Source organism: Corallococcus carmarthensis (assembly GCF_003611695.1).
GTDB lineage: Bacteria > Myxococcota > Myxococcia > Myxococcales > Myxococcaceae > Corallococcus > Corallococcus carmarthensis.
This window is the reverse complement of sequence record NZ_RAWE01000052.1, coordinates 1-52124: the sequence shown is the minus strand read 5'-3', so window position 1 is coordinate 52124 and position 52124 is coordinate 1. Positions and strand designations below refer to the sequence as shown.

General features: G+C 70.4%; 40 protein-coding genes and 1 pseudogene. 25 read left to right on the top strand and 16 right to left on the bottom strand.

What is annotated here, in order from left to right:
- Positions 1-28: 28 nt before the first annotated feature.
- Positions 29-1387 (bottom strand): RtcB family protein, encoded by a 1359-nt coding sequence (locus D7X32_RS16625; protein WP_120603527.1) that lies wholly within the window; start codon positions 1385-1387, stop codon positions 29-31.
- 236 nt (positions 1388-1623) lie between these two features.
- Between D7X32_RS16625 and D7X32_RS16620 the strand changes: the two genes are divergently transcribed.
- Positions 1624-1905 (top strand): hypothetical protein, encoded by a 282-nt coding sequence (locus D7X32_RS16620; RefSeq protein ID WP_120603526.1) that lies wholly within the window; start codon positions 1624-1626, stop codon positions 1903-1905.
- 82 nt (positions 1906-1987) lie between these two features.
- On the opposite strand, the gene D7X32_RS16615 is transcribed toward D7X32_RS16620, so the two are convergent.
- From D7X32_RS16615 to D7X32_RS16605, 3 genes and pseudogenes are all read right to left on the bottom strand, one after another.
- Positions 1988-2338 (bottom strand): DUF2019 domain-containing protein, encoded by a 351-nt coding sequence (locus tag D7X32_RS16615; RefSeq protein ID WP_120603525.1) that lies wholly within the window; start codon positions 2336-2338, stop codon positions 1988-1990.
- A pseudogene (locus D7X32_RS47950) lies at positions 2338-3037 on the bottom strand (hypothetical protein). The gene D7X32_RS16615 and the pseudogene D7X32_RS47950 overlap by 1 nt, the downstream one beginning before the upstream one ends.
- Before the next feature lie 157 nt (positions 3038-3194).
- The gene (locus tag D7X32_RS16605) at positions 3195-4397 is read right to left on the bottom strand and encodes a BTAD domain-containing putative transcriptional regulator (protein ID WP_341868136.1); all 1203 of its coding nucleotides are present in this window, start codon (positions 4395-4397) and stop codon (positions 3195-3197) included.
- Positions 4398-4643: 246 nt separating this feature from the next.
- On the opposite strand from D7X32_RS16605, the gene D7X32_RS16600 reads away from it, so the two are divergent.
- Positions 4644-4970 carry a pilus assembly protein N-terminal domain-containing protein gene (locus D7X32_RS16600; RefSeq protein ID WP_158625699.1) on the top strand — a complete coding sequence of 109 codons (327 nt, stop codon included), beginning with the start codon at positions 4644-4646 and terminating at the stop codon, positions 4968-4970.
- Between the two features lie 40 nt (positions 4971-5010).
- On the opposite strand, the gene D7X32_RS16595 is transcribed toward D7X32_RS16600, so the two are convergent.
- Both D7X32_RS16595 and D7X32_RS16590 read right to left on the bottom strand, forming a co-directional pair.
- A complete protein-coding gene (locus tag D7X32_RS16595; protein ID WP_120603522.1) occupies positions 5011-5463 on the bottom strand; it encodes a PaaI family thioesterase in 453 nt (150 codons plus the stop codon).
- Positions 5463-5912: a PaaI family thioesterase gene (locus D7X32_RS16590; protein WP_120603521.1), complete on the bottom strand. Its 450-nt coding sequence runs from the start codon at positions 5910-5912 to the stop codon at positions 5463-5465. Before D7X32_RS16590 ends, D7X32_RS16595 begins: the two co-directional genes overlap by 1 nt.
- Before the next feature lie 160 nt (positions 5913-6072).
- On the opposite strand from D7X32_RS16590, the gene D7X32_RS16585 reads away from it, so the two are divergent.
- Both D7X32_RS16585 and D7X32_RS44995 read left to right on the top strand, forming a co-directional pair.
- A complete protein-coding gene (locus D7X32_RS16585; RefSeq protein ID WP_120603520.1) occupies positions 6073-9516 on the top strand; it encodes an amidohydrolase family protein in 3444 nt (1147 codons plus the stop codon).
- 604 nt (positions 9517-10120) lie between these two features.
- Positions 10121-10390 carry a hypothetical protein gene (locus D7X32_RS44995; protein ID WP_147450175.1) on the top strand — a complete coding sequence of 90 codons (270 nt, stop codon included), beginning with the start codon at positions 10121-10123 and terminating at the stop codon, positions 10388-10390.
- A 4-nt stretch (positions 10391-10394) separates the two neighbouring features.
- Here D7X32_RS44995 and D7X32_RS16580 read toward each other — a convergent pair whose 3' ends face one another.
- Both D7X32_RS16580 and D7X32_RS16575 read right to left on the bottom strand, forming a co-directional pair.
- Positions 10395-13790 (bottom strand): hybrid sensor histidine kinase/response regulator, encoded by a 3396-nt coding sequence (locus D7X32_RS16580; RefSeq protein ID WP_120603519.1) that lies wholly within the window; start codon positions 13788-13790, stop codon positions 10395-10397.
- 90 nt (positions 13791-13880) lie between these two features.
- Positions 13881-14870 carry a hypothetical protein gene (locus D7X32_RS16575; RefSeq protein WP_147450174.1) on the bottom strand — a complete coding sequence of 330 codons (990 nt, stop codon included), beginning with the start codon at positions 14868-14870 and terminating at the stop codon, positions 13881-13883.
- 283 nt (positions 14871-15153) lie between these two features.
- Between D7X32_RS16575 and D7X32_RS16570 the strand changes: the two genes are divergently transcribed.
- A complete protein-coding gene (locus D7X32_RS16570) occupies positions 15154-16665 on the top strand; it encodes a M20/M25/M40 family metallo-hydrolase (protein ID WP_120603517.1) in 1512 nt (503 codons plus the stop codon).
- Between the two features lie 66 nt (positions 16666-16731).
- Here the strand turns inward: D7X32_RS16570 and D7X32_RS16565 are convergent, their stop codons facing one another.
- Positions 16732-18489, bottom strand: coding sequence for an MDR family MFS transporter (locus tag D7X32_RS16565; RefSeq protein ID WP_120603516.1), 1758 nt, complete (start codon positions 18487-18489; stop codon positions 16732-16734).
- Positions 18490-18735: 246 nt separating this feature from the next.
- Here D7X32_RS16565 and D7X32_RS16560 point away from each other — a divergent pair, with 246 nt between their 5' ends.
- The 4 genes from D7X32_RS16560 to D7X32_RS16545 all read left to right on the top strand — a co-directional run bounded on the left by D7X32_RS16560 (position 18736) and on the right by D7X32_RS16545 (position 25471).
- A complete protein-coding gene (locus D7X32_RS16560) occupies positions 18736-20721 on the top strand; it encodes a lysyl oxidase family protein (protein ID WP_120603515.1) in 1986 nt (661 codons plus the stop codon).
- Positions 20722-20821: 100 nt separating this feature from the next.
- Positions 20822-22846 (top strand): lysyl oxidase family protein, encoded by a 2025-nt coding sequence (locus D7X32_RS16555; protein ID WP_120603514.1) that lies wholly within the window; start codon positions 20822-20824, stop codon positions 22844-22846.
- A gap of 150 nt (positions 22847-22996) precedes the next feature.
- The gene (locus tag D7X32_RS16550) at positions 22997-24223 is read left to right on the top strand and encodes an ABC transporter permease (protein WP_120603513.1); all 1227 of its coding nucleotides are present in this window, start codon (positions 22997-22999) and stop codon (positions 24221-24223) included.
- Between the two features lie 21 nt (positions 24224-24244).
- Entirely contained in the window at positions 24245-25471 is a 1227-nt protein-coding gene (locus tag D7X32_RS16545) for an ABC transporter permease (RefSeq protein ID WP_120603512.1), read from the top strand.
- 89 nt (positions 25472-25560) lie between these two features.
- Here the strand turns inward: D7X32_RS16545 and D7X32_RS45965 are convergent, their stop codons facing one another.
- Positions 25561-25734 carry a hypothetical protein gene (locus tag D7X32_RS45965; RefSeq protein WP_167506478.1) on the bottom strand — a complete coding sequence of 58 codons (174 nt, stop codon included), beginning with the start codon at positions 25732-25734 and terminating at the stop codon, positions 25561-25563.
- A gap of 166 nt (positions 25735-25900) precedes the next feature.
- Complete coding sequence (locus D7X32_RS16540; protein ID WP_120603511.1) at positions 25901-26401, bottom strand: hypothetical protein; 501 nt, start codon at positions 26399-26401, stop codon at positions 25901-25903.
- Between the two features lie 550 nt (positions 26402-26951).
- Here D7X32_RS16540 and D7X32_RS16535 point away from each other — a divergent pair.
- The 4 genes from D7X32_RS16535 to D7X32_RS16520 all read left to right on the top strand — a co-directional run bounded on the left by D7X32_RS16535 (position 26952) and on the right by D7X32_RS16520 (position 32407).
- Positions 26952-28196 carry a phospholipase D-like domain-containing protein gene (locus tag D7X32_RS16535; protein ID WP_120603510.1) on the top strand — a complete coding sequence of 415 codons (1245 nt, stop codon included), beginning with the start codon at positions 26952-26954 and terminating at the stop codon, positions 28194-28196.
- 119 nt (positions 28197-28315) lie between these two features.
- Positions 28316-30268: a DUF4091 domain-containing protein gene (locus D7X32_RS16530; RefSeq protein WP_120603509.1), complete on the top strand. Its 1953-nt coding sequence runs from the start codon at positions 28316-28318 to the stop codon at positions 30266-30268.
- Between the two features lie 208 nt (positions 30269-30476).
- Positions 30477-30998 carry a GNAT family N-acetyltransferase gene (locus D7X32_RS16525; protein WP_120603508.1) on the top strand — a complete coding sequence of 174 codons (522 nt, stop codon included), beginning with the start codon at positions 30477-30479 and terminating at the stop codon, positions 30996-30998.
- Between the two features lie 179 nt (positions 30999-31177).
- The gene (locus D7X32_RS16520) at positions 31178-32407 is read left to right on the top strand and encodes an AAA family ATPase (protein ID WP_120603507.1); all 1230 of its coding nucleotides are present in this window, start codon (positions 31178-31180) and stop codon (positions 32405-32407) included.
- A 6-nt stretch (positions 32408-32413) separates the two neighbouring features.
- Here the strand turns inward: D7X32_RS16520 and D7X32_RS16515 are convergent, their stop codons facing one another.
- From D7X32_RS16515 to D7X32_RS16505, 3 genes are all read right to left on the bottom strand, one after another.
- On the bottom strand, positions 32414-33160 hold the full coding sequence (locus D7X32_RS16515; RefSeq protein WP_120603506.1) for a hypothetical protein: 747 nt from the start codon (positions 33158-33160) through the stop codon (positions 32414-32416).
- Complete coding sequence (locus D7X32_RS16510) at positions 33157-34896, bottom strand: PilZ domain-containing protein (protein ID WP_147450173.1); 1740 nt, start codon at positions 34894-34896, stop codon at positions 33157-33159. The genes D7X32_RS16515 and D7X32_RS16510 overlap by 4 nt, the downstream gene beginning before the upstream one ends.
- A gap of 141 nt (positions 34897-35037) precedes the next feature.
- Positions 35038-35733: a hypothetical protein gene (locus D7X32_RS16505; protein ID WP_120603504.1), complete on the bottom strand. Its 696-nt coding sequence runs from the start codon at positions 35731-35733 to the stop codon at positions 35038-35040.
- Between the two features lie 503 nt (positions 35734-36236).
- On the opposite strand from D7X32_RS16505, the gene D7X32_RS16500 reads away from it, so the two are divergent.
- The 11 genes from D7X32_RS16500 (at position 36237) to D7X32_RS16450 (ending at position 47989) form a co-directional block, all read left to right on the top strand.
- Entirely contained in the window at positions 36237-36677 is a 441-nt protein-coding gene (locus D7X32_RS16500; protein ID WP_120603503.1) for a hypothetical protein, read from the top strand.
- 202 nt (positions 36678-36879) lie between these two features.
- Complete coding sequence (gene mmsA / locus D7X32_RS16495; protein WP_120603530.1) at positions 36880-38364, top strand: CoA-acylating methylmalonate-semialdehyde dehydrogenase; 1485 nt, start codon at positions 36880-36882, stop codon at positions 38362-38364.
- 77 nt (positions 38365-38441) lie between these two features.
- Entirely contained in the window at positions 38442-39695 is a 1254-nt protein-coding gene (locus D7X32_RS16490) for a GTP cyclohydrolase II (RefSeq protein ID WP_120603502.1), read from the top strand.
- Positions 39688-40896: a URC4/urg3 family protein gene (locus tag D7X32_RS16485; protein ID WP_120603501.1), complete on the top strand. Its 1209-nt coding sequence runs from the start codon at positions 39688-39690 to the stop codon at positions 40894-40896. Before D7X32_RS16490 ends, D7X32_RS16485 begins: the two co-directional genes overlap by 8 nt.
- Positions 40897-40917: 21 nt before the next feature.
- Positions 40918-41553 (top strand): uracil phosphoribosyltransferase, encoded by a 636-nt coding sequence (gene upp / locus D7X32_RS16480; protein WP_120603500.1) that lies wholly within the window; start codon positions 40918-40920, stop codon positions 41551-41553.
- Between the two features lie 70 nt (positions 41554-41623).
- Positions 41624-42598 (top strand): hypothetical protein, encoded by a 975-nt coding sequence (locus D7X32_RS16475; RefSeq protein ID WP_147450172.1) that lies wholly within the window; start codon positions 41624-41626, stop codon positions 42596-42598.
- Positions 42599-42622: 24 nt separating this feature from the next.
- The gene (locus D7X32_RS16470) at positions 42623-43387 is read left to right on the top strand and encodes a serine protease (RefSeq protein WP_120603498.1); all 765 of its coding nucleotides are present in this window, start codon (positions 42623-42625) and stop codon (positions 43385-43387) included.
- A gap of 107 nt (positions 43388-43494) precedes the next feature.
- Positions 43495-44928 carry a DUF8814 domain-containing protein gene (locus D7X32_RS46260; RefSeq protein ID WP_208752450.1) on the top strand — a complete coding sequence of 478 codons (1434 nt, stop codon included), beginning with the start codon at positions 43495-43497 and terminating at the stop codon, positions 44926-44928.
- Between the two features lie 63 nt (positions 44929-44991).
- A complete protein-coding gene (locus D7X32_RS16460; protein WP_120603497.1) occupies positions 44992-45750 on the top strand; it encodes a class I SAM-dependent methyltransferase in 759 nt (252 codons plus the stop codon).
- Entirely contained in the window at positions 45750-47060 is a 1311-nt protein-coding gene (locus D7X32_RS16455) for a CapA family protein (RefSeq protein ID WP_120603529.1), read from the top strand. Before D7X32_RS16460 ends, D7X32_RS16455 begins: the two co-directional genes overlap by 1 nt.
- 164 nt (positions 47061-47224) lie before the next feature.
- On the top strand, positions 47225-47989 hold the full coding sequence (locus D7X32_RS16450; protein WP_158625698.1) for a carbonic anhydrase: 765 nt from the start codon (positions 47225-47227) through the stop codon (positions 47987-47989).
- A gap of 10 nt (positions 47990-47999) precedes the next feature.
- Here D7X32_RS16450 and D7X32_RS16445 read toward each other — a convergent pair whose 3' ends face one another.
- Positions 48000-49286: a chloride channel protein gene (locus tag D7X32_RS16445; RefSeq protein WP_120603495.1), complete on the bottom strand. Its 1287-nt coding sequence runs from the start codon at positions 49284-49286 to the stop codon at positions 48000-48002.
- A gap of 230 nt (positions 49287-49516) precedes the next feature.
- Between D7X32_RS16445 and D7X32_RS16440 the strand changes: the two genes are divergently transcribed.
- Entirely contained in the window at positions 49517-50602 is a 1086-nt protein-coding gene (locus D7X32_RS16440) for an SGNH/GDSL hydrolase family protein (protein ID WP_120603494.1), read from the top strand.
- Between the two features lie 80 nt (positions 50603-50682).
- On the opposite strand, the gene D7X32_RS16435 is transcribed toward D7X32_RS16440, so the two are convergent.
- Complete coding sequence (locus D7X32_RS16435) at positions 50683-51279, bottom strand: macro domain-containing protein (RefSeq protein WP_120603528.1); 597 nt, start codon at positions 51277-51279, stop codon at positions 50683-50685.
- Positions 51280-52124 lie beyond the last annotated feature (845 nt).

Genomic DNA, 52124 nt, shown 5'->3' with positions numbered 1-52124 from the left:
CCACGAGCCCCCTTCCAGGGATACCCCGTCAGTCCGCACCCTTGATGCAGGCCACCGGCTTGAGGCGGTGGGCCACCCGGGCGAGTCCGGCCTGCTCCACCGTCTCCAGCACGTCGTCCAGGTTCTTGTAGCAGGGCCCGGACTCGTCCAGCGGCGTGGTGCGGGTGTTGAGCAGGATGCCGGCCTCCGCCATGCGCCGGTCCGTCTCCTCCTGCTGGAGCTGCCGGCGCGCGGCGGCCCGTGACAGCCGGCGTCCAGAGCCGTGGTTCACCGAGTAGATGGACTTCTCCGCCCCCGGTTCCGCGAAGAGGATGGCGCTGCCCGTCTCCATGGACCCGGGGATGAGGATGGGATGCCCGGTGGCCTCCCACGTCGTCCCCTTGAGGGCCGGGTGGCCGGCGGGGAAGGCCCGCGTGGCGCCCTTGCGCGCGACGAACTTGCCGCCCTCGCGCTGGATGAGGTTGTGGCTGATCTCGTAGTAGATGCTCGCGGTGCCGCCGAACACGTCCTCGAGCGCCCCGCACACGGCCTCGCCGATGAGCAGCCGGTTGGCCACGGCGAAGTTGGCCGCCATGTTGTGCAGGTTCCAGTAGCTGCGGCCCAGGGGGCTGTCCGCGTCCAGCCAGACGAAGTCCTCGCTGCGGCTCTTGAGGCCCAGCTGCGCGGCCCCCGCGACGAAGAAGTGCTTGGCGATGTTCCAGCCGAAGCCCCGGCTGCCGGTGTGGAGCATCACCCAGACGCGGCCCAGCTCGTCCACCTGCATCTCGGTGAAGTGGTTGCCGCCGCCCAGGCTGCCCAGCTGCCCGCGCTTGTCGTAGGCGCGCTCGGGGATGGACACGCCGGTGTCCTCCACGGGGATGAAGTCGCGCTCGGTGACGGAGCGGGCGCGGCCCAGGGCCTTGGCGCCGTGGCGTAGGACCTCCTTGAGGGTGGGTTCACTGAGCCGGCGCTGCTTGCGCGCGCGGGTGGCGCCCACGCCCACGGCGATGCGTTCGGTCACCTCGTTGATCCACTGGCGGCGCTTCGCGGGGTCGGCCACGTCCTCCACGGTGAGGGAGGTCTGGAGCTGCACCATGCCGCAGCCGATGTCGTAGCCGGCGGCGGTGGGCAGCAGGGTGCCGTCCGTCTCCACGATGGTGCCAATGGGGACGCCATAGCCCACGTGACAGTCGGGCGTGACGGCGACGCGGGTGACGCCGGGGAAGGTGGCGGCGTTGACGACCTGATCGAAGACGGCGTCTTCCAGGGCAGGGGCTTCCGGGTTGCCCTCTTCCCCCCAGAGGAGCTTGTCGGAGAGGAACAGGTCCGCGTGCACGCGCATGGTCTTGGTGCGCGGCAGGACGTAGTGGCCCTCGGAGACCTTTTCCAGGTGTTGCTTCCAGCTCATGGTGAATCCCCCAGGTGGGTGAACCCGCGGCAGGGACGAAGCCCTCCATCATCCCTGACGGTGCCGGGTTCCGGACAGACGAATGGCTGGCTGCCTGGCCTGCGCCGGGCTGGAAACCTCCTGCGGTGGACGGAGGGAACGGCCGGGAGTGCACGGATCGGCATTCAGACAAGCCTGGGGCTTGCGTCATCCGATCGGCATTCCCATTTCTCCAGCGTGCATCAAGGGGGTGGGCGATGGGGTTTTTGACGGGGATGGTGCTGGCGATGTCGTTGCAGGCCGGGCCGGTGGAGGTGACCGCGGCTCCGGTGTTCAATCCGTCGCTGTGCGCCAAGAAGCGCGTGGATCCATGCGGCTGCCATCACGTGTACGGCATCCGGCACTGCCACCAGAATCGCAAGAGCAACCACTGCGAGGCGCAGGTCCGCGCCTACGAGCCGGACGTGGAGCAGGAGACCGCGGAGGCCACGAATCCGCTCCAGAGCCTCATCGACCCGGCGAAGTCCGTGTCCATGTAGGCCAGGGCCGTTCCTGAGCAGGGTGGAATCCGGGCGTCCTTCCCATGGCAGGGGAGGGCGCCACGGTTCGTGGTGGGGATGGCTATCCCGGGTCCAGGGACCAGGTGCCTTCCTCCCACCGCTTCAAGGCCTCAGAGGCTTCGAAGGGCACGAGTCCCTGGCCCCTGGCGGCTTCCTCCAGGACCGCCCTGGCCTCAGCCGTCCGGTAGCGGAGCAGGTGGGCGGCGGCCATCACGCGGACGTCCATGCGCTCATGCTTGAGCAGCACGAGGAGCGCATCCCGTCCGGCATCGCCGTGGGCCAGGAGTTGATCGATCGCGGCCCCGTACTTCCTGGCGTGCTTGTTGCCGGTCTTGGAGTCGCCTTGCCAGATGGCATCGGTCTGGGCGGCGACGTGCAGGGCGACCTGTTCGACCAGCTTCTCCAGGTTCATCACCAAAGCCCCTTCGACACGTTCTCGATCGCTCGCAGTCCGAAGTCGCGCTGTGCCTCGTACGACTGCGTGATCAACCATTTCCGTACGGTCAGGCTGCCCGTGCCCGTGAGGTTACGCCGGATCGCGGAATAGAGCTCGCTGACTCGGGTGTGCAGAGCCTTGTCCAGCGGGATGACGTTCTCGGTGTTGTGAAGGGCCTGGGGCCCGAACCGCTGCACGTTGCCCGGAGTCTGCTCGACGATGTGGTGCCACTCCTTGCCCGGACCCGCTGACCGTGGGGCTCTCCATCAGCAGGTGCAGGCAGTCGCCAGACCTGCCCGTGCGCTCGCACCAGCGCAGATAGGCTCGCGTCAGCTCCACGTCCGCGCTGCAGGCGACGCCTTCCAGGTGCTCATCCGGACCAAGCGGGGTGATGCGATGGCTGCGCGGGTCAAAAAGGTACGAACCACTGCGCGGCTCCACCTGCCACAGGCGCCGAGCCGCGTCCTGGGGGCGCGTGGACGGACGCACGGCCCGGGCCAGCACCGAGACGGCTTCCTCGAAGTTGTCCGCGTCCACTTCCACCGGCGTGGCACCGGGACGCGGTGTCACCACGATAGGGGGACCCCTGCCTGTTTCCAGACGCACCGATCGCGTGACGCCGCTACATCCGGTCAGCAGCACGAGCAGGAGCGGAATCAACCACCAGGGCCGCATGCGGAGTCCTCCCGGAGCCGGGACGCTCCGTGAGAGGCATTTGAGCATGCAATGCCAGACGAACAGAGAGGGGCGACGCCGGAAGGCGCCAATCCATGCTCGTGGGGTTCACGCGGAACGGAGAGTGAACCGCCCCGCCCCGGTGCGCGGCTGCTGGCTAGCCGGGCAGTTCCTCCGAACGGCTCACCTGGAGCTCGCTCTCCGAACGGATGATGACCCAGCGCGCCTGCGGTGACACACGCAGGGCCACCACGTTGGGCGCCAGGCGGCGCATCTCCGGCTTGTAGGGCAGCACGGCCGGCGGCGGTGCCATTGGCGCGGGAGGAGGCGGCGTCGGCAGGGCTTCGGACGTGCGGTTCAGCAGCGCGAGGACCTTCACGGTGGGACGCTCCGGCGTCAAAGCGGGCTTCGACATGGCCGCATCCACCGGCGGGTTCCGGGGCAGCGCGGGCAGGCTCAGCGGCACTCCGGGCAGGACCTTCTGTGGCACGGACCTGCCCACCGTGATGGGCGTGATGCCCGGAGGCGTGTTCCCTCCGGGGCCCTGCGAGGCGCTGGCGGCCGGCGGATCCGCGAAGGCGGCCATCGACACGATGACCTTCGGAAGCGCCGCGGCTTCCGGCGGACGCGGCGCACCCGCCGCCTTCATCGACCGCGACATCGTCTCCGTCGCCGAATCCCTCACGGGCGTCACCGCCGGCGCGACAGGACGCGCGTGGGACAGCACCGCCTGCCGTCCCTGCCCCGCGCTCCGCGCCCCCGGAGCGTTCAGCGGCGCGATGGGCGGCGCCACGGGCAGACCGCCTGGCGCGGCCGGCTCCTGCGCGGCGTTGAGCACGAAGCTCGGCGGCGGAGGCGGCGGCACGCTCCGCATCCGCCCGGGCGGCGGCGTCGGCGGCGGCAGCCGGTCGAAGCGGTAGAGCTGCTCGTCCTCCAGCTCCGTCGGCGTCACCGCGCCCTGGCCCAGCTGCACCAGCTCCATCTGCAGCTTCGGGTCCCTCGGATCCAACTCCAGCGCGGCCTTCAGCGCGCCCCTCGCGCGGGATTCGCAACCCAGTGACAACAGCACCTGCGCGGCTTCACGGTACGCGGCGACGGCCTGCTCCCGCTGACCCGCGCGGCGGCAGGCCTCCGCCAGCCGGACGCGCACATTCGCGTCTCGCGGCAGCCGCTTCGCGAGCTGCGCGTACGTTTCCACGCACTGCGCATACCTCCCCCGCTGGTACAGCGCATGGGCGGCTTCCTTCAACTCCCGCAGCTTCATCGACTCGCGCTCGCTCATGGGGGTCTCCGCGTCGGTGTCGCTCCCGTGAGCTAGCAGGCGACGTGCCGCGCTCCCGTGACGCGCGCTCGCGTTCACTGCCTCGCCCCCACCGCGACCCTGGACCGGAATCCCTGTCCTCCATCCGGCGGACCCAAAGGCAGCTCACCGTGCGGCCGTTCACGCTGTCTGCTTCATGACCCGGCAGGAACCCTGTAGAAATGGGAACCACGCTGTAACAACGCCAGTCCCTGTATTCCGGGGACTCTCCGGAGACGTCGGATGCGCACGCATGGGACATTGGGACAGCTTCGGGCTCCCCCGGAGACACTGGAGGTCGCACGCATGGCTTCACGCTTCGTGGCACTGACTTTGGGAACCCTGCTGCTGGGCGCCATGCCCGCGGGGGCGAAGGAGCCCGCTGCTCGGACCGCGGACCAGGAGGAGGCGCCAGCCGCGGACGAAACGCTCACCCTGAAGAAGGGCGCGAAGCGGGTGCTGACGGTGCCGGGCCTGAGCCGCGTGGCGCTGGGGGACCCGTCCATCGCGGACGTGAAGACGACCGGGACGGACGGGGTGGAGATCTCCGCGCTGGCGGCGGGGAAGACCACCCTCATCGTCTGGGGCAACGGCGGCAAGCGCCGCACGTACCGCATCGTGGTGGACGGCTAGCGTCCCCCGAGCTCCCCCAGCTTCCCCGAGCTCCGGAGCCTCACGGCTCGGACAGCAGGAACAGCGCGTGCGAGCTGGCGATGGGCCGCGTGCGGTCGTCCTGCCAGGCCTCCACGCGTACGTTGGCCACGCGCCGTCCCTGCCGCGTGATGAACGCGCGCGCGAAGGTGTCCTGCGCCTTGCCCGAGCGCAGGAAGTCCACCGTGGTGGAGATGACCTTGGGCACGCGCTCCGTGTCCGTCTGGAGCAGCAGCTCGAAGATGGCGCTCGACTCCAGCAGCGCCCCCAGCGTGCCGCCGTGCAGCGCGGGCAGGAGGCTGTTGCCAATGAGGTGCGGCGCATAGCGCATGCGGCAGAGCATCTCGCCGGCCAGGTTCTCCACGCCAATGCCCATGAAGCGCGTGTAGGGGATGGCGTCGGTGAGGCGGTGGTACTCGCGCGACTGGCGCACCAGGCGCACCAGGTCCGCGAGGGGAAGGGAAGGCGTGCTCATCAGTCCTCCACCCGCATGAAGGTGCCCTGCGACGAGGCCACCGGCATCGCCGGGTCGCCCTGGTGCACCAGCGCGCGCACGAAGGCGACGAGGCGGGTGACCTTGTAGCACTCGGCCTGCGCGGTCAGCGGCAGGCCCGGACGCGCGGGGCGCAGGTAGTCGATTCGCAGGTCCAGCGTGACGATGGCCGCGAACGCGTCCAGCGCCGCCATCACCGCCGTGCCGCTCGCCGCGTCGATGAGCGTCGTCACCGCGCCGCCCGCCACCACCCCCGTCTCCGGGTTGCCGACGAGCACGTCCGCGTAGGGCATCACCACCGTCGCATCCGCGGCGCCCACCGCTTCCAGCCTCAGCCCGAGCGCATGGTTGTGGGGCACCGCCTCGGTGAACAGCACGGCGAGCTTCTCGCGCCGCGCCTCCGTGTCCACGGGAAGACTGAAGTCCGACATAGGGCGGATGCAGTAGCAGATTCGGACCGCGCCGGGGGAACGCACCGCGGCACGCCGCGCCCAGGAACAGGCCTGCCTGCCCGCGAGTTCACGGGCGCCCTGACAGCCCACGCATCCTGGCAGGATGCCGCGCCCCGCGTCTTCCCCGAGGACACTTCCGGTGAACCGACCCCTCTCGTCCCTCTGCTTCGCGCTGCTCGTCCCCGGCCTGCTCCTGGCGGCGCAGCCCCTGCCCCGGCCCGCGGGTGCGCCCGCTCCCGCACCGCCCGGACAGGGCGAGGCACCTCCGCAGGAACCGCCTCCGCCGCCCGCGCCCAAGGACACCGCGCGCGAAGCCGCCCGGGCGAGCGAGGGCGACGGCGGCACCCTGGCCCCCGTCGCCACGCCGGAGCAGCCGGACGCGAAGAAGGAGGAATGGCGAGTGGACGCGCCGCCGGGCGTGGCCACCACGCAGGTGCCCATCGACGTGCGCGAGGGCACGTGGATGAACGTGGACGTGAGCCCGCGCGGCGACGAAATCCTCTTCGACCTCTTGGGGGACATCTACGCGCTGCCCATCGCGGGGGGCGAGGCGCGCGCGCTGACGTCCGGCGCGGCGTGGGACATGCAGCCGCGCTACAGCCCGGATGGGAAGTCCATCGCGTTCACGAGCGACCGGGGCGGCGGGGACAACGTCTGGGTGATGGACCGCGACGGAGGCAATCCCCGCGCGGTGACGCAGGAGAAGTTCCGGCTGCTCAACAGCCCGGCGTGGAGCCCGGACGGCCAGTTCCTGGTGGCGCGCAAGCACTTCACCGGCCGGCGTTCGCTGGGCGCGGGCGAGGTGTGGATGTTCCACCGCGCGGGCGGAGAAGGGGTGAAGCTCACGGAGCGCGCCAACGACCAGAAGGACCTGGGCGAGCCCGCGTTCTCCCCGGACGGCCATTACGTCTACTTCAGCCAGGACATCACGCCGGGGAAGAGCTTCGAGTACGACAAGGACCCGAACAAGGAGCTCTACGCCATCCAGCGGCTGGACCTGGAGACGAAGGAGGTGGAGCCCTTCGTCACCGGTCCGGGTGGCTCCATCCGGCCCACGCCGTCGCCGGACGGCAAGCAGCTGGCGTTCGTGCGGCGGGTGCGCGCGAAGAGCGTGCTGTACGTGGCGGACGTGAAGTCCGGGGCGGAGCGGCCGCTGTATGACGGGCTCGACCGCGACATGCAGGAGACGTGGGCCATCCACGGCGTGTCTCCGGTGATGGCGTGGACGCCGGACAACAAGTCATTGGTGTTCTGGGCGGGCGGGACGTTGCACCGCATCGCCGTGGCGACGAAGCAGGTGACGCCCATTCCCTTCCACGTGAAGGGTACGCGCACGGTGTTCGCGGCGGTGAAGAGCACGCGCTCCGTGGCGCCGGACCGCTTCGACGTGAAGATGCTGCGTTGGGTGCAGGTGTCACCGGATGGCAAGAGGCTGGTGTACCAGGCGCTGGGCAAGCTCTACGTGAAGGAGCTGCCGTCAGGGACGCCGCGCCGGCTGACGCGGCAGAACGAGCACCTGGAGTTCTACCCGTCGTTCTCCCGGGACGGGCGCTCCATCGTCTACACGACGTGGGACGACGACGCGCTGGGCGCGGTGCGCGTGGTGGCGGCGACGGGCGGCGAGGGCCGCGTGGTGACGGCGCAGCCGGGCTACTACGTGGAGCCCGCGCTCAGCCCCGACGGCAAGTGGGTGGTGTACCGGACGACGGGCGACGGCTACCTGATGCCCGGCACGTGGAGCCGGGAGACGGGGCTGTTCGTGGTGCCGTCCACCGGCGGGGCCGTGGCGCGCAAGCTGACGCGGGAAGGGGAGCAGCCGCACTTCGGCGCGAAGTCGGACCGCGTGTACTTCCTGCACGTGGAGTCCAAGGACACGGAGGACGTGCGCACGCTGCGAAGCATCGGGATGGACGGGGGCGAGCCGCGCACGCACCTGACGAGCGGTGGCGCGCTGGAGATGCGCGTGTCGCCGGATGACCGGTGGGTGGCCTTCCGCGAGGACTTCAACGCGTACGTGACGCCCTTCGTGCGCGGCGCGAAGGAGGCTCGGGTGGGGCCGGGCACCAAGGCGATGCCGGTGACGCAGGTGAGCCGTGACGCGGGCGAATACCTGCACTGGTCCGGCACGGACGCGCGGCTGTCATTGCACTGGGCGCTGGGGCCGAAGCTCTACACGCGGGCGCTGAAGGACGCGTTCACGTTCGTGGAGGGGGCTCCGAAGACGCTGCCGCCGCCGGAGGCGGATGGGGTGGACGTGGCGTTCTCCTCGAAGTCGGACGTGCCGGAGGGGACGCTGGCGCTGGTGGGTGGGCGGCTGGTGACGATGAAGGGCGAGCAGGTGGTGGAGGAGGGCGTGGTGGTGGTGAAGGGCAACCGCATCGTGGCGCTGGGCCCGGTGGGGAAGGTGAACGTGCCCGCGTCCGCGAAGATCGTGGACGTGAAGGGCAAGACGCTGATGCCGGGCCTGGTGGACGTGCACTGGCACGGGGCCATGGGCGTGGACGGGCTGATGCCGGAGCAGAGCTGGGTGCAGGCGGCGTCGCTGGCGTTCGGGGTGACGACGTTGCACGACCCGTCGAACAACTCGGAGACCATCTTCGCCGCGAGCGAGCTGGGCAAGGCGGGGATGCTGACGTCGCCGCGCATCTTCTCCACGGGCACCATCCTGTACGGCGCGGCGAGCGCGGACGCGCACGTGGAGATTGACACGCTGGACGACGCGCGCCGGCACCTGCGGCGGATGAAGGCGTTGGGGGCGTTCAGCGTGAAGAGCTACAACCAGCCCCGGCGCGACCAGCGGCAGAAGATTCTCCAGGCGGCGCGCGAGCTGGACATGCTGGTGGTGCCCGAGGGCGGCTCGCTGCTCCAGCACAACCTGACCATGGTGGTGGATGGCCACACGGGGCTGGAGCACTCGCTGCCGGTGGCGCGCATCTACGACGACGTGCGCCAGCTCTGGAAGGGCACGAAGGTGGACTACACGCCGACGCTGGGCGTGGCCTACGGCGGGTTGATGGGGGAGAACTACTGGTACCAGAAGACGAACGTCTGGGAGGACACGCGCCTCTTGTCGTTCGTGCCCCGGCGCGTGGTGGATGGGCGTTCACGGCGCCGCGTGATGATCCCCGACGAGGAGTTCAATCACCAGAACGTGGCGCGGGCGGCGAAGGAGCTGAACGACCTGGGCGTGAGCGTGCAGCTGGGCGCGCACGGGCAGCGTGAAGGCCTGGCGGCGCACTGGGAGCTGGCGATGTTCGTGCAGGGCGGCATGTCACCGATGCAGGCGTTGCGCGTGGGGACGCTGAATGGCGCGCGGCACCTGGGCATGGACAAGGACCTGGGCTCGCTGGAGGTGGGGAAGCTGGCGGACCTGGTGGTGCTGGACAAGAACCCGCTGGAGGACATCTCCAACAGCCGCACGGTGCGCTACACGATGGTGAACGGGCGGCTGTTCGACGCGAACACGTTGAACGAAGTGGGCACGCGGCAGCGCACGCGCGCGAAGTTCTACTTCGAGAAGGATGGCAACGAGGGCTGGAGCCCCCGGGCCTCCACGCATGCGAACGAACAGGTATGCGATTAGGACTCGTGGTGTTGATGTGCGGAGGGCTCGCGGGCTGCGCAGCAGGTGGCCCGCGACAGTTCAATCAATCCCTGGGCCCTGGGCCCGGGCCGGGCTGTGTCAGCACGGTGGATTGCCAATGCAAGAACGGCTCGGCGGCGGCATGCGAGACAGTGGAGGCGATGAAGCCGCCCCGGAAGCCGAACCCGTTGCCTCCTCCTGGGGCGGGGGAGGAGACGCGGAAGGAGGAAGCCGAACGTGTCAGGAGGTCCTGCACCGACGATTACGTTCGCTGTACAGATATGGGCGGAGACAGCAATCCCGGACGCGTGAAGGGGGAGAGCCTTTGTGACTCTTGCCGCTCCTACTGCATGGCCAACGGGTTCTGGCCCGATGCCATCTATAATTGGAAGGCAGAGGAACTGAAATGCCTACGAAAGTAAGAAAAGCGTTCTCGGACCCGTCCTTCCGTGAGCCGAACTGGCGTGCCTACATGGAGGATGCATCAGAGACGAGCGGGCTTGCCCCAAGAGATTGGCCACGCTTCCGCGCCGGCCTCAAGCAGGTGGAGCGGCGCCATGCGGGACGGGTGCCGTCGGCCGCGCTTCGCCGGGATCTCGCCAGGATGGTGTTCTTCTGCGCCGCGCATTGGGGGCAGACCCCGAGGGTCGTGCGTGGCGCGCTGCGCGCCTATCTCCGGCATCCGCTTGATACGACGATGTACTCGTACACCGCCGCGGAGTACTGGCAGTGGGCGTTCAAGGTCTCCCCCGCGGACCTGCCCGCGGCGGAGGCCATGCTCGCGGAGGTCCGCGAGTACCTGCCGTCCCTGGAGGACCACGAGCGCCGCAACACGGAAGGCCTGCTGGCATTCCTGGAGCGCAAGCGCGGCTGAGCCCTCAGCGGGCCGTCGCGGCCACCTGGGCCAGGGCCTGTTGGATCTGCGGCAGCGCGTAGGGCTTGGGCAGCACCACCACGCCCAGCCACTGCTGAGGATCCCCGTCCAGCGCCGCGCGGCCGTGGCCGGACGCGATGATGATGCGCATGGCGGGCTTGCGCAGCGCCACCTCGCGCGCCAGGTCCACGCCCGACATGCCCGGCAACGTCACATCCGTGAAGAGCACGTCGAACCGCTCCGCCGCCAGCGCCACCCGTGCCTCCTCCGCGCTCGCCACCGGCATCACCGCGTGCCCCAGCAATCCCAAGAGCTCGCTGGCGGACGCGCGGATGTCCTCGTCGTCCTCCACCAGCAGCACGTGCATCCGCCGCGCGGACTCCTGCGTCGCCGTCGGCTGCTCCGCGGCGCGCTCCGGCCACTGAAGCTTCGGCGTCATCAGCCGCTGCTGCCGCTGGTCCAGCAGCGCCCGCACCTTGCGCGCCAGGTCCTCGCGCCGGTACGGCTTGGACAACAGGCTCACGCCCGGGTCCAACCGGCCGCCGTGCACGATGGCGTTCTCCGTGTAGCCGGACGTGAAGAGCACCTCGATGTCCGGCTGCATCGCCTTCGCCTGCCGCGCCAGCTCCGGGCTCCTCACCGGCCCCGGCATCACCACGTCCGTGAAGAGCAGGTCCACCGCGACGCCGCTCTTCAGGATGGACAGCGCGCTCTGCCCGTCCACCGCGCGCAACACGCGGTAGCCCAGCTCCGTCAGCAGCTCCACCACCGTCGCGCGCACGTCCGCGTCGTCCTCCACCGCGAGGATGGTCTCCCGCCCGCCCTCCACCGGCCCCGTCACCACCTCCGTCACCGGCGCCTCCGGCTGGAAGGCGCGCGGCAGGTACACCTTCACCGTCGTGCCGTGCCCCAGCTCGCTGTAGAGCTTCACGTGCCCGCCGGACTGCTTCACGAAGCCGTACACCATGCTCAGCCCCAGGCCCGTGCCCCGGCCCTCCGGCTTCGTCGTGAAGAAGGGCTCGAAGGCGCGCTCCATCACCTGGGGCGTCATGCCCCCGCCCGTGTCCGACACCGCCAGCAGCACGTACGCCCCCGCCATCACCTCCGGGTGCGCCTGCGCGTAGTGGTCGTCCAGCGACGCGTTGCTCAACTCCAGCGTCAGCTTCCCGCTGCCCTTCATCGCGTCGCGCGCGTTGATGGCCAGGTTGAGGATGACGTTCTCCAACTGGTGCGGATCCGCCAGCGTGTTCCACAGCCCGCCGCCGATGACCGTCTCCACCTCCACGTCCTCGCCCAGCGCGCGGCGCAACAGGTCGTCCATGCCCCGCACCAGCCGGCCCAGGCTCAGCGAGCGCGGCTCCAGCGGCTGCCGCCGTGAGAACGCCAGCAACTGCGCCGACAGCCGTGCCCCGCGCTCCACCGCGCCCAGCGCCGAGCGCACCCGCTGCAAGCCGCGCTCGTTGCCCGCCACGTCGCGCTGGAGCAGTTGCAGGTTTCCGCCCACCACCTGGAGCAGGTTGTTGAAGTCGTGCGCCACGCCGCCCGTGAGCTTCCCCACCGCCTCCATCTTCTGCGCCTGGCGGAGCTGCTCCTCCGTCTGCCGCTGCTCGGTGACGTCGCGCCCGCTGGCGTACAGCACGCCGTCCTCCGGCACCGGCACCGCCGTCCAGGAGATGCGCCGGTAGCCGCCGTGCTTGCACCGGTAGGCGCTCTCGAAGTTCAGCGTGGGCTGCCCTCCCGCCAGACGCGTCACCTCGTCGCGCGTCCGCGAGTAGTCGTCCGCGCGCTCCAGCCACTCCGACGTGCGGCCCAGCAGCTCCTCCTCCGTCCACCCCAGCATCTGCGTCCAGGCCGGGTTGACGCTGAGGAACTTCCCCTCCGACAGGCTCCCCACCACCAGCAGGTCCTGGGACACGTTCCACACGCGGTCCCGCTCCCGCGTGCGCTGCTCCACGCGCTGCTCCAGCGTCTCGTTGGCCTGCTTCAGGTCCGTGAGCGCCTTGAGCCTCGCCAACGTCGCCCACACGCGGTCGGCCACGCTGCGCGACAGCTCCATCTCCTCCTCCGTCCAGCGGTGCGGCTGCACGTCGTGCAGGAACAGCACCGCCACGAACCGGCCGTGCTCCAGGAGCGGGATGTTGAACAGCGCCCGGATGCCCACCTGCTCCAGCGTGGCCGCCTGGGACGCCGTGCGTGGGTCTTCCCGCACGTCCGGGATGGCCACCACCTCGCCCTGGAGGAGGTCGTCCAGGAACACGCCGTAGTCGTGGAAGCGGTGCACGCCCTCCACGCGCGCCACGTCCGGCGAGGCCACCCAGTTCGGGTGCATCAGCACCAGCGCGTGCGCCGCGTCCACCGTGCCGTAGCCCGCGCGCGGCACGCCCAGCATCCGGCCCACCACCTCCATGGCGAGCTGCGCGGCGGCATCCGGAGACGAGGCCTCGCGCAGCCGGTCCGCCATCTCCAGCAGCGCTCCCTGCCGCAGCTCCGCCTGTTTGCGCGCGTCGATGTCCACCACCACGCCGGGAAAGCGCAGCGGGATGCCCGCCGGGGTGCGGACGCAGTGGCCGCTGGCCTCCACCCACCGGTAGACGCCGTCGGCGCGGCGCACGCGGTACTCGGCGCGGTACGAACCGCCCGCCTTCAGCGTGTGGGCGATGGACGCCTCCACGCCGGGCCGGTCCTCCGGGTGGATGGCCGCCACGAACTGGTCGATGGGCAGCCCTTCGCGCGCCTGCTGGGGATTCAACGAGAAGGAGTGCGCGAAGCGCTCGTCCGTGACGACGCGGTTGTCGGGCACGTCCCACACCCAGGTGCCAATCATCGCCTCGGTGTTCAGTGCCAGCTGCACGCGCTCGTTCGCCGCGCGCAGCGCTTCTTCGGACTGCTGCCGTTCGGTGACGTCCTGGGTGATGCCAATGAGCTGCACGGGCTTGCCAGCGGCGTCGTACACGAGCGACGCCCGCCGGTGGATCCACCGCACCTCCCCGGTGTCCGCCCGGCGGATGCGGTACTCCACCGAAGGGGGAACCTGTCCCGTCCCGCGCGTGCGCGCGTTGGACACCCGGTGCCGGTCCTCCTCCAGCGCGAGCGCCTCGATGACCGGCGCGGGCAGGGTGTCCGTGGGCGGCACGCCGTACAACCGGCAGAACTCCGGCGTCACCGTCAGCAGGTTGCTGGGGATGTCCAGCGTGAACACGCCGATGCCGCCCGCCTCCTGCGCCAGCCGCAGCTGTTCGCGCTTCACGCGCAGCCGCTCTTCTGCGTCCAGGTCGTGGGGCGCCGCCGCCTCCGGGACCGTGCCGGTGCCGTCATCCAGGCCCGCTGCGCGGAGGCGGAGCCGTAGACGTTCGACCTCGGCCCTCAGGGCCTGTTCGGTGTCGGAAGGGGGCACGCTCATGCAGGGGGGCCGCGGGTCGGGGGGCGACCTCCCGGCTGTGGCACTGTCGCCCGGGTCCTCCGGGGGGAGCAACGGAGAATTCCGGGGGAATCATTCCTGCGGAATCGAAGCATCCTCCTCGGGGTCCGCGCCCGTTCGCGCCCGGATGAACGCCCGGATGTGCGTCACCAGTCCGTCGCGCCGCCGCGCGAGGAAACCCGCTCCGTCGCCCAGCCGCAGGGCAGCCAGGGCGTCAGGACCCAGGGCGTGGGTGGGGAATACGGCCGAAGGCGTCACGCCCGCGCGCACCAGCCCCAGCAGGGACCGGCCCGGCGCGAGCACCGGGTGGAAGACCTGGTTCGCCAGGGTGAGCAGCAGGTCGCTCCCCGGACCCGGCGGCGGGGCGGCCCCCGACAGCGGTGGTGGGAACAGGGGCAGGAAGGCCACCGCGCCCTGGACCTCCAGCAGCGGGCCCGGCTCCAGCACGGCGCTGGTGAGCAGGTGCCGGGGCTTCAGCGCCAGCAGCGCGTTGGCCTCCACCCGGTCCGCCACCGACGCGAGCCCCGCCATGCCGGGCTGTGAATAGCGCTCCCAACCTCGCGGAGGTGGCGGCCCCACGCGGTCCAGCAGCGCGCGCACGGAGGCGCCCGCGTCCGGCGTGAGCAGGGCGAAGCTCGCGAGCGCATCGGTGTCCGGCGGTGAACGCGCGGTGTCGAAGAGGGCATGGCGCCACAGCCAGTGCGCCAGCCGCACGCGGGACTCCGCCGGCGGTTGGGGATGCAGGTGGAAGAAGCGGCACAACAGGGGCAGCACGTCCGGCCTGGGCACGAGGCTCAGGTGCGCGATGCCCGCGTCTTCACGGAGGAAGTCGAAGGCGCGGCCCACCGCGCGCGCCGTCCGCCCCAGCGCGGGGGCCCAGTCGTCTCCAGCGTCGAACTCCTCCCGGAAGTCGCGCGTGAAGTCCCGCCCGTGCACCGCGAGCAGCAGCATGGGCAGCGCGTCATCTTCCAAGCGGCCGAAATCACGGGACGCGAGCCACGCACCCAGGGCCTCCAGGCTCTGGCAGGACGTCTCGAGTCGCCCGGGAGGGGTGGGTGTCATGGGACGTCTGGCGTAGCGGAGGGTCGTGAACACTCACATCACCCGCGAGTCGCAATGCTCACTTCCCGCCTTGACGCTGCGAAGAATTTCTTTAAAGAATGCACGCACGTCCTCTTCTTCTTGGAAGATGGCGTATGTACCGGGCCTCGCGTTCCCCAACCGCGGAACCGGTGCGTGACGTCCCAGTTGAGCCCCGCGCGCCGCGTTCCCCCTCTCGGCGCGCGGTGGCCCCTGGGACTTCCACCTCGCCCCGCTCATTCTCCAGGTCCCGTCGAGGATTCGAGTGTCCACGTCCGCCTTCGTCCTGCCCGTCTCGCTGGCCCTGCACCTGCTCACCTCGGCATCGCCCGCCCCCCAGAACACCGCCACCGCGCCGTCCCAGGACCCCGCGCCGAAGTCCGCGGCCACCGCGTCGGTGAAGGCGGCGCCCCCGGCCGTGTCGAAGCTGAGCGCCGCGCAGCAGGCCACGGCGGCGAAGCTGGTGGGGCCCGCGCTCGCGGAAGGCCATGCCTACGCGCGGCTGGCGGAGCTGACGGACGGCGTGGGTCCGCGCCTGTCGGGCTCCGAGTCCGCGGAGGCCGCGGTGCAGTGGGCCCTGCGCTCCTTCCAGGCGGATGGGGTGAAGGCGTGGAAGGAGCCGGTGAAGGTGCCGCGCTGGGTGCGGGGCGAGGAGCACGGCGAAATCCTCTCCTCCGAACGCACTCGCGGCCTGCCATTGGCGCTCCTGGCGCTGGGGGGCAGCGCGCCCACGCCGCCGGAGGGCATCACGGCGGAGGTGGTGGAGGTGAACTCCCTGGAGGAGCTGGCCGCGCTGGGTGACAAGGTGAAGGGCCGCATCGTGCTCTTCAACCACACCATGTCGGAGGCGGCGGACTACGGCCGCTTCGCGGGGATGCGCAGCCGGGGGCCGGCGGCGGCGGCGAAGCAGGGCGCGGTGGCGGCGCTGGTGCGTTCGCTGGCCACGGCGTCGCTGCGCACGCCGCACACGGGGGCCACGCGCTTCGACGAGGGCGGCCCGCGCCTGCCCGCGGCGGCGGTGTCGGTGGAGGACGCGCTCACGCTGCACCGGATGCTCCAGGGCGGGACGGTGAAGGTGCGGCTGGTGTTGGGGTGCTCGGACCTGCCGGAGGCGGACTCGTCCAACGTGGTGGCGGAGGTGCGGGGCCGCGAGAAGCCGGACGAGGTGGTGCTGCTGGGCGCGCACCTGGACTCGTGGGACGTGGGCACGGGCGCGCACGACGACGGCGCGGGCGTGGTGATGGTGATGGAGGCCGCGCGGCTCATCGCGAAGCTGCCCCAGGCGCCCCGGCGCACGGTGCGCGTGGTGCTGTTCATGAACGAGGAGAACGGGCTGCGCGGCGGCCGCGCGTACGCGGAGGCCCACGCGAAGGAATTGTCCAAGCATGTGGCCGCGGTGGAGATGGACGCGGGCGGCGGGCGCCCCCTGGGCGTGAGCCTGCACGCGGGGCCGGGCGGTGAGGCGCTGATGCGGCCGTGGCTGGCACCGCTGGAGGGGCTGGGCGCGGCCCGGTTCCTGGTGGGGCACGCGACGGGCGCGGACTTGAGCCCCATGGAGCCCGCGCACGTGCCCTTCGTGGGCGTGCGGGTGGACAGCAGCCGCTACTTCGACGTGCACCACTCCATGGCGGACACGCTGGACAAGGTGGATCCGCAGGACCTGTCGCGCAGCACCGCGGCGGTGACGTGGATGGCGTACGCGCTGGCGGAGGCGCCGGGCACGCTCGTGCGGCCCACCGCGCCGGAGTCGGACGAACCGCCGCCGGCGAAGAAGTAGGGCGCCCGGCACGTCGTGGCGCGGGCCTCGCCCGGGCGCGTCCGCGATACGGGGAGGCGGTGGCGCTTACGCCTCCGCCGGGGCCTTGCGCGGCCCACCCCGCCGGAGCGGCAGCTCCGGCAGCAGCAGCGTGACGAGCAGGGCCGCCAGCGCGACGAAGATGGCGACGCGGTACACCGCCATGGTCGCGCGGGTGAAGGACTCCTTGAGCGCGCGCTCCACGCGGTCCACGGTGGACAGCGCTCGGGCCTCGTCGGCGTCCACACGCGCGCGGGCTTCCGGCCCTTCCTGCAACGCCTGCCGCCGCTCCTCCGCGAAGCCCTCCCGCAGCTTCGCCTTCACCTCTTCCGGTTGGAATTTCTGGCCCTGAGGCGCGCCCTCTCCGCCCAGGCCTCCCGGCGCGGACGCGCGCAGCTCCTGACGCACGTCCGGAGGCAGCCCGTGCGTGGCCTGCTGCGTGCGCGCGTGCATCTCCCGGCTCAGCGTTCCCGCGAACACGGTGCCCAGCAGCGCCACGCCCACCGTCATGCCCAGCTGCCGGAAGAACGTCGTCGCGGACGTGGCCACGCCAATGCGCTGGGGCGGCACGGAGTTCTGCACGGCCACGGTGTAGAGCGGGATGGACGGGCCCAGGCCCAGGCCCACCAGCACCATCTTCACCGTGACCTCGGCCTGGCTGGAGTCGGGCGTCAGCGTGAAGCCCATCACCGCGAAGCCGCCCATGAGGAACAGCAGCGCCCCCACCATCAGCGCCTTGTAACGGCCCAGCCGTGACACCAGCTGCCCGGACAGCACGTTGCCCGCCACCACGCCCAGGGTCAGCGGCGTGAGCGTCAGCCCGGAGTGCGTCGCCGACAGCCCCACCACGTTCACCATGAACAGCGGCAGGAAGGTGACGGACGCCAGGAACACCGCGCCAATGGTGAACACCGCCGCGTTGCCCGCGGAGAACGCGCGCACGCGGAACAGCGACGGCTCCAGCAGCGGCTCCTTCGCATGGCGCTCCCGCCACACGAAGAGTCCCAGCCCCACCGCCGACAGCGCGAACAGCCCCAGGATGGGCGCGGAGCCCCACGCGAACCCGCCCGCCCTCGGTGCCGCCGCGCCATGGCCCAGGCTGAGCGCGAGCAGCAGCGGCACCACGCCCACCGCCAGCGCCGCCGCGCCCGGGATGTCCAGACTCCCGCCTTGCACGCCCTCCGGCTTGAGCGGCGGCATGCGCAGGAAGATGAGCGTCAGCGCGAGCGCGCCCACCGGCAGGTTGATGAAGAACACCCAGTGCCAGCCCAGCGCGTCGGTGATGAAGCCGCCAGCCAGCGGACCAATGACGCTGGACAGGCCGAACACCGCGCCGAACAGGCCCTGGTACTTGCCCCGGTCGCGCGGAGGGAACAGGTCCGCCACCACCGCCAGGGAGCCGGTGAAGAGGGCCGCGCTGCCCAGGCCCTGCACCGCGCGGCAGAGGATGAGCGCGAGCGTGGAGCGGGACGCGCCGCACAGGAAGCTGCCGGTGAGGAACACGGCGATGCCCGCCACCAGCACCGCGCGGCGGCCCAGCAGGTCCGACAGCTTGCCCCACACGGGCACCATCATCGTGGAGGCCACCAGGTACGCGGTGGTGAGCCACGGGTAGTGCTCCGGCGCGATGTGGAGGTCCGCCTGGATGGTGGGCCCCGCCGTGGCGACGATGGTTTGATCCAACGCCGCCAGCAGCAGCCCCAGCAGCGCCCCCGCCAGCGTGAAGGCCTTCTGTGAACGGCTGAACCGCTCGGACGCCGGCGCGGCGCGGGAGTCCAGGGCGGTGTCGGCGGCGGTGTCGGCCATGGCTCGGGCACGCGCTGCACGCGTGCATCCGCGCGAATCTGGGGATGGCGGCGGGGGCTGACCACGCCCGTCCGCTCGGCTGCTCTCCGTCCGGGAGGCAATGGGCCGTCGGGCATCCATCGAAAGAACCATTCACCGGGCAAGGGTCTTTCGGGGAAGCGCGCGCGCGGTTCTATCCTGCGCATCCCTTCCTGCCGGACGTCGGCCGCGCCTTGGTCGTGAGCGCGTCCTACCGAGGAGTGACGCATGCGGATCCGTGGAGCGCTGGCCTGCGCGGTGATGATGTCCCTGACGGCCGGCTGCAAGGACGACCCGAAGCCCCAGCCCGACGCGGGCGTCCCGGATGCTGGCTCCCAGGAGGATGCCGGCACCGCCGGGTCCACCCTCTCCGAAACGCCGCGCTGGCAGGTCGAAGGGGATGGCCTCAACGCGAAGCAGTGCTTTGGCCGCGGCGTGGCGCTGGGCGACATCAACGGCGATGACCGCCAGGACCTGGTGGTCATCTCACCGCCGTGCACGAGCGGCCCCACGGACCCGGGCCGCGTGATGGTGTACCCGGGGCAGGCCTCCTATTTCTCCCAGACCCCCGTCACCTCGACGCTGTCGTGGGTGCACCCCAGCCCGCGCACGTCGGGCTACCAGATGACGGTGGGCACGGGCGACGTGGACGGGGACGCGTACGCGGACGTGCTGGTGAAGAGCTACTACGGCGTCAGCGTGTACAAGGGCGGGCCGGACCTGTCCCAGGTGTTCGCCCAGCCGGTGTTCCGCGTGCCGGACTCCTCGACCACGCGCTTCGCCATCGCGCGGCTGCTGGACGTGGATGGCGACGGGCTGGATGACCTCCTCGTCACGACCTTCAGCGGCAGCACCACCCTCTACCGCGCGACGCCTGGCGGGAAGGATGGCCCCTTCACCAACGTGCGCGTGCTGTCCGGCTACGCGCAGCCCGCGGGAGACACGGACGGGGACGGCGCCCAGGACCTGCTCGTCGCCCTGTTCGGAGAGGAGAGCAGTTACGGCCTCTTCCTGGGCTGCAAGGCGGACAGCGCGCGCGCCTGTGATGGCTCGCTCACCACGCAGCCGGTGTGGAAGGGCACGGCGGAGAGCGCGAGGTCCCTCCCGGACCTGAGCGGAGATGGCCGTCCGGAGCTGCTCGTGGGGCTCCGGGGCAGCGTGCGCCTGCACCTGTCCGACGCCTCCGTCCAGGGCTACTCCGCCACGCCCGTGTGGCAGTTGATGGACGACCCGGCCTTCCCCAGCGTGGCCGCCCAGAGCGCCATGGTGGGCTCCATGGTGGAGGGCAGCACGGGCCACGACTTCGTCTTCGCCTCGCTGGGACGCGTGTACCTCTTCCGCCCCACGGCGAACGTGTCCGGTCCGCTGGAGCCGGTGTGGTCGTGGCCGCGCGCCAACCGCCTCCTGCCCCAGACGATGCTGGGCTTCACCCTCCCCAGCGTGGCGAGCCCCGGCGACCTGGACGGGGACGGGTACGACGACCTGGTGGTGGGCCTGTCGCAGGAGAGCGACGGCACGCGCGCCCCGGGCCGGGTGGTGGTGTTCGGCGGCGGCACGGTGCCGGACTCGCAGGAGCCCGCGCCCGCGCTGATGACCACGAAGACGTGCAACCTCCAGGTGGATCCGGTGAACGGCAAGCCGGACCTGACGGTGGACCGGGACGTCATCGCCCGCACGCTCTACATCGAACGGCGCTCCTTCGCGGCGGACTCCTGCGAGGTGCGCGAGGGCTGCGTGCCCGCGGGCGGCGAGCGGCGCCTGCTGCGCTTCACCACCTCCATCATGAACATGGGCACCGCGCCCGCGGTGGTGCCTTCTCCGGAGGAGCGGCCGGACCTCTTCGTCTATGACGAGTGCCACCAGCACGACCACCTGGTGAACTTCGCTGGCTACGACCTCAAGGATGCCTCCGGCACCTCCCTGGCCGTGGGGCGCAAGCAGGGCTTCTACATGGTGGACTTCACCCAGTACTGCGCGGACGGCACCTCGTTCGCCTGGTACGACCCGGGCACGGGCATCTCCCCGGGCTGGTCGGACGTCTACACCGCGGACACCGCCTGCCAGTGGCTGGATGTCACGGACACGCCGGACGGCGACTACACCGTGCGGGTGGGCGTGGATGAGAACCACATCATCGACGAGCTCGACGCGCTGCCCAACGAGGCCACCGTCAAGGTGCGTTTGAAGGGAGACACGGTGACCGTGCTGCCCTGAGGCGAAAGGGCAGACCGCGCGCATCGTTTCCCCGCGAGGGGACTCCTGGGAACAGGGCGGGTGGAAGGCCGGCCGGTCCATTCCCGGGGAGGGCGACACGATGCGGATGCGATTCGCGCGGTCTTGCGCGGTGGTGGGGCTTCTGGCCGTGACGGGCTGCAAGGACGACCCGCAGCCCCGACCCGATGCTGGCACTCCGGACGACGGCGGCACCTCCGTCACGCCCACCCTCTCCGAGACGCCGCGCTGGCAGGTGTTCGGAGACGGCACGAATCCCCACGAGTGCTTCGGCCGCACCGTGGCGCTGGGCGACGTCAACGGCGATGGGCGCAAGGACCTGCTGGTGACATCCGCGCCCTGCTCGAGCACCCGGACGGATCCGGGCCGCGTGATGGTGTACGCGGGCGAGGCGCGCGACTTCACGAAGACGCCGGTCACCACCACTCTGACGTGGGTGCACCCCAGCCCCCGCGCCTCCAGCTACCGGATGACGGTGACCACGGGCGACATCGACGGGGACGCGTACGCGGACGTGCTCGTCGCCACCTCCTACGGCGTCAGCGTCTTCAAGGGCGGGCCGGACCTGTCCCAGCTGCTGATCCAGCCGGTGTTCCGCGCGCCGGACTCCACCACCCTGCGCTTCAACGGCGCGCGGCTGCTGGACCTGGACGGGGACGGGAAGGACGAGCTCGCCGTCTCCACGCTCGCCGGCGAGCTCACCGTGTACCGGGCGACGCCGGGAGCACCGGAGGGGGCCTTCACCGCCGTGCGCACGCTGACCGGCGTCCCCAGCCCCGCGGGCGACGCCGACGGGGACGGGGTCCAGGATCTGGCCGTGACCCACGACGACTTCAAGGTGGAGCTCTTCCTCGGCTGCAAGGCGGGCAGCGCTCGCGTCTGTGAAGGGCCGCTCACGGCCTCGCCGGTGTGGACCGGCCAGGCCGAGCTGTTCGCCGCGCTGCCCGACCTGAACGGAGACGGCCGCCCGGAGGCGCTCCTGCTCCTGGACGGCAGCCAGCGCCTGCACCTGTCCGACGCCGTGGCCGCGGGCTACGCGCCGCAGGTGACCTGGCAGCCCATGGACGACGCGGCCTTCCCTCTCTTCGGACAGGCCTTCCTCACCTTCAGCAAGACCGTCGTCCCCGTGGGCTCCATGGTGGAGGGCGGCACGGGCCACGACTTCGCCGTTGGCGCCGTGGGCCGCGCCTACCTCTTCCGCCCCACGGCGAACGTGTCCGGCCCGCTGGAGCCGGTGTGGGCGTGGCCGCGCGCCAACCGGCTTGGCCTCCAGACGTCGCTGGGCACCGACTACCTGGGCATGGCCTCCGCGGGCGACCTGGACGGGGACGGGTACGACGACCTGGTGTTGGGCGTGTCCCCGGGACTCAGCGGCACGCCCGCGGGCACACCCTCGGGAAGCGGCGGCCCGTCCGCCCTGGGCCAGGTGATGATCTTCGGCGGCGGCGCGGTGCCGGACTCGCAAGAGCCCGCGCCGGCGCTGGCCCCCACGCGGACGTGCGGCCTCCAGGTGGATCCGGTGAACGGCAAGCCGGACCTGACGGTGGACCGGGACGTCATCGCGCGCACGCTCTACCTGGAGCGGCGCTCCTTCACGGCGGACTCGTGCGAGGTGCGCGAGGGCTGCGTGCCCGCGGGCGGTGAGCGGCGCCTGCTGCGCTTCACCACCTCCATCATGAACATGGGCACGGGCCCGCTGGTGGTGCCTTCACCGGAGGAGCGGCCAGACCTCTTCGTCTACGACGAGTGCCACGAGCACCACCACCTGACGAACTTCGCTGGCTACGACCTGAAGGACGCCGCGGGCAACACCACGTCCGTGGGGCGCAAGCAGGGCTTCTACATGATCGACTTCACCCAGTACTGCGCGGACGGCCAGCCCTACAGCTGGTACGATCCGGGCACGGGCATCTCACCCGGCTGGTCGGACGTCTACACCGCGGACCTGCCCTGCCAGTGGCTGGACGTCACGGACACGCCGGACGGCGAGTACACCGTGCGCGTGGGCGTGGATGAGAACCACATCGTGGACGAGGCCGGCACGCTGCCCAACGAGGTCACCGTCAAGGTGCGCCTGACCGGCGACACGGTGACCGTGCTGCCCTGAAACCGGGAAACCCGGCCAGGAAACGCCCTCCGGTGAAGGCCGCGTGCAATGGGCGGCCCTCCTGGGCGTAGAGTGCCTGACGCGGCCCGTCCGCCGGGGACCTTCCCGGTGCGCCAGGCCGCGCGGCTTCCAGCGTGAAGGGGTGGTTTCGTGAACTTCCGGGTCGACGTGTGGGAGGGGGCGCGCATCGCGCTGACCTCGCTGCGCTCCAACCGGCTGCGGACGGTGCTCACCACGGTGGGCATCGGCGTGGGCGTGTGCACCCTGCTGGCCATCGTCGGCATCATCCAGGGGTTGAACAGCTCCTTCGCGGACCAGCTCAACAAGATTGGTTCCAACACGCTGCAGGTGTCCAAGTTCCCCTGGGTGATGAACGGGGACTGGTGGGCGTACCGCAACCGCAAGGCGCTCTCGCTGGACCTGGTGGAGCCCCTGCGCGCCGCCTCCGAGCACGTGGTCGCGGTGGCCCCCATGATGTTCATCAACGCGGAGGTGTCCTTCCAGAACCGGAAGCTCGCCTCCGTGCAGACCATGGGCACCAGCCCTGACTACGCCATGACGTCCTCGGTGGAGATGGCCCAGGGCCGCTTCCTCACGGAGGCGGACGTGGACAACCGCTCCGCCGTCGCGGTGATTGGCGCGGAGGTGGGCAAGGTGCTCTTCCCGGGCATCAACCCCGTGGGCCACCGCATCCTCGTGGACCGCCGGCCCTACCGCGTCGCGGGCGTCATCGTGGAGCGCGGCACCGTGCTGGGGCAGAACGTGGACCTGGTGGTGATGCTGCCGTACCCCACGTTCCAGGGGCACTTCGGCACCCAGCGCGACGTGGTCATGGCGCTCGCGGTGGACCAGCAGGAGAACGTGCCCCGCGTGCAGGACCGGCTCACGGAGACGCTGCGCCGCGAGCGCAACACCAAGCCCGGCGCGCCGGACGACTTCGCCATCAACCGGCCGGACCAGCTGGCCAACATGTACAAGCAGCTCACCGGCGCGCTCTACGGCGCGGCCACGGGCGTGGGGTTCATCACCCTGCTGGTGGGCGGCATCGGCATCATGAACATCATGCTGGTGTCCGTGCGCGAGCGGACGCGGGAGATTGGCGTGCGGCGGGCGCTGGGCGCGCGAAAGCGCACCATCATCCTCCAGTTCCTCATGGAGGCGGCCAGCGTGTCCGCGGTGGGCGGCGCGCTGGGCACCGCGGTGGGCATGGCCATCGCGTGGCTGGTGAACTACCTCACGCCCCTGGCGGCGGCGGTGCAGCCCCTGACGGTGGTGCTGGGCGTGGGCTTCTCCGCGGTGGTGGGCCTGCTGTTCGGCATCTGGCCGGCGGCGCGCGCCGCGAACCTGGACCCCGTGGAAGCGCTCCGCCACGACTAGGCGCGAGCGGGAGACCTGACCATGTGGATGGCTTTCTGGGACACGGTGCGGCTGGCGTTCGGCACGTTCCGCTCCAACCCCCTGCGCTCCTTCCTGACGCTGCTGGGCATCGTCATCGGCGTCACCACCGTGGTGTCCATGATGTCCCTCATCGAGGGCCTCCGGAACCAGGTGAACAACCAGATGTCGGAGCTGGGCAGCGACTGCTTCCAGGTGCAGCGGCTGCCCTTCGGCCAGGGCGAGCTGACCACCGCGGAGCTCGCGCGCCGGCCGCGCTTCACCTACGCGGACCTGGACGCCATCCGCACGCAGCCGTCCATCGCGCAGGCGGCCGGCGAGGACTCCAAGGGCGGCCAGAAGGCCGTCACCTCGGAGCGCGAGTCGCGCGCCAACGTGAACGTCTGGGCGGGCACGGCGGAGTACTTCCAGACCAACGCGGTGGGCATCGCCACCGGGCGGCCCTTCACCGACGCGGAGTTCGTGGACAACCGGCGCGTGGCGGTGATTGGCGCGGACCTGGCGGACACGCTGTGGCCCGGCGTGGACCCCCTGGGCCGTGAGTTCCGCCTGCTGGGGCGCACCTTCCAGGTGGTGGGCACGCTCAAGCGCCGGGGCGGCTTCCTGGGCGGCGGCAGCCAGGACAACCAGGCCATGATTCCCCTGTCCACGTTCGGGGGCATGTTCGGCGTGCGCGACTTCCGCATCAGCATCCAGGCGACGTCCCCGGACGTGCTCCAGCGGGCCCAGGATGAGGTGACGCTGCTCATGCGCCGCCGCCACGCGCTCAAGCCGGACGAACCGGACGACTTCTTCCTCTACAACAATGCGAGCGCCACGGAGATGTTCAACAACCTCTCCTCGGCGGTGTCCGCGGCCAGCTTCGGCGTGTGCATCCTGTCGCTGCTGGTGGGCGGCATCGGCATCCTGAACATCATGCTGGTCGCCGTGACGGAGCGGACGCGGGAGATTGGCATCCGCAAGGCGCTGGGGGCCAAGCGCTACCGCATCCTCGCGCAGTTCGCGCTGGAGGCGGTCGTGCTGTCGCTGGTGGGCGGCGCGGTGGGCGTGGCGCTGGGCGCGGGCCTGGCGCACCTGGCCCGGTGGATGATCAACCTGCCCACGGAGGTCCCCCTGTGGTCCGTGGTGGTGTCGCTGGTGATGAGCTGCGGGGTGGGGCTGGCGTTCGGCATCTACCCGGCGGCGCGCGCGGCGAAGCTGGACCCCGTGGAGGCGATGCGCTCGGAGTAGCGCGCACGCTCAGCAGTGCATGAAGAAGGCCCCGACCCGGCATGAAGCGGGTGGGGCCTTTTTTCATCACGGTCGTGGCCTGCCCGGGACTACGGGCAGGGGTACGTACAGGTGATCTGCCCGGTGATGGGGTTCTTGAAACACGTGGGCGTGCAGTCCTGGGCGTCAGCGGAGGACGGCGTGGCGGCGATGCCCAGGCCCATCACGGTGGCGGCGGCGGCGAGGACGAAGGCGAAGCGACGGATGTTCTTGCGAGCCTGCATGGTGTCGTCTCCCTGCGGTGTGTTTGCGCTGCACGGAGCACTCTAGGGATCGGGGCTGACAACGCCAGGGGCGAAGTCACCGGCTCGCGCGCTGGCGTGGAGGGCGGGGTGCCGAGGCGCCGCACGCGGGAAGAAAATTGAAACGCCGGTGCGGCGAAACAATGCGTCAATGCCTGGGAGTGGGAGTGCGGCTCCACTGATAGCCCACGGTGGCGCCGCTGCCGATGAGTGACAGCGCGAGGTAGCGGCGCAGGAAGTCCAGTCGTTCGCTGGAGCCGGCCAGGTGGCGCAGGCCTTCATGCGCGGCGAGGCCCAGGAGCATCCCCGCCGCCGCGCCTCCGAGCGCGCCCAGGTACGCGCGGCCGGGCTCCTGGCTGTCGCCGAAAGCAATCTCACCCATGCCCCAGGTGCCGAGCGCGGCGACGGGAGGCGTGACGACCATGGCGGCGCCGAACGCGCCCACTTCCAGCTCCATCCACCGCCCTTGCGGATAGGAGGGGTGGACGAAGAGGAAGCGCCCCGGAAGCGAAGCGAGCACGGTGCCCGCGGCGGCCTCCGCGGCGGTGGCGCCCAGGCGCGTGTCTCCGCCCACGCGGGTCGCGGCCCAGACGGTGCCCAGCGGCAGCAGCGTGACGCCGCCATGCGCGGCCCAGGTGGCCGCGGACAAAGGGGCCTCCGTGTCGGGTTCCCCATGGGGAATGAAGGGCCGCAGTGGCCGGGGAGGCACGGCGGGAGGCGGAGGCTCCGCGTCCAGGAACGGCGCATCCAGGACGGTGGGTGTCAGCGGAGGCGGCGGAGGTTCAGGCGCGCGGGACGCGGGTGTATCGGTCTCACGCGATTCGACGTGGGGTGTGGGCGCGCCCGGCGTGGGCGTCTGATCATCCCGAGGACTGGAGGAACCTGCCTCCGCTGGAGATGGAGGTGGAGGTGGAGGAACCTCCTGCGCCCGGACAGCGGGTGCCCCGAGCAGGCCCATCAGCAGGAGCGCCCCGCGCGTTGGTGCCATCCCCCGTCGCCCCATGCCGTGTCCGTCCTCCCTGCGCGTCCGTAATGCGCACCCAGCAGTGCGCATGCGGCGCGTCCAGCACCACCGGCCTTGGGTGTCACATGGCTCAACCGTCGACGGGTGGACGGTGGCGATGCCCGTTCACACCCTTCCTCCACGCGAAATCACACGGCGGATGCGGAAGGGCGGGGGCTGCCCTAGCTTCCGGACCGTGCGGCTGGCCTGGCCCATCTTGCTCGCCCTGCTCGCCGCGGGGTGTCCCTACCCGAACCACCGACAGGACCTGCGCCTGCGCGCGCTGCCGGAGGACCCGGAAGCGCGGGAGCTCGCCATCGAGCAGACGCTGGGCATCCCGATGGAGCCCGGCAACGGCGTGGAGTTGGTGCAGAACGGCCGCGTCTTCGACGTCATCGAGGAGGAGATCCGCGCCGCCCGCTCCAGCATCCACATCGCCAGCTACATCTGGCGTCCGGGCATTCCGTCGGACCGGTTGCTCATCGCGCTGCGCGAGCGCGCTCCCGGCGTGCAGTGCCGGGTCATCGTGGATCCGCTGGGCAGCGTGAACTTCGAGGTCGTCGCTCCCGTGCTCGCGGACGCCGGCTGCGACGTGCGCATCTACCGCCCCTATCAGGGTGCGGTGACGTCCCTGGACGCGGTGCGGATCCGCGCGCGCATGCACCGCAAGATGGTCATCCGCGACGGTGAGGTCGCGCTGACCGGAGGCTTCGGCATCTGGCGCAGCTGGCTGGGCAACGGCGACGCGCCGGAGACCTGGCGGGACACCAACGTGCGGGTCCGGGGCCCCGTCGTGCGAGGCATGCAGATCGCCTTCGCGCAGAACTGGCAGGAGGCCGGTGGCGACTTCCTGCCCCCGGAATCCTTCCCGGAGCTTGCCCCCGCCGGAAACGCACGGGCCTGCTTCGTCGCCAGCACGGGCCACCGCTTCCTCACGGAGGCGTCGAAGATGTGGCTGCTGTCCATCGCGGCCGCGAAGCACCGGCTGTGGATCGCCAACTCGTACTTCCTGCCGTCGGAAGCCATCAGCGACATGCTCATCCTCAAGGCCCGCGAGGGCGTGGACGTGCGGGTGCTGGTGCCCGGCCGCCACCACGACGTGGGACCCGTGCTCGCCGCGCAGCGTGCGTCCTACGCGAGGCTCCTGGAGGCCGGCGTGCGCATCTACGAGTACGAGATCTCGATGATGCATTCCAAGACGCTGGTCGCGGACGACACGCTGAGCGTCGTGGGTTCCACCAACCTGGATCCGCTGGCGCTCAGCCACACCGATGAGGGCTCGGTGATGGTGGAGGATCCGGTGTTGGCGGAGGAGCTGGCCGCCGCCTTCGAGCAGGACCTTACGCACTCCGCGGAGGTCCACTGGCACGGCTGGAAGCGGCGGGGCCTGCTTCAGAAGCTGAGCGAGCAGCTGCCGTGGTTCATCGGCGACTTCCTATGAGCCGGGAGATGCCTGGGCCCACCACACCGGCCCTGGAGTCCCCGGCCGCCTGCCTGCCCGGCTGACAAGGGACGTCCGACGCGGGAAGCCACGCGGTGCCGGGGTGCGTTGGTCTCTTCATGCCTTCGATTCGACCATTCCGTGCCGCCCTGTTGTCGCTGACCCTGGCCCTGCCGGTGTTCGCGGCCGGGCCCGCCGTGTGGGGCGAGGGGATGATGGTGAAGGTGCGGCCGGCGACCGCCGCCCGGAGCGCCACCGAGGTGCGGCTCACCGCTGCCCGCAACGAGTTCGTCTCCTTCCAGGTCGCGCTGCAGGGCGGCGATACGGGGCTGACGGGCGTCCGCGCGAAGCTGCCCGCGTTGGAGGGCCCCACGAAGCTGACGGGGCCGGACGTGACGCTGTATCGCGAGGCGCTGGTCACCACGAAGCAGGCGTCGGTGGCGGGCGAGCCGGTGGGCGCGTGGCCGGACGGGCTGGTGCCGGACACGGACGAGGTCGCCGGTGAGACGCGCAGCGCCTTCCCCTTCGACGTGCCCGCCCGTGAGGCGCGAGCCATCTGGGTGGACGTGCACGTGCCCCAGAACGCGCCGCCCGGCGACTACCTGGGGACGGTGACGGTGGAGGCGGACGGAGGCTTCCAGCGGCAGGTGACGGCGAGGCTGACGGTGGTGGACGCGGCGCTGCCGAGCACGTCCTCGCTGCCATCCGCGTTCCTGCTCTGGCCGCCGCACGTGTGCCGCGCGCACACGGGCCGCGAGGACTGCACGCCGGAGGAGCTGCAGCCGCTGCTCGCGCGCTACCAGCAGATGGCATTGGAGCACCGCTTCACGCTGTCCAGCCTCTTCCCGCGCAAGCCGTGGCCGCCGGACTGGAACGGCTTCGATGCGACGTGGGGACCGTATCTGGATGGGACGGCGCCCACGCGGCTGCAAGGCGCGCGGATGACGAGCCTGGAGTACGTGGGGCCGCTCGACGCGGCGAACCTGACGGACTTCACGGCGCACATGAAGGAGAAGGGCTGGTTGGACCGGGCCTACGTGCAGCTGGGGGACGAGCCGCCCTACGGCACGACCTTCGCGCAGGTGCACGCGACGGGAGAGCTGGTGCGCCAGGCGGCACCCGGGCTGCGCACGATGCTGACGACGAACTCGCGCGAGCTGAAGGGCAACGGCCTGGAGGCGCAGGTGGACGTGGCGGTGCCGCTGGTGAACCACCTGGACGGCACGGACGCGGACTTCCGGGGCGACCAGCGGGAGACGTACACGGACTTCCTGGCGCGTCCGGGAGCTGAGTTGTGGATGTATCAGAGCTGCATGAGCCACGGCTGTGCGTATGGGACCAACGCGCCGGAGAACAAGCCGGGCGCGGGCTGGCCGTCGTACATGCTGGACCGGTCGGCGGCGAAGGCGCGCGCGATGGAGTGGGTGACGTTCCTCGAGGGCGCGACGGGCGAGCTGTACTACCAGTCGGTGGGCATGCTCTCCACGGCGTGGGCGGACCAGTACCGCTTCAACGGCAACGGGGACGGAACGCTCTTCTACCCGGGCACGCCGGCGGCCATCGGCGGCAAGACGGACGTGCCGGTGGCGTCACTGCGGCTCAAGCTCATCCGTCAGGGCATGCAGGACTACGAGTGGCTCAAGGCGGTGAGTGACGCGGGAGACCCGGCCTTCGCGCGCAAGGTGGCCAGGGACCTGATTCCGGCCGCGTCGCGAGTGACGGACGACGGCGCCGCGTTCGACGCGGCGAGGCTGAAGCTCATCCAGCGCTACGAGGAGCTGACCGCCACCCAGACGCCGGACGCGGGCACCCAGCAGCCGGGGACGGGAACCCCGACGGACGGCGGCACCGCCCCCGTGCCGGAGGAGGCCGCGGGAGGACCGTCGCAGGGAGTGCCCGGCGTCAACGCCGATGTGACGCCGGACGTGGTCGGCGACGCGCAGGCGGGAGGCTGCACCACGGGCGGAGGCGGAACGGCGGCGGTCGCGGGAGGCCTGGTGTTCGCGGCCTGGGTGCTCGGAGGCATGCGCCGTCAGCGCGCTCGTGTGACCGTCCCCGCGCGCAGGAAGTAGGCGCGGGGGCAATCAGTCGAAGCGTCTGCGCCTGCCGCAACGCGCCACGCCCTTGGACAGGAGGGACGCGGAAACCTGTCCGACAGTCGGACAGTCGGACCCGTTGGGACCGCGTCGGACCCGGGAGGTACAACCGTCATGTCCGGAGCCCGGCAGCCTGCCCGGAAGCCCCCGCGCATGCCCGGGTCGTCATGCTAGAGGGCGACGCATGAGCACGGACGTGACGAATCGGGTCATCCTCCGCGAGGCGCGGCCCGAGGATGACAAGGTGATTGGGGACCTGCTGGTGGAGGCCTACACCACGCAGTACGCGAGGCTGATGCCGGAGGTCGTCTACTCCGAGGAGCGCAAGGCGTTCCTGCGCGACATCGCCTCGAGGCGCAATGCGTGCACCATCCTCGTGGCCGAGGTGGACGGGGAGATCGCGGGCACGGTGGCCTTGTACCCGCCGGACGCCCCCGGCTCCGAGGCCTGGCTGCCCCGCACGGCGGACCTGCGCGCCCTGGCCACCGGGGTGCGCTTCCAGGGCCAGGGGCTGGCGCAGCCGCTGCTGGCGGAGACGGAAGTCATCGCGAAGCGCTGGGGCGTGGACGCCATCTCCCTCCACGTGCGCCGGGGCGCGAAGGGCGTCGCGCGCATGTACGAGCGCCGGGGCTACCAGCGCGTGCCCGAGGGCGACCTCGAACGGCCGGACGTGTACCTGGAAGCGTATCTGCTGCCCATGAAGTGACGCATGTCAGGCGGGAAGGCGTTCACACGTAGAGAGCGCATCCCGTCTGTCGCCGGAGGGTCCGCGAAGGTTTGCGTGACCCGGGCACTGGAAGGGATCGCGCGCTGGAGTGGTGGCGTGCGCCCTGCCCCGGAAGGGGCGCCGGTCGGCGCGCCGACCCCCATCCCGGTGTTCCCATCATGATGATTCCCATTCCCGAGCAGTCGCTCGTACTGCTCATCGGTCCCTCGGGTTCCGGCAAGTCCACCCTCGCGAATGCGCACTTCCTCCCAGAGGACGTGCTGCCAGGCACCGGCAACGAAGCGAAGCTCCACGACGAGGTGGCGCGAAGGCTCAAGCAGGGCACGCTCACCGTCATCGACGGCGTCCCGCTCAGCGCCGAGTCGCGCCGTCACTACGTGACCCTGGCGCGTGAGCACCACGTGGCCCTGGTCGCGGTGGCCATGGACACGCCGGAACCGCTCTGTCTGGAGCGCAACCGCACGCGCACCGGATCGCATGCCAGCCCACGCGCGCTGCGCAACCAGGTGCAGCAGCTCCAGAACGCGCTGAAGGGGCTGACGAAGGAAGGCATCCGGCATGTGCACGTGCTCACTCCGGAGACGATGGAGGCGGTGGCGTTCGAGCACCGCCCGCTCCCCAGCCACCGCCAGGACGAGCACGGCCCGTTCGACATCATCGGAGACATCCACGGGTGCTTCGATGAGCTGAAGGCCCTGCTGACGGAGCTGGGCTACACGGTCGCGCCGCGAGCGGACGGAGCGCCTGGGTTCGACGTGGGCGCGCCCCACGGCCGCAAGGTGGTGTTCCTGGGCGACCTCGTGGACCGGGGGCCGGGCGTGACGAACGTGCTGCGCCTGGCGATGGGAATGGTGGAGGCGGGCACGGCGCTGTGCGTGCCGGGCAACCATGAAATCAAGTTGCTCAAGAAGCTGCGTGGCAAGGACGTGCGCGTGGGTCGCGGCCTCGCGATGACACTGGAGCAGCTGGAACGTGAACCGCCCGGGTTCTCCCAGGCGGTCGCCGACTTCATCGAAGCCCGCTTCCCACACTACGTCCTGGACGACGGCCACCTGGTGGTGGCGCACGCGGGCCTGAAGGAGCCGATGCACGGCCGGGACACCCCCGAGGTGCGCGACTTCGCCCTCTACGGTGAGACGACGGGCGAGGCGGACGCCTACGGCCTGCCGGTGCGAGCCGACTGGGCACAGCAGTACCGGGGACAGGCCATGGTCGTGTACGGCCACACCTCCGTGCCGGAATCCGAGTGGGTGAACAACACCGTCTGCCTGGACACGGGCTGCGTGTTCGGAGGGAAGCTGACCGCGCTGCGCTATCCGGAGCGGGAACTCGTCTCCGTGCCCGCACAGCGCGCGTACTGGGAATCACGGGGCCACGCGGCTCCGTGACTTCTTTCAGGCCGCCGCCGCGGTGACGCCGCCCAGGCTCCGGCGCGCTGCCTCCAGGCAGTCGTTCAGGAAGCGCAGGTAGCAGTCCAGCCCGCGCGTGCCGAACGACGCCAGCCGCCGGCCTTCCTCCGGCTGGGTGCTCAAGAGCCCCTCCATCATCCGCTCGTTGAGCGCGGTGTGGCCCACGTCCACCTCCGCGTGCTCGCGCAGGAAGGTGAGCGTGTCCAACGTCCCTTGTCCCAGCACCGCGCGCACGTGCGCCAGGATGCGCGGCACCACCACCACCGCCAGGTAACCCACCTCGTACTCGATGGCCGCCTGACCCAGCGGCAGGTCGCCGGTGATGGCCTCGTCGTGCACCTGCCGGTACTCGCGCATGGCGGCCGTGGGCGCCTGGGCGACCAGCGCCTCCGCGTCCAACGCGTCCGCATGGCTCGCGTTCCACTGCGCCGTCAGCACGCGCGCATCCTGGAGGGTCATCAGGTGATGGCCGGCCTCGTGCTTCGCGTGGGTGATGAGCTGCCGGCCCACCTTCTCCTGTCCCAGCGCGATGCAGCGCTCACCGGCGCCGCGGATCCACCCGTCCACGGGCTCCGTCATGTACGCGCCCCGGGCGGACCACTCGATGAGGAAGCGCGCCATCAGGTCCGGCGAGATGTCCGGCGACAGCAGCGTGCGCACGACGGGCTCCGTCTCCAGGCGGGCTCGGGTCTCCTTCACGTGCGGCAGGTACTGCGCCTGGATGAGGCTCATGACAGCTCCTTCTGAGGGTGGGAGAGCGGACGGGGGGCCGTCTGCTCGTGGAGGTGCTCCAGGAACTCGGGAGCGAGGTCGGCGGGGATGAGCCACAGGGACGGCTTCGCGTCAGGGGCCGTGTCGTGCAGGCCCGCGGCCTCCACGTCGCCAGCCTCTTCGGCCAGGAAGGTGAAGCGGTCGCGGCCCCGCTGCGCGAACCAGCGGCGAGCCCCCTCCATCAGCGCCGGATAGGCCTCCCGAGCTCGCGGCGACAGCGCGAACAGCCGCACGGAGTCCAGCAGCCCGAAGGGGTTGGTGCCGGGCGGTCCGGACTCCAGGACGGCCACCGCCACCGGCTTCGCTCCCTCGCGCGCGACCAGCAGGTGCCGCTCACGCTCCAGGCCCACCGCCTGCCAGGCCCGCGAAGCGTCCCGCAGGTCCAGGGTCTCCAGCCGCAGGTCCAGCGCCTCGGCGTAGCAGGCGGGCCGGGTGAGGGCGATCCGCTCCACGAGCAGTCGCCGCTCCGCCTCCGTCGCGGGCCCCAGCTCCAGACCCGGCAGCGGCGGGGCAGGGGAGTGGCCGCACTCGACGTCAATCATTCGCATGGGCAGCAGCAGCGTCCGCCCCGTCGCCGCCATGCGGTCGGAGAAGCCGACGTGCCCGCGGTACGTGAAGGGCACGGTCGCTTCGATGTACGCCGCGAGCCACCGGAACCCGGGGTCCCGCTGCGCGTGCTCCACGCAGTGCACGTACACCTCGCGCAGCATCTGTCCCTTGAGGCGCTCGAACCGCGTGGCGTCCTGGCGCCGCGCCAACTGGTGCACCATCCACACGGAGCGGTAGGGCTTCATCGCGGAGAGCGTCGCCTCCACGCCGCGCTCCGACGGCCACACCACCTGGGTGAGGACCGAGCCCAGCGTGCCGGCCTGTCGGGCCAGCTCGACGAAGCTCTGGCGCCGCGCCTCGAAGTCCTCCGCCGCCCTGCCCGCCAGGTTGAAGTAGCCGGCGTCGCTGAACAGCTGCCAGAGCTCCTCCACTCGCGTCCCATCGGCGCGCGTCGTCGGATGGAGCGCCCGGGCCACCAGCGCCTGCCAGCGCTCTTCATCGTCGGGGGTCACCGGCGTCACCTGGAGCCCGCACTGGAACCCACCATCGGCGCGGGCCGACACATGGCGCACCTCCCCGCGAAGCGACACGGACTCGCCTCCGCCCATGCGCAGCTCGATGGGCTGGAGCACCCGGCCCGGCGAGAGGCGTTCCCCCGCGCCCAGCCGCAGCGACAGCCCGCCCAGGGACACGTCCACCGCGTCGCGCTCCCGGCCCAGCCATCCAGGCAACGGCAGACGCACGCGCAGGTTCGAGGGCGCGGGAGCACGCCGGTGGGCCCGGCGGCGCACCTGGATCAACTGGCGCGGCAGTGGCGTCATCCACGTCCCTGGCGCCTCCGCCTCACCCGACAGGAGCATCCGGTAGACGCAGCCCTGACCGAACACCTCCACCTCCCAGGCGTCCGCGCCCGGCTCCACCGTCAGCCCGGACCAGTGGAGGACTCCTCCTTCGGACTCCAGCGTCTCCAGCCGCAGCGGTGACGCCGTGTCTCCCCGGCGCAGCATCGCGGGCGAGCCCAGCGCGGCGGCGGTGGCGAGGATGCTGAGGATGCGCTCGGGGTCGGTGATGTCCCAGCGGACAGCCCATTCCAGGGCGGGGGCCTCGGACAACGGACGCAGCTGTGCGCGAGCGGAATGCGCTCCCACGGTGGACGCTCCGGATGAATGACGGCGGGGGGCGCGCGAATCCCCCAGGGGCTCCCGTGGATCCGCGCTTGAACGGGATACGCAACCGGACCTCGGGTCTGGTCGTTCAATCCCGCCGCGAGCGGTGGAGCCGGGGGTGGGTCACTTCTCCAGGACCGGCTCCGGCGTGTCGCCCGTGAGGCGGAAGATCCGGTGGGGAGAAAGGAGGTACTTCTGCGCCGTGCCCTGCGTGCGCAGGGTCCACGCCGCGCGCCGGGGAGCGCTGTTCAGCAGCCTCGCCAGCACGGCCCGCGCGGGCTCCCGGTTCACGGCCTCCAGGGTGACCCGGGTCTCCAACGGGAGCCCGGCCGTGCGCCCCAGCTCGACCTGCGTCCCGCTCCGCTTCGTGACCTCCGCGCAGAGGCGCTGGAGGAGCTCTCCCAGCGGGCGCTTCTGACGAGGCAGGGTGATGGGGGTCTCCAGCGGAGAGCCCTGCTCGGGCGTGACGTGCCAGAGCCCTCCGGCCTGCACCAGCCGGAAGCGCGGGGCGTCCTTCCCTGCCGGCCGCGCGAGCAGCTGCGTGAGGACCTGCTCCTGGAACCGGGGGTCCGCCCGGGTGGCATCCGTGACGGTATAGGTCAGGGTGAGGGAGCCCTTCGGCGCGGGCTTGTCGGGCGGCTCCTCATACGTGATGCCCCAGCCCTCGCGGGTCTCCAGCTGCTTCACCGCGGCGGCGAGCGGCTGGGGCACGTCCTGGACGGTGAGCTGGACCTCCTCGCTCCAGACGGTCCTCCCGGCAAGGCAGACAGACAGCAGCACGGCGGCGCGAATCCCAGACTTCAGCATGGACAGGGGCATGGCCTGACTCCTTTGGGGGAGTGAGAGGGTTGGCAATCGCAGTGCCGTCTGGAATCCCCTGGGATTCCCAATCGAAAATCTATACATAGATGGTGAATGCGTGAAAGACCTTGAAAAGCTTCAAGTCCATTGGATGGGGGTGGCAATCGCTGACGCGCGGAAGGGATTGCCAATAAGGCGGTCGCGGCCCGTCGTGGCCTCCATGTGCATGCTGTTGGGGTCCACGGCGGACCTCGCGGAGGGCTCGGGACCGGCGTCCCGGCGCGGGACGTCATCGCGGAAGGAGGGGCTGTCGGCCCGTGCCCGGGCGCTGCGCGCGCCGCCGCGCTCCCCGGGCGGAACGCGTCCGGACCCATGGAGCACCCGGAGTGTGTCCCGTGGAGCCGCCCTCCTCACACCCAGGCGGTGAAAACAAGAAACCCGCTGGGTTTGATGTCACAGGAGGGTGCCTGCACGGTGGGAAAGGTGCATGCGCGCCAGGACGGGCTTACCCTGCGTGCCCCATGTCCCTCCGCAAGGACTTCATCGAGCGAGCCGCCGAGCAGTTCGCCGCCGCCATCGCCAGCATCCTCAAGGCCCGGAAGGAAAAGCGGTACGCGGACGCGCGCAACCATCTCCGGGACACGGCCCTCACCGTGCTGGGCATGGAGTACGGCGCGCTCATCCTCGCGGACGCCGAGTCCACCTCGCGCCTGCTCGGCACCGCTGCCCGCGTGCGCATGCTCGCGAAGCTGGTGCGCGAGGACGGCGAGCTGATGCGCGAGCAGGGGGACCCCCTCACCGCCGACTCGCGCTTCCTGCTGTCGCTGGAGCTGTACCTGGAGGCCATCTCGCTCGGCCTCAACCCGGACACCGAGGACGCCACCACCATCGCGGAGCTGCGCGCCACCACCGACACCGCGGCGCTGTCGGAACGGCACCAGCGGATGCTCTCCCAGGCCTGACGAAGCGCGGCGCGCACGTTCGCGCACCCGGGCCGTGGCAACCCCCACCGCGCACATCGGTCGGGTTTGCGACACAGCAACATGGGGAGATCCATCGCTTCCGATCAGGCATGGACACGGTGACGCCCCCCGCCTTGCCCTGCCTTCCGGCTTTGCGTCTATCCTTGCCGTCCATTCGTCACGCAACACCGGGGGGGTGCGCGTGTCCTTTGTTCGGTTTCCCGAGAGCGTCGTCTCTTGTCGCAACCTCGTGGGCGGAGAGTGGGTCTCTCCCGCCGGAGCGTCAGCGCAGGAGGTCCGCAGTCCCTACACCGGTGCCCTCATCGGCCGGGTGCCGCTGACGACCGCCTCCGGCGTCGCCCAGGCGGTGGAGGCCGCGAAGGCCGCCGCGCAAGGCTGGCGCGTCACCCCGCTGCGCGAGCGCACCCAATTCCTGCAACGCTTCCGCGCGCTCTTGGAGACGCACCTGGAAAGGCTCGCGCACCTGGCCGCGAGCGAGTCCGGCAAGACGGTGGCGGAAGGCCGCGCGGGGCTGCTCAAGGGACTGGAGGTCTGTGATTTCGCCCTGTCGCTCCAGAACCTGGATGGCGGCGCGCACCTGGAGGTGAGCCGGGGCGTCACCTGTGAATACCGCCGCGAGCCCCTGGGCGTCGTCGCCGGCATCACGCCGTTCAACTTCCCCGCGATGGTGCCCCTGTGGCTGTTCCCCATCGCCGTCACGGTGGGCAACGCCTTCATCCTCAAGCCGTCGGAGAAGGTGCCGCTCACCGCGACCGCGCTGGGCGAACTGATGGTGGAGGCGGGCTACCCACCCGGCGTCTTCTCCGTCGTGCACGGCTCCAAGGCCGCGGTGGACGCGCTCCTGGAGCACCCGGACGTGAAGGCCCTGGCCTTCGTGGGTTCGTCCCCCGTCGCGCGGCACGTCTACGTCGAGGGCAGCCGCCACGGCAAGCGCGTGCTGGCGCTGGGCGGCGCGAAGAACCACCTCATCGTCGTGCCGGACGCGGATCCGGACCTCACGCCGCAGGCGGTGGTGGACTCGTTCACCGGCTGCGCGGGCCAGCGCTGCATGGCGGCCAGCGTGATGCTCGCGGTGGGAGACGTGCAGCCGCTGGTGGATGACATCCTGCGGCGAGCATCGCGCCTGGAGGTCGGCCCGGGCATGGGCGCGCTCATCGACCGGGGCGCGGTGGACCGGCTGGAGACAGCCATCGCGAAGGCCCAGGCGGACGGGGCGCGAGTGCTGTTGGACGGGCGCGGCAAGCGGCCCGCGGGCGAGGCGTACGCGAACGGCCACTGGCTGGGGCCCACGGTGTTGGACGGCGTGCGCCCGGAGATGGAGGCGGCGCGGCGCGAGCTGTTCGGCCCGGTGCTGTCCATCGTGCGGGTGCCCACGCTGTCAGCGGCGCTCGCGGTGGAGAACGCGTCACCGTACGGCAACGCGGCGTCCATCTTCACCACCAACGGCGCGGTGGCCCAGTCGGTGGTGGAGGGCGCCAGGGCCGGCATGGTGGGCGTGAACGTGGGCGTGCCGGTGCCGCGTGAACCGTTCTCCTTCGGTGGCACGGGCGAGTCGAAGTTCGGCCACGGGGACGTCACCGGACCGTCGAGCCTCGACTTCTGGAGCCAGCTCAAGAAGGTGACGCGCAAATGGTCCGCGCGCACCGACGGCTCGTGGATGAGCTGACGCCGCGCTGGCGTCCTCCTGCTGCCCCCATTTCCAGACGTTTGTCCTTTCCCGCGCCCCCCAAGGAGGGTGCACCCATGGCTGACAAGAAGCCCGTCAATCACATCCGTCTCACGTCCCATCCCGACGGGCAGGTGCCCGGAGTACCCCTGCGCTGGGGCGAACAGGAGCCGCTGCGCCGGGGCCCGGTGGTGGCCACCCTCTCTGACGCCGCGAACCGCAACGTCATTGGCACGCACTCAGGTGCGTACTCCATCTACCGGGCGCTGGCGGTGTCCGCGGGCAAGCTGCCGCAGGACCACAAGGCGGACCTGACCAACACCTCGCCCGCGGCGCAGGTGGGCCCTCATCCGGCGTGGGGGGACCCCAAGCGCATCGTGTCGCTGGACCCCTGGGGTGCGGTGGCGTCGCAGGTGTTCCGCGCCTACGCCGAGCAGGGCGTGGACTACCGGCCCACCATCGCCGTCACCCGGGCCCACATCAACATGCCGGAGGTGCGCGAGGCGATGGTCGCCGGCCGCCTCAAGGTGGACGGCGACCTGGTGGCGGCGAATGGCGACGTGAAGGTCGTGAAGGCCGCGGTGGAGCCCGTCTGGTACCTGCCCGGCATCGCGGAGCGCTTCGGCCTCACGGAGGGCGCGCTGCGCCGGGGCCTCTTCGAGCACACCGGCGGCATGTACCCGGAGCTCATCACCCGCCCGGACCTGCACGTCTTCCTGCCGCCCATCGGCGGCCTGTCGCTGTATGTGTTTGGGGACATCGCCTCGCTGGCGGACCGGAACGTGCCGCTGGCGGCGCGCGTGCATGACGAGTGCAACGGCTCGGACGTCTTCGGCAGCGACATCTGCACCTGCCGGCCCTACCTGGTGCACGGCATCGAGGAGTGCGTGCGGATGGCGCAGCAGGGCGGCGTGGGGCTCATCGTCTACCACCGCAAGGAGGGCCGCGCGCTGGGCGAGGTGACCAAGTTCCTCGTCTACAACGCGCGCAAGCGCCAGGAGGGAGGCGACTCCGCGGCCACGTACTTCCACCGCACGGAGTGCGTGGCGGGCGTGCAGGACATGCGCTTCCAGGAGCTGATGCCGGACGTGCTGCACTGGCTGGGCATCACGCGCATCCACCGCTTCGTCTCCATGAGCGACATGAAGCACGACGCCATCGTGCGCTCGGGCATCGAGATCCTCGAACGCGTGCCCATTCCGGACGGGCTGATCCCCGCGGACGCGAAGGTGGAGATGGAGGCGAAGAAGGCAGCGGGCTACTTCACGCGCGGGCCGGTGGCGGACGCGGGGGCGCTGGCGCAGGTGAAGGGACGGGACCTCGATGCTTGACGCGATCCGGGTACAGGAGGTGTCCCCCACGGTGGCGTGGCTGCGCAGCCCGGCGGCCATCCGCGAGCGCTGTCACCAGGTGCTGGACCTGGGGCTCGCCGGACGGCTGGAGTACTTCCGGGTGGAGCCGTCCCGGCTGCCCACGGTGGTGGACCGGGTGCTGGCGGTGACGCACGAGGCGTACCCCCGGCTGGACATCCCGGTGCACAGCCGTTGGAGGCACTTCGACGCGGGAGGGGTGCCCCGGCTCGCGCAGCTGGAGGCGAAGCTGGCCCCGCTGCCGCCGGAGGAGCGCGCGCGCGCCAAGGTGGACCTGGGCGTGGTGAGCGTGCTGCTGGACGCGGGCAGCGGCCCGGCGTGGCGCTACCAGGAGCCCGGAGGCGCCTCGTACGTGCGCTCGGAGGGGCTGGCGGTGGCGTCGCTGCGCATGTTCATGGCGGGCGGCTTTTCATCGGATCCAGACCGGCCGTTGCGGGCGGACGCGGAGGCCCTGAGCCGCATGACGCGCGAGCAGCTGGAGCGCGGCTTCCAGGTGTCCGAATCCAACCCGCTGCTGGGAGTGGAGGGCCGGCTGCACCTGTTGCAGGGCCTGTCACGCGTGCTGCCCAGGCCGGGGTCGATGTTCGACATGCTGGCCGCGCACCGCCGCAGCGTGCGAGCGGCGGAGGTGCTGGGCACGGTGCTGGAAGTGCTGGGCCCCATCTGGCCGGGGCGCACGACGGTGGACGGCGTCAACCTGGGGGACGTGTGGCCGCACCCGGCGTTGGGTCCGCCCGGCAGCGCGGACGCGCTGGTGCCCTTCCACAAGTTGTCCCAGTGGCTGGCGTACTCACTGGTGGAGCCGCTGGCGGAAGCGGGCGTGACGGTGACGGAGCTGGACGCGCTCACCGGCCTGCCGGAGTACCGCAACGGCGGCCTCTTCGTGGACCTGGGCGTGCTGGTGCCGCAGGACCCGCGTCTGACGGTGGAGGTCTACGCCCCGGGCGACGCGCCCATCGTGGAGTGGCGCGCGCTGACGGTGGCGCTGCTGGACCGCGTGGCCGCGCTGGTGCGTGGGCGTCTGGAATTGAGCGCGGAGGAGCTGCCATTGGCGAAGGTGCTCCAGGGCGGGACATGGACCGCGGGGCGCCGGGTGGCGGCGGAGCTGCGCCCCGGAGGCGTGCCGCCCATCCGCATCCGCAGTGACGGCACGGTGTTCTGAAAAACCAATCAAGGAGGACGCATGGACTTCCCGAACTGCACGGTGGTGGATCACCCGCTGGTGAAGCACAAGCTGACGGTGATGCGCAGGACGGACACGAGCACGGCGGCCTTCCGGGCGCTGCTGGAGGAGATCTCCCTCCTGCTCGGGTACGAGGCGCTGCGCGACCTGAAGCTGCGCGAGGAGGAGATTGAAACGCCCATGGCACGCACCACGGGCTGGGCGCTGGACGGCAAGAAGCTGGTGCTGGTGCCCATCCTGAGAGCGGGGCAGGGCATCCTGGACGGCCTGCTCCAACTGGTGCCCTCCGCGCGAGTGGGCCACATCGGCCTGTACCGCGACCCGGAGTCCCTGAGCGCGGTGGAGTACTACTACCGCGTGCCCGCAAACCTGGAGGACCGCGACGTCATCGTCTGCGACCCCATGCTCGCGACGGGCAACTCCGCGGTGGCGGCGCTCCAGCGCGTGAAGCGAAGCCGTCCGGGCTCCCTGCGCTTCGTGTGTCTGCTCGCGTGTCCGGAAGGCCTGGTGAACCTGCGCGAGCACCACCCCGACGTGCGCGTCTTCACCGCCGCCATCGACGACAAGCTGGACTCGCACGGCTACATCCTGCCCGGCCTGGGCGACGCGGGAGACCGACTCTTCGGCACGAAGTAGGCCGGTGTGGTCTGAATAGTCGCGATTTACATGATTGACGGGGAGACGTGGATGATTCATGTCTCACCGCATGAAGACTCCGCGTTTCGCGTCCGCGTTGATGGCCCTGGGGTTCCTCGCCTGTGGTGGGGACCCGATGCTCGCCGCCCAGGAGCAGGCGGCGGACACGTTCGTGCTGCGGCAGACGAAGCCGACGGCGGCGAACACGGGCGCGGGCATCATCCGCGCCTACCCGACCAAGGTCATCAACGGGAACGTGACGTTGAACCAGGCGGGGCAGCGGCTGGAGGACACCATCGTCCACGGCCAGGTGTTCATCAAGGCGGCGAACACCGTGGTGAGCAACTGCGTGGTGGACGGCGGCCCCGCGTTCACGGCGGGCGGCTCCATCATCCAGATTGGAACGGGAGGCACGAACGCGCGCATCGAGTTCACCACCGTGCGCGCGGCGAACCCGACCTACTGGGTGAATGGCATTGGCATGCGGGAGTACACCGCGTACCGCGTGAATGTGTCGGGCGTGGTGGATGCCTTCTCCGTGGCCCCGGCGACGGCGAACGCTCCGGTGAACGTGTCCATCCAGGGCAGCTACGGGCATGACCTGGTGCACTTCTCGCCGGACCCCAACCACCCGGGCACGGACTCGCGCACGCACAACGACGTGCTCCAGTCGCACGGGGGCAGCGGGCTGGAGGTCATCGGCTCGAACTTCGCCGCGTACCACGACCCGGTGCTGGGCACGCAGCCCGTGCCGAACCCGAAGAAGCAGCTCGCCGCGATGATGATCAACACCATCGTGGGCCCGTCCTCCAACCTGAAGATTGAAGACAACTGGTTCGGTGGCGGCGTGTATTGCATCAACGGAGGCGGCGCGAGTGGGGGCGGCGGCACGTTCCTGCGCAACCGCTTCGACCGGGGCTCCGCGCAGACGTCGAACCCGGACACGTCGTACACGATGGTGTTCGACAGCACCTTCCTCCAGACGTCCACGGGCAATGTCTACGAGGACAACGGGCACCCCGTGTACGTGCGTTCGAACTACTGAGCGGACCTTCGGAGGACACGACCCATGACAAAGCGAGCATGGCTGGCCGGCCTGCCCCTGCTGGGGCTGCTGGGCTGTGGCGGGGCACCGGATGAGCTCGGGGTCCAGACACAGGAGATCATCGGAGGAGGCATCGCGGCCCGGTACGAGCTGCCCTACCAGGTGCGCATCCATGTCTCGGGTGCATTCACCTGCGGAGGCACGCTCATCCGCGCCGGCTGGGTGGTGACCGCGGCCCACTGCGTCCAGGGCGTCACGCCCGCGTCCATGCGCATCTACGCGGGGGACCTGCGGCTGGGCGCGGTGGAGGCGGACGAGCAGTACCGCGCGGTGTCGCGCAAGGTGATGCACCCGTCCTACATCGCGCCGGACCATGACGTGGCGCTCCTCCAGCTCGCCCAGCCCTTCAACCTGTCACAGGCGGTGCAGCCGCTGACGCTGCCGGATGCGCCCGCGCCCCTGGGAGCGCCGTACATCGCAAGCGGCTGGGGCCGCACGCAGACAGGGCCCACCTCCGATGCGCTCAAGCGCGTGAGCCTGAGCATCACCTCCACGGCCACCTGCCGAGACCTGGTGGGGAGCACCTATGTCAACGGCACGGTGCTGTGCACGGCGCCGAGCGCCACCGCGAACGTCTGCACGAAGGATGACGGCGGCCCGCTGGCCTTCAACGGGACGCTGTATGGGATTGTGAGCGGGTTCGGCTCCAACCAGTGCAACACGTTCTCCATGTTCACCAACGTGGCCACGTACACGCCGTGGATCCGCTCCGTCATCAACGGAACGTGATGCGGTGAGCCAACGCTGTTTCACGCCTTGGCTCTTGAGAACCGGGAAAGACGGATTTAAACGTTGAACGGTCTAAACGTTTTTGTCCATTTCCCGGGAGTCCAAGCATGCGCACGTCGTGGCGGTCCACCCTGATGGCGGTGATGTTGGGCGCGGTCTTCGCGGAAGGAGTGGCGGCGGCGGAGCCCGCGCCGGAATCGCTCCGGCAGGAGACCGGCCCGCAGCGCTGGACGGAGAACCTTTCGACGGGAACGGGCACGTCGGAGCTCGTGGGCACGCGGGACGGGCTGCTCTACGAACCCAACGCCGTGATGCGCCGTCCCGAAGGCCTGAGCCGGCTCACGGGCCTCTTCGAGTTCCCGGCGCGCACGCTCGCGCAGCCCGTGGACACCTTCCGTCCGCGAGTCCAGGCGACGGTGGGCCTGGGGCAGGGCGTCGAAGTGGACGTGCGCGTGCGGGTCCCCGGAGGTGCCTGGAGCGAATGGCGCACCGCCACGGGTGACGAAGTCGTGCGCCTGCCCCGCTCGGGCACGGAGGTGCAGGTGCGCCTGGCGCTCATCGCGGACGAGCGCGGCCGCGGCCCGGCGGTCCAGGAGGTCGGCCTGGAGGGCTGGCGCGAAGGCACCGGCACGGAGGAAGGCCTCCAGACGCTCGCGCCGCTGAGCTACCGCGTCTACGCCACCCGTGAGGGATTGGTGGGCGGCACGACGGCGAACGGCCACGTCATCAAGACCAACGACCGCTTCGTGGCGCTGCCGTCGCGGCGGGGGCTCGCGTCGAACGGAGGCTCCGAGTACCAGGTGCGCGTCTGCTATTCGAAGACGGCGAAGTGCGCGACGACGTCCGTCTGGGACGTGGGCCCGTGGAACACGAAGGACGACTACTGGAACGCGTCCAGCGTGCGCGAGATGTGGAAGACGTTGCCTCAGGGCAAGCCGGAGGCGCAGGCGGCGTACCAGGAGAACTTCAACGGCGGGTTGGACCAGTTCGGGCGCCGGCCGGCGAACCCCGCGGGCATCGACATCGCGGACGGGACGTTCTGGACGGACCTGGGGATGACGAACAACGACTGGGTGGACGTGACGTACCTGTGGACGTCCGGCGGAGGTTCGACGACGGGGCTGGTCATCGACAGCAACAACGCGAACAACGACCAGGCGAAGGGCTACATCCAGCTCACGGGCACGAGCTGGGCCTCGTCCACGAACGTGGCGGGCTACTACGGCACCAGCTACCTGGTGTCCCCGGGCGCGGCGGTGTCGGAGCCGGCGACGTTCTGGTTCTACCTCTCCGCGGCGGGAACGAAGACGGTGGACGCGTGGTGGACGGCGGCGACCGACCGCTCCACGGTGGCGCCCTTCATCATCACGAACGCGTCCGGCACGCAGCTGGCGAACGTGAAGGTGAACCAGACCGTCAACGGCGCCCGGTGGAACACGCTCGGCACGTGGAGCTTCCCGGCGGGCTGGAACAAGGTCCAGCTGAGCCGCTGGGTGACGGCGGGGACCTACGTGGTCGCGGACGCCATCCAGGTCCGCTAGGCCTCATGGACGCACGGGTTGTCCGGGCGGTAGAACACTGAACCGTCTCCGAGGAAGACACCCATGGCGTCGTTGCGCACCGTGATTCCCCCTCCCGTGGAGGAGCCCCAGCTCTACACGGACCTCGCCTCCTGGTGGCCGTTGTTCTCGCCACCGGAGGAGTACGTGGAGGAGGCGGAGGACCTGCTCCCCATGTTGCGCCCGGAGGAGGGCCCCGCGCGCACGATGCTGGAGCTGGGGTCGGGCGGTGGAAGCCTGGCCTTCCACCTGAAGAAGCACTTCACGCTGACGCTGACGGACCGCTCGCCGGAGATGGTCGCGGTGAGCCGCGCCGTCAATCCGGAGTGTGAGCACCGGGTGGGGGACATGCGGTCGCTGCGGCTGGGGCGCACCTTCGACCGGGTGATGGTGCACGACGCCATCATGTACGCGGTGGAGCGGGAGGATGCGCGGGCCACGGTCCTCACTGCGGCGGCGCACTGCCGTCCGGGAGGCCGGGTGGTGCTGTTGCCGGACTGCGTGCGTGAGACCTTCGAACCCCTCACTGAGTCCGGAGGCCACGACGCGCCGGACGGAAGAGGGATGCGCTATCTCATGTGGACATGGGATCCGGATCCGGACGACGAAACGTTCGAGACCGCGTTCGCCTACCTGCTGCGGGAAGCGGACGGCACGGTGAGCATGTCGCAGGAGCGCCACCGCTTCGGCCTGTTCCGGCGGGACGACTGGCTCGAGTGGATGCGGGAAGCAGGCTGTCCCGCGACGACGCGGCGAGACCCCTGGAACCGGGAGGTCTTCATCGGGGTGCGGGAGCCGGAGTGATGCGAGGGTGGGGGGCCCTGCTGCTGTTCATCCCGCTGTGGGGGATGGCCGCGCCCACGCGCGTGGAGCTCGTCTTTGGCGGAGACGTGATTCCGCATGGCGAGGTGAAGTCGGTGGCGAAGGCCCACGCGCGAAGCGGAAGTGGCGGAGCACCCTCGCTCAACCACGAAGGCTGGGACCACGTCTTCGGACCGTTGTCGGACGTGCTGCGCACGGCGGACGTGGGCGTGGTGAACCTGGAGACGCCGGTGACGGCCAACACCCAGGCCTTCACGAAGGAGCTGGTCTTCAACGCGCCGCCAGCGATGGTGCAGGCGCTGGTGGGGGCGGGCGTGAAGGTGGTGTCCACGGGCAACAACCACGCGAGGGATCAGCACGTCGAAGGCCTGGTGGAGACGTTGCAGAACCTGGACGCGGCGGGACTGCGCCACGTGGGCACGGGGCTCACGAGGGACGCGGCCTGGGAGCCGGTGTTCATGGAGGTGCGGGGCGTGAAGCTGGGCTTCCTGTCCTTCACGAGGAGCCTGAATGGCTTTAGCAACCCGAAGGAAGCGGACGCGCCGCACGTGGCGCTGTTGCCCTACCCGGAGCACGCCTCGCGCAGGGGGCTGAAGCCGGAGGAGGCGATGGAAAGGGTGCGCACCGCGGCGGCGAAGTGTGACGCGCTGTTCGTGATGGGGCACTGGGGAACGGAGTACTCGGACACGCCGCATCCGCTGGACAGGGCACTGGGGCAGGCCTTCCTGGAGGCGGGAGCGTTCGCGGTCATCGGACACCATCCGCACGTGCTCCAGCCGTTGGAGGCGTACACGACGAAGTCCGGCCGCCGCGGGTTCATCGCGTATTCGTTGGGCAACCTGGTGGCGAACCAGGGCCGCTTCTACCGGCACGTGAAGGGGCAGTTGGGGAAGGACGGGGACAAGAGGGACACGCTGCTCCTGCGAGTCGGAGTGACAAGAGCGGAGCCCGGAGCCCCGGTGTCCCTGGGAGACATCTCGGTGTTGCCGGTATGGATTGAAAACAACGCCAAGGGCCGCAAGGCCCGAGCACGGCGGAACATCCAGCCGGTGCTCATCGATCGCGAGATCGAAGAGGTGTCGCGAAGGTTGGCGGCACTGGCCCTGCGCACCACGCCCCCCGACAAGGTGGCCCGGGCGGAGAAGGCCGCCCTGGAGCAGCGCCTGGCAAGTGCCCGCTACCGCCGCGAACGCATCCTGCGAATGCTGCCCGCGGAGTTCCGCGTCGCTACGCCAGAGCTTCGGCGGAGGGACGACGGAGCGGTGGGGCTGACGGCTCAGACGGTGCCATGAACCGCGAGCCAGGCTGCTTGGGTAGGTGAACGTCCGACGCCGGAGTCGCCTGTGACACTTCCGTGACCCGTCATGGAAGCCATGGTTCCGAACCCGCGGCCCTGTTACCCCTGCGGGGCGCCCGGACCATGTTCAGGCGTACACCCCACCCCAGGTCACACCCCATGATTCCTCTTCTTCGCACCGCCGCGGCCGTCGCGCTGCTGGGCATCGCCATGCCCGCGCTCGCCGAGGACCCGCATCCGTCCCACCCCGCCGTGAAGCCCGAAGCGCCGCCCGTCACCTTCCACCGGCTGGAGCAGGGCAACCTCCGCTTCACCAAGGGCGTGGCGCGCCACCCCGCGCAGACCATCGCGGTGCGCAACGCACTGGCCACCGAGCAGCACCCGCACGCCATCGTCGTCGCGTGCAGCGACTCGCGCGTGCCGCCGGAGCTCGTCTTCGACCAGGGGCTCGGTGAACTCTTCGTCGTGCGCGAGGCCGGCAACGAGCTGGAGCCCCTCGCCGTCGCCAGCATCGAGTACGGCGTTGCCAACCTGGGCGTGCGCCTCATCGTCATCATGGGCCACGAGTCCTGCGGCGCCGTGAAGACGGGCCTCGCCATTCCGGACGGTCAGAGCACCGGCTCACCCAACCTCGATGCGCTCGTCTCCTCCGTGAAGAGCAACCTCATCGACGCCCACCTCACCGACGCCGACCGCCACGACCCCAAGGTCGTGAAGGCCGCGCACGCCAACGTGGACGCCGTCACCCGCCAGCTCACCCAGCGCTCCGAGCTCCTCAAGAAGAAGGTCGAAGCGGGCGAACTCGCCGTCGTCTCCGCCATCTACTCGCTCGACACCGGGCACGTGGAGTTCTGGCACACGGAAGGGCTCGCCCCCGCCGCGAAGCCCGCCACCACCGCCACCGAAGCGGCTGGTGGGCACTGACCAGCACCCGCTAGCGGGGCGCCTCGGGTTCCTTCCGGGGCGACTCGTGCAGGTCGCGCAGGGCAACGATGCGATCCAGCAGCGGCCCGCCCAACTTCCTCCGGGCGATGCGCTGCGACGGATAGATGCCCCGGTGCCCGGTGAGCAGGTACGCCACCGTGGCGACGATGGCCACGTGCGGCAGCACGGAGGCGCCCACCAGCTCCACCGCCATCAGGGACAGGGCGAGCGGGGTATTGGCTGCCGCCGCGAACAGCGCCGCCATGCCCACCGCCGCGCCCAGGTCCACCGGCAGCCCGAGCAACCGCGCGAGCACGTTGCCCAGCGCCGCGCCAATGAAGAACAGCGGAGTCACCTCGCCGCCCAGGAACCCCGCGCCCAGCGTCACCACCGTGAACACGAGCTTCCACGCGAACGCGCCCCAAGGCAGCGACACATCCTCGAACGCGCGCAGGATGCCGGGCACGCCCAGGCCCAGGTAGTCACTGGTGCCCGCCAGCATCCACAGGCCCACCACCCCCAGTCCGCCCAGGGCCATGCGCACGGGCAGCCACGGCACACGGCGCTCCAGAAGCCGCTTCAGCCCATGCGTGCCCTCGATGAAGGCCACCGCCACGGCCGCGATGCCCACCGCGAACACCAGCCACCGGCCCAGCACGGGCAGCGTCAACGCCAGCACCTGGGGTGACGGATACGCGGTGTGGTGGATGCCCAGCCCTCGAGTCACCAGGTCACCCACGATGGACGCCGTGAGCGCGGGCAGGAGCGCCTCGTAGCCCAGCCGGCCCACGCACACGACCTCCAGCCCGAACACGGTGCCGGCCAGAGGCGTGCCGAACACCGAACCGAAGCCGCCCGCGATGCCCGCCGCCAGCAGCTCGCGCCGGGTGTCCGGCGTCACGCGGAAGCGGTGGGCAATCTGGTCCGCCAGGCTCGCCCCCATCTGCACCGCGGTGCCTTCGCGCCCCGCGCTTCCACCGAACAGGTGGGTGAGCACCGTGCCCAGCAGCACCATGGGCGCCATGCGCAGGGGAATCACCGAGTCCCCCTCATGCACGGTGTCCAGCACCAGGTTGTTGCCGCCCCGGATGGAAGCGCCCCACCGGCCGTACACCGCGCCCACGACGAGCCCCGCCACCGGCAGCGCATACACCAGCGATTCATGCGCCACCCGGAACTCCGTGGCCTGCTCCAGCAGGGCCAGGAACACCGCGGACGCCACACCGCACACGCCTCCCACGCTGGCGCCCAGCAGCAGCCACTGGCCCAGCGCTCGAGCACTCCGGGAGAGGTTCATGAGCCGCGCAGTCTAGCCATGAAACATTGCGTCAATCGGAAGCACCGCGTCAGCCAGGAGCGCACCGCGGTCACACTCTGACGCGCTGTGGCGGAATTCATGTTCAACAGGGAATGCATATTGCGAAGTTAATTCTGGTCTCAGGAGTGATTCCAGAATCAAACCCGTGTACCGTGCGCGGCCTCTCCCCTTTCCCGGGGCGGGAACCCCCTACCTCTTCAGGAGCCGGTATGTCCGTTCGTCGCAGCGGGCTGTCCCTCGCCGCCGTCCTCGCCGCCACCACCCTCAGTGGCACCGCGATGGCCAGCACCATCAACCAGAACACGTCGTGGACCATCAACCGTTCGGCGTCGCAGACGTACCGGGTGGTGGCGTACGGCGACTCCATCTTCGCCGGCTACAACGGCGGTATCAGCAGCGTGGCGCGCCGTGGCGCTCCGGTGGTGGAGGGGGAGTACGCGGCGCAGAAGTGGGGCTCGAACGTGGAGGTCATCCGCCGCACGAAGTCCGGCGCGAAGGCGGACGACATCTACAACAACAAGATCGTCTCCGAGCGCTCGTACATGCAGGACGCCAAGACGCGCGTCGTGATGTTCGAGATGTGCGGCAACGACTACCTGCAGGCCCGCAGCGCGTTCACGGACCAGACCGGCACGTGCAACTACAGCGGCCTGCAGAACGCGCTGGCGACCTGCACCACGTACATGGAGCGTGGCATGCAGACCATCAACCAGTACGCGACCACCGCCAAGGTGAAGGTCATCTCCAACATCTATTACCCCGGCTATGACGCGGACAACGTGCTGACGGCCTGCACGGACGCGACGACGGGTCAGAAGGTGAACAAGCAGCAGTACTTCCTGCCGCTCCTGGCGCGCAGCAACTGGCGCGCCTGTAACCTGGCGGCGAAGTACGGCTTCAAGTGCGCGGACGCCTTCGCGGAGATGATGGCGTCGGACTACGACCGCAACGGCGACGGCCAGATTGACTCCGCGGCCATCGCGTACCGCGCCGGCGAGACCGAGGACGCCTACGTGCAGCGCATCAGCGTGACCCTGCGCAGCACCCTGCGCGACGCGAACGGGCACCTGGCGAACAGCAGCACCAGCTACGACTACATCCAGTCGGACAACACGCACCCCACGTACACGGGCTCCACCATCAGCGTGAACATCTTCTCCGGCTCCGGCTCCGGCTCCGCGGCGCCGACCTACACGGACAGCCAGGTCGTCAACGGCAAGAACCCGGACTGGAACAAGTTCGGCCACGAGCGCATGGGCTGGAGCCTCTCCACGTTCGACCCCGCGACGCCTTGATGTAAAGGCGTGAAGCGGCATCCGTAGGGCCCCAGGGCCTCCGACCTGTCACCGGGTCGGGGGCCTTGTCGTGTCCAGGCCTATGCGGTGCGGAGTGCCCGGTGGGTGAGGTGGATGTCGCGGAAGGAGGGGATGCGGGCCGGTGCGAGCACATGCTTCAGGGCCAGCAACATCTGCATCGCGCACCGCCGGGCATCGAGCCCCCCGATGCCGGTGCCCAGCCCGGGACACACCAGCGTCCGGATGACAGGAGCTCCAGCGGCTTCGTTATGCCGCTTCACCGCGAGGAGGGCGGCGCGAAACGCCAGATAGGCGTTGACGGTCTGCGACACGCTCTCCGGGATGCGCATGGTTGGCGCGGCAACGAGGAAGGGCCAGCGGTCGTGGCCAGAAGGCACGACCACGGCGGTGCCGACGGGAAGCTCGCCATGATGCTGCTCCACGATGGCCCGTTGGACGGCGTCCTGCACCTGGAGGCCCAGCGTGTCCCGGATCGCCAGGTCGAGCCCTCCATCCATGATGCCGAAGCTGTTGGCGGGGCTGACCATCGCGTCCGCGGGGACGGCGAAGAAGTCCTCCTCCCGCACGGCGATGAAGTCGAATGCGTCGAAAGCCTCGTCCCAGGCCCGCACCAACTGTGGCTGGAGGTCGATGAGGTAGATCTTTTCGGGGAGCATGTCCCAGCCGTCTAGCACCAAGAGGCGTCACGGCCGCGTGGCGCCCGTCACGGTCGAGGGAGCGGGAAATTCCCATGCAGGCCTCCGCCCATGCTGCTTCCCATGACCTGCAGGAAGGGCTCGGCGAGCCCTCTTTCCGTCGGAGCACAAATGACCAAGACGGAATGCTCAGCTCCTGCGCAACCAAGGGTTTGACGTCGCTGGCCCGAAGCGTTAGAGAGTGGCCCCCCGCGCAACGAACCGCTGGCCTCCGGGCCTCGGGAAGTCCGCAGAGGGAACGAAAAGGATCGACGAAGGTTGTTGATCCCGAACGCGGCCAGGAGGTAGAAGCCGCGCCCCTCACTTCGAAGCCCGCGCACTGGCGCGGAAGGAACTTCGGAGAGAGTGCAGCACCGAAAAAGAAATAGGGCAGTCAACGAGCGGGTTGACAGCGAACGCGGCGAAGAGATAGAAGCCGCGCCCCCACCGAAGAAAGCAGTCCGGCAGGCAACACACGGACGGCGGGCGGTGAGGAAAGCTGACAACGAGCGGTTGACAGGGAACGCGGCGCTGAAGTAGAAGCCGCCCCCTCGAAAGAAGCGGCGGAAGTCACTGGACGGCGCCGACGGATTTCGAAGCAGCCCGCAGGACGAAAAAGCGAAGTTGACGCTGACTTCGAACTGAAATAGAAGCTGCAGCCCAGCCGGTTGAAAAGAAGCCGGCAAGCAACAAAGTCGCAACAAGCGGCTCGGTCTTTGAAAACCAAATAGCAAGCCCAAGCAGTAATGGATTGCGGAAACCCGCAGTCAATTTTTTGAGGGCGCTTCACCTCAAGAGCAGCGCTGAAAAGCGCAGCGAGAGGGAAG

Excerpts from the sequence above, each read along its gene's own strand:
- D7X32_RS16545 (WP_120603512.1), top strand. The coding sequence starts at position 24,245 with ATGTGGATGGCTTTCTGGGACACGGTGCGGCTGGCGTTCGGCACGTTC.
- D7X32_RS16460 (WP_120603497.1), top strand. The coding sequence starts at position 44,992 with ATGGCGTCGTTGCGCACCGTGATTCCCCCTCCCGTGGAGGAGCCCCAG.
- D7X32_RS16560 (WP_120603515.1), top strand. The coding sequence starts at position 18,736 with ATGCGGATCCGTGGAGCGCTGGCCTGCGCGGTGATGATGTCCCTGACG.
- D7X32_RS16470 (WP_120603498.1), top strand. The coding sequence starts at position 42,623 with ATGACAAAGCGAGCATGGCTGGCCGGCCTGCCCCTGCTGGGGCTGCTG.
- D7X32_RS16475 (WP_147450172.1), top strand. The coding sequence starts at position 41,624 with ATGAAGACTCCGCGTTTCGCGTCCGCGTTGATGGCCCTGGGGTTCCTC.
- D7X32_RS16530 (WP_120603509.1), top strand. The coding sequence starts at position 28,316 with ATGCCTTCGATTCGACCATTCCGTGCCGCCCTGTTGTCGCTGACCCTG.
- D7X32_RS16565 (WP_120603516.1), bottom strand. The coding sequence starts at position 18,489 with ATGGCCGACACCGCCGCCGACACCGCCCTGGACTCCCGCGCCGCGCCG.
- D7X32_RS16555 (WP_120603514.1), top strand. The coding sequence starts at position 20,822 with ATGCGGATGCGATTCGCGCGGTCTTGCGCGGTGGTGGGGCTTCTGGCC.
- D7X32_RS16600 (WP_158625699.1), top strand. The coding sequence starts at position 4,644 with ATGGCTTCACGCTTCGTGGCACTGACTTTGGGAACCCTGCTGCTGGGC.
- D7X32_RS16455 (WP_120603529.1), top strand. The coding sequence starts at position 45,750 with ATGCGAGGGTGGGGGGCCCTGCTGCTGTTCATCCCGCTGTGGGGGATG.
- D7X32_RS16625 (WP_120603527.1), bottom strand. The coding sequence starts at position 1,387 with ATGAGCTGGAAGCAACACCTGGAAAAGGTCTCCGAGGGCCACTACGTC.
- upp (WP_120603500.1), top strand. The coding sequence starts at position 40,918 with ATGGACTTCCCGAACTGCACGGTGGTGGATCACCCGCTGGTGAAGCAC.
- D7X32_RS16590 (WP_120603521.1), bottom strand. The coding sequence starts at position 5,912 with ATGTCGGACTTCAGTCTTCCCGTGGACACGGAGGCGCGGCGCGAGAAG.
- D7X32_RS16440 (WP_120603494.1), top strand. The coding sequence starts at position 49,517 with ATGTCCGTTCGTCGCAGCGGGCTGTCCCTCGCCGCCGTCCTCGCCGCC.
- D7X32_RS46260 (WP_208752450.1), top strand. The coding sequence starts at position 43,495 with ATGCGCACGTCGTGGCGGTCCACCCTGATGGCGGTGATGTTGGGCGCG.
- D7X32_RS16595 (WP_120603522.1), bottom strand. The coding sequence starts at position 5,463 with ATGAGCACGCCTTCCCTTCCCCTCGCGGACCTGGTGCGCCTGGTGCGC.
- D7X32_RS16490 (WP_120603502.1), top strand. The coding sequence starts at position 38,442 with ATGGCTGACAAGAAGCCCGTCAATCACATCCGTCTCACGTCCCATCCC.
- D7X32_RS16525 (WP_120603508.1), top strand. The coding sequence starts at position 30,477 with ATGAGCACGGACGTGACGAATCGGGTCATCCTCCGCGAGGCGCGGCCC.
- D7X32_RS16615 (WP_120603525.1), bottom strand. The coding sequence starts at position 2,338 with ATGAACCTGGAGAAGCTGGTCGAACAGGTCGCCCTGCACGTCGCCGCC.
- D7X32_RS16575 (WP_147450174.1), bottom strand. The coding sequence starts at position 14,870 with ATGACACCCACCCCTCCCGGGCGACTCGAGACGTCCTGCCAGAGCCTG.
- D7X32_RS16445 (WP_120603495.1), bottom strand. The coding sequence starts at position 49,286 with ATGAACCTCTCCCGGAGTGCTCGAGCGCTGGGCCAGTGGCTGCTGCTG.
- D7X32_RS16580 (WP_120603519.1), bottom strand. The coding sequence starts at position 13,790 with ATGAGCGTGCCCCCTTCCGACACCGAACAGGCCCTGAGGGCCGAGGTC.
- D7X32_RS45965 (WP_167506478.1), bottom strand. The coding sequence starts at position 25,734 with ATGCAGGCTCGCAAGAACATCCGTCGCTTCGCCTTCGTCCTCGCCGCC.
- D7X32_RS16515 (WP_120603506.1), bottom strand. The coding sequence starts at position 33,160 with ATGAGCCTCATCCAGGCGCAGTACCTGCCGCACGTGAAGGAGACCCGA.
- D7X32_RS16485 (WP_120603501.1), top strand. The coding sequence starts at position 39,688 with ATGCTTGACGCGATCCGGGTACAGGAGGTGTCCCCCACGGTGGCGTGG.
- D7X32_RS16520 (WP_120603507.1), top strand. The coding sequence starts at position 31,178 with ATGATGATTCCCATTCCCGAGCAGTCGCTCGTACTGCTCATCGGTCCC.
- D7X32_RS16505 (WP_120603504.1), bottom strand. The coding sequence starts at position 35,733 with ATGCCCCTGTCCATGCTGAAGTCTGGGATTCGCGCCGCCGTGCTGCTG.
- D7X32_RS16435 (WP_120603528.1), bottom strand. The coding sequence starts at position 51,279 with ATGCTCCCCGAAAAGATCTACCTCATCGACCTCCAGCCACAGTTGGTG.
- D7X32_RS44995 (WP_147450175.1), top strand. The coding sequence starts at position 10,121 with ATGGTGTTCTTCTGCGCCGCGCATTGGGGGCAGACCCCGAGGGTCGTG.
- D7X32_RS16620 (WP_120603526.1), top strand. The coding sequence starts at position 1,624 with ATGGGGTTTTTGACGGGGATGGTGCTGGCGATGTCGTTGCAGGCCGGG.
- D7X32_RS16500 (WP_120603503.1), top strand. The coding sequence starts at position 36,237 with ATGTCCCTCCGCAAGGACTTCATCGAGCGAGCCGCCGAGCAGTTCGCC.
- D7X32_RS16450 (WP_158625698.1), top strand. The coding sequence starts at position 47,225 with ATGATTCCTCTTCTTCGCACCGCCGCGGCCGTCGCGCTGCTGGGCATC.